The 57671-nt window shown below is 67.6% G+C and carries 51 protein-coding genes and 1 tRNA gene (1 of these 52 only partly in view); 30 read left to right on the plus strand and 22 right to left on the minus strand.

Annotated features, from left to right (window positions below; genetic code table 11):
• Nucleotides 1–25 precede the first annotated feature (25 nt).
• Nucleotides 26–481 carry a hypothetical protein gene (locus IB227_RS13505; protein ID WP_192287800.1) on the plus strand — a complete coding sequence of 152 codons (456 nt, stop codon included), beginning with the start codon at nucleotides 26–28 and terminating at the stop codon, nucleotides 479–481.
• Between the two features lie 18 nt (nucleotides 482–499).
• On the opposite strand, the gene IB227_RS13510 is transcribed toward IB227_RS13505, so the two are convergent.
• Nucleotides 500–1273, minus strand: coding sequence for a lytic transglycosylase domain-containing protein (locus IB227_RS13510; RefSeq protein ID WP_192287801.1), 774 nt, complete (start codon nucleotides 1271–1273; stop codon nucleotides 500–502).
• A gap of 106 nt (nucleotides 1274–1379) precedes the next feature.
• Here IB227_RS13510 and IB227_RS13515 point away from each other — a divergent pair, with 106 nt between their 5' ends.
• Nucleotides 1380–1703, plus strand: a complete 324-nt coding sequence (locus IB227_RS13515) for a hypothetical protein (RefSeq protein WP_192287802.1) — start codon at nucleotides 1380–1382, stop codon at nucleotides 1701–1703.
• Between the two features lie 182 nt (nucleotides 1704–1885).
• On the opposite strand, the gene IB227_RS13520 is transcribed toward IB227_RS13515, so the two are convergent.
• Complete coding sequence (locus IB227_RS13520; protein WP_192287803.1) at nucleotides 1886–2959, minus strand: chitinase; 1074 nt, start codon at nucleotides 2957–2959, stop codon at nucleotides 1886–1888.
• Between the two features lie 226 nt (nucleotides 2960–3185).
• A complete protein-coding gene (locus tag IB227_RS13525; RefSeq protein WP_192287804.1) occupies nucleotides 3186–4139 on the minus strand; it encodes a hypothetical protein in 954 nt (317 codons plus the stop codon).
• A 192-nt stretch (nucleotides 4140–4331) separates the two neighbouring features.
• Here IB227_RS13525 and IB227_RS13530 point away from each other — a divergent pair, with 192 nt between their 5' ends.
• Nucleotides 4332–6080, plus strand: coding sequence for an acyl-CoA dehydrogenase family protein (locus IB227_RS13530; RefSeq protein ID WP_192287805.1), 1749 nt, complete (start codon nucleotides 4332–4334; stop codon nucleotides 6078–6080).
• Nucleotides 6081–6128: 48 nt separating this feature from the next.
• On the opposite strand, the gene IB227_RS13535 is transcribed toward IB227_RS13530, so the two are convergent.
• Nucleotides 6129–7628 carry a SulP family inorganic anion transporter gene (locus IB227_RS13535; protein ID WP_192287806.1) on the minus strand — a complete coding sequence of 500 codons (1500 nt, stop codon included), beginning with the start codon at nucleotides 7626–7628 and terminating at the stop codon, nucleotides 6129–6131.
• A 339-nt stretch (nucleotides 7629–7967) separates the two neighbouring features.
• Between IB227_RS13535 and IB227_RS13540 the strand changes: the two genes are divergently transcribed.
• From IB227_RS13540 to IB227_RS13555, 4 genes are all read left to right on the plus strand, one after another.
• Nucleotides 7968–8810, plus strand: a complete 843-nt coding sequence (locus tag IB227_RS13540) for an MnmC family methyltransferase (protein WP_192287807.1) — start codon at nucleotides 7968–7970, stop codon at nucleotides 8808–8810.
• A 169-nt stretch (nucleotides 8811–8979) separates the two neighbouring features.
• Nucleotides 8980–9621: a CDGSH iron-sulfur domain-containing protein gene (locus IB227_RS13545; RefSeq protein WP_192287808.1), complete on the plus strand. Its 642-nt coding sequence runs from the start codon at nucleotides 8980–8982 to the stop codon at nucleotides 9619–9621.
• 14 nt (nucleotides 9622–9635) lie between these two features.
• Complete coding sequence (locus IB227_RS13550; RefSeq protein WP_192287809.1) at nucleotides 9636–9932, plus strand: hypothetical protein; 297 nt, start codon at nucleotides 9636–9638, stop codon at nucleotides 9930–9932.
• A 376-nt stretch (nucleotides 9933–10308) separates the two neighbouring features.
• Nucleotides 10309–10605, plus strand: a complete 297-nt coding sequence (locus tag IB227_RS13555) for a hypothetical protein (RefSeq protein ID WP_192287810.1) — start codon at nucleotides 10309–10311, stop codon at nucleotides 10603–10605.
• Nucleotides 10606–10618: 13 nt separating this feature from the next.
• Here IB227_RS13555 and IB227_RS18650 read toward each other — a convergent pair whose 3' ends face one another.
• On the minus strand, nucleotides 10619–12037 hold the full coding sequence (locus IB227_RS18650) for an ATP-binding protein (RefSeq protein WP_192287811.1): 1419 nt from the start codon (nucleotides 12035–12037) through the stop codon (nucleotides 10619–10621).
• A gap of 89 nt (nucleotides 12038–12126) precedes the next feature.
• Nucleotides 12127–12825 carry a response regulator transcription factor gene (locus tag IB227_RS13565; RefSeq protein ID WP_192287812.1) on the minus strand — a complete coding sequence of 233 codons (699 nt, stop codon included), beginning with the start codon at nucleotides 12823–12825 and terminating at the stop codon, nucleotides 12127–12129.
• A 554-nt stretch (nucleotides 12826–13379) separates the two neighbouring features.
• On the opposite strand from IB227_RS13565, the gene IB227_RS13570 reads away from it, so the two are divergent.
• Nucleotides 13380–16367, plus strand: coding sequence for a TonB-dependent receptor (locus tag IB227_RS13570; protein WP_192287813.1), 2988 nt, complete (start codon nucleotides 13380–13382; stop codon nucleotides 16365–16367).
• Nucleotides 16368–16951: 584 nt separating this feature from the next.
• Nucleotides 16952–17686, plus strand: coding sequence for a response regulator transcription factor (locus IB227_RS13575; RefSeq protein ID WP_192287814.1), 735 nt, complete (start codon nucleotides 16952–16954; stop codon nucleotides 17684–17686).
• 383 nt (nucleotides 17687–18069) lie between these two features.
• Here the strand turns inward: IB227_RS13575 and IB227_RS13580 are convergent.
• The 6 genes from IB227_RS13580 to dtd form a co-directional block, all read right to left on the minus strand.
• Nucleotides 18070–18145, minus strand: a tRNA-Ile gene (locus IB227_RS13580).
• Between the two features lie 249 nt (nucleotides 18146–18394).
• Nucleotides 18395–18853, minus strand: a complete 459-nt coding sequence (locus IB227_RS13585; RefSeq protein ID WP_192287815.1) for a DUF6691 family protein — start codon at nucleotides 18851–18853, stop codon at nucleotides 18395–18397.
• Nucleotides 18850–19275, minus strand: coding sequence for a YeeE/YedE thiosulfate transporter family protein (locus IB227_RS13590; protein WP_192287816.1), 426 nt, complete (start codon nucleotides 19273–19275; stop codon nucleotides 18850–18852). The genes IB227_RS13585 and IB227_RS13590 overlap by 4 nt, the downstream gene beginning before the upstream one ends.
• Nucleotides 19276–19294: 19 nt before the next feature.
• Complete coding sequence (locus tag IB227_RS13595; protein WP_192287817.1) at nucleotides 19295–20557, minus strand: outer membrane protein transport protein; 1263 nt, start codon at nucleotides 20555–20557, stop codon at nucleotides 19295–19297.
• 656 nt (nucleotides 20558–21213) lie between these two features.
• Complete coding sequence (rpoD, locus tag IB227_RS13600) at nucleotides 21214–23067, minus strand: RNA polymerase sigma factor RpoD (protein WP_192287818.1); 1854 nt, start codon at nucleotides 23065–23067, stop codon at nucleotides 21214–21216.
• Nucleotides 23068–23157: 90 nt separating this feature from the next.
• A complete protein-coding gene (dtd, locus tag IB227_RS13605) occupies nucleotides 23158–23598 on the minus strand; it encodes a D-aminoacyl-tRNA deacylase (RefSeq protein ID WP_132865847.1) in 441 nt (146 codons plus the stop codon).
• Between the two features lie 62 nt (nucleotides 23599–23660).
• Between dtd and IB227_RS13610 the strand changes: the two genes are divergently transcribed.
• From IB227_RS13610 to IB227_RS13625, 4 genes are all read left to right on the plus strand, one after another.
• Complete coding sequence (locus IB227_RS13610) at nucleotides 23661–24581, plus strand: lauroyl acyltransferase (protein WP_192287819.1); 921 nt, start codon at nucleotides 23661–23663, stop codon at nucleotides 24579–24581.
• A gap of 72 nt (nucleotides 24582–24653) precedes the next feature.
• The gene (gene ribA, locus IB227_RS13615) at nucleotides 24654–25778 is read left to right on the plus strand and encodes a GTP cyclohydrolase II RibA (protein WP_192287820.1); all 1125 of its coding nucleotides are present in this window, start codon (nucleotides 24654–24656) and stop codon (nucleotides 25776–25778) included.
• Nucleotides 25779–26018: 240 nt separating this feature from the next.
• On the plus strand, nucleotides 26019–26531 hold the full coding sequence (locus IB227_RS13620; RefSeq protein WP_192287821.1) for a PH domain-containing protein: 513 nt from the start codon (nucleotides 26019–26021) through the stop codon (nucleotides 26529–26531).
• Entirely contained in the window at nucleotides 26528–28027 is a 1500-nt protein-coding gene (locus IB227_RS13625; RefSeq protein ID WP_318639547.1) for a PH domain-containing protein, read from the plus strand. The genes IB227_RS13620 and IB227_RS13625 overlap by 4 nt, the downstream gene beginning before the upstream one ends.
• 48 nt (nucleotides 28028–28075) lie before the next feature.
• Here the strand turns inward: IB227_RS13625 and IB227_RS13630 are convergent, their stop codons facing one another.
• Nucleotides 28076–29107 (minus strand): CDP-glycerol glycerophosphotransferase family protein, encoded by a 1032-nt coding sequence (locus IB227_RS13630; protein ID WP_192287822.1) that lies wholly within the window; start codon nucleotides 29105–29107, stop codon nucleotides 28076–28078.
• A 102-nt stretch (nucleotides 29108–29209) separates the two neighbouring features.
• Here IB227_RS13630 and IB227_RS13635 point away from each other — a divergent pair, with 102 nt between their 5' ends.
• From IB227_RS13635 to IB227_RS13660, 6 genes are all read left to right on the plus strand, one after another.
• Nucleotides 29210–30025: a glycosyltransferase family 2 protein gene (locus tag IB227_RS13635; RefSeq protein WP_192287823.1), complete on the plus strand. Its 816-nt coding sequence runs from the start codon at nucleotides 29210–29212 to the stop codon at nucleotides 30023–30025.
• Nucleotides 30026–30182: 157 nt separating this feature from the next.
• A complete protein-coding gene (locus IB227_RS13640) occupies nucleotides 30183–31130 on the plus strand; it encodes a UDP-glucuronic acid decarboxylase family protein (RefSeq protein ID WP_132865853.1) in 948 nt (315 codons plus the stop codon).
• Complete coding sequence (locus IB227_RS13645) at nucleotides 31127–32035, plus strand: glycosyltransferase family A protein (RefSeq protein ID WP_192287824.1); 909 nt, start codon at nucleotides 31127–31129, stop codon at nucleotides 32033–32035. Before IB227_RS13640 ends, IB227_RS13645 begins: the two co-directional genes overlap by 4 nt.
• Nucleotides 32036–32215: 180 nt before the next feature.
• Nucleotides 32216–33439, plus strand: a complete 1224-nt coding sequence (locus IB227_RS13650; RefSeq protein WP_192287825.1) for an O-antigen ligase family protein — start codon at nucleotides 32216–32218, stop codon at nucleotides 33437–33439.
• Entirely contained in the window at nucleotides 33436–34275 is an 840-nt protein-coding gene (locus tag IB227_RS13655; protein ID WP_192287826.1) for a glycosyltransferase family 2 protein, read from the plus strand. Before IB227_RS13650 ends, IB227_RS13655 begins: the two co-directional genes overlap by 4 nt.
• A 23-nt stretch (nucleotides 34276–34298) precedes the next feature.
• A complete protein-coding gene (locus IB227_RS13660; protein ID WP_192287827.1) occupies nucleotides 34299–35420 on the plus strand; it encodes a glycosyltransferase family 4 protein in 1122 nt (373 codons plus the stop codon).
• Here IB227_RS13660 and IB227_RS13665 read toward each other — a convergent pair.
• From IB227_RS13665 to def, 4 genes are all read right to left on the minus strand, one after another.
• On the minus strand, nucleotides 35393–37108 hold the full coding sequence (locus IB227_RS13665; RefSeq protein WP_192287828.1) for a glycosyltransferase family 39 protein: 1716 nt from the start codon (nucleotides 37106–37108) through the stop codon (nucleotides 35393–35395). The genes IB227_RS13660 and IB227_RS13665 overlap by 28 nt on opposite strands.
• Nucleotides 37109–37128: 20 nt before the next feature.
• A complete protein-coding gene (gene rsmB, locus IB227_RS13670; protein ID WP_192287829.1) occupies nucleotides 37129–38472 on the minus strand; it encodes a 16S rRNA (cytosine(967)-C(5))-methyltransferase RsmB in 1344 nt (447 codons plus the stop codon).
• Between the two features lie 4 nt (nucleotides 38473–38476).
• Nucleotides 38477–39400, minus strand: a complete 924-nt coding sequence (gene fmt / locus IB227_RS13675) for a methionyl-tRNA formyltransferase (RefSeq protein ID WP_192287830.1) — start codon at nucleotides 39398–39400, stop codon at nucleotides 38477–38479.
• A gap of 113 nt (nucleotides 39401–39513) precedes the next feature.
• Nucleotides 39514–40029 (minus strand): peptide deformylase, encoded by a 516-nt coding sequence (gene def, locus IB227_RS13680; protein ID WP_132865861.1) that lies wholly within the window; start codon nucleotides 40027–40029, stop codon nucleotides 39514–39516.
• 129 nt (nucleotides 40030–40158) lie between these two features.
• On the opposite strand from def, the gene IB227_RS13685 reads away from it, so the two are divergent.
• The 9 genes from IB227_RS13685 to IB227_RS13725 all read left to right on the plus strand — a co-directional run bounded on the left by IB227_RS13685 (nucleotide 40159) and on the right by IB227_RS13725 (nucleotide 49570).
• Nucleotides 40159–41283 carry a LysM peptidoglycan-binding domain-containing protein gene (locus IB227_RS13685; RefSeq protein ID WP_132865862.1) on the plus strand — a complete coding sequence of 375 codons (1125 nt, stop codon included), beginning with the start codon at nucleotides 40159–40161 and terminating at the stop codon, nucleotides 41281–41283.
• A gap of 77 nt (nucleotides 41284–41360) precedes the next feature.
• Nucleotides 41361–42509 carry a DNA-processing protein DprA gene (gene dprA, locus IB227_RS13690; RefSeq protein WP_192287831.1) on the plus strand — a complete coding sequence of 383 codons (1149 nt, stop codon included), beginning with the start codon at nucleotides 41361–41363 and terminating at the stop codon, nucleotides 42507–42509.
• A 45-nt stretch (nucleotides 42510–42554) separates the two neighbouring features.
• The gene (locus IB227_RS13695) at nucleotides 42555–43028 is read left to right on the plus strand and encodes a DUF494 family protein (protein WP_132865864.1); all 474 of its coding nucleotides are present in this window, start codon (nucleotides 42555–42557) and stop codon (nucleotides 43026–43028) included.
• Between the two features lie 36 nt (nucleotides 43029–43064).
• Entirely contained in the window at nucleotides 43065–43802 is a 738-nt protein-coding gene (locus tag IB227_RS18655; protein WP_192287832.1) for a pilin, read from the plus strand.
• A 30-nt stretch (nucleotides 43803–43832) separates the two neighbouring features.
• Nucleotides 43833–44759 (plus strand): RDD family protein, encoded by a 927-nt coding sequence (locus IB227_RS13705; protein ID WP_132865866.1) that lies wholly within the window; start codon nucleotides 43833–43835, stop codon nucleotides 44757–44759.
• 186 nt (nucleotides 44760–44945) lie between these two features.
• The gene (locus IB227_RS13710) at nucleotides 44946–47453 is read left to right on the plus strand and encodes a DNA topoisomerase I (protein WP_192287833.1); all 2508 of its coding nucleotides are present in this window, start codon (nucleotides 44946–44948) and stop codon (nucleotides 47451–47453) included.
• 121 nt (nucleotides 47454–47574) lie between these two features.
• Nucleotides 47575–48135, plus strand: coding sequence for a Sua5/YciO/YrdC/YwlC family protein (locus IB227_RS13715; protein WP_192287834.1), 561 nt, complete (start codon nucleotides 47575–47577; stop codon nucleotides 48133–48135).
• A gap of 152 nt (nucleotides 48136–48287) precedes the next feature.
• Nucleotides 48288–48935, plus strand: a complete 648-nt coding sequence (locus IB227_RS13720; RefSeq protein WP_192287835.1) for a DUF4124 domain-containing protein — start codon at nucleotides 48288–48290, stop codon at nucleotides 48933–48935.
• Nucleotides 48935–49570 carry a DUF4124 domain-containing protein gene (locus IB227_RS13725; protein WP_225591823.1) on the plus strand — a complete coding sequence of 212 codons (636 nt, stop codon included), beginning with the start codon at nucleotides 48935–48937 and terminating at the stop codon, nucleotides 49568–49570. Before IB227_RS13720 ends, IB227_RS13725 begins: the two co-directional genes overlap by 1 nt.
• Here IB227_RS13725 and IB227_RS13730 read toward each other — a convergent pair.
• On the minus strand, nucleotides 49558–50334 hold the full coding sequence (locus IB227_RS13730) for an SDR family oxidoreductase (protein WP_192287837.1): 777 nt from the start codon (nucleotides 50332–50334) through the stop codon (nucleotides 49558–49560). The genes IB227_RS13725 and IB227_RS13730 overlap by 13 nt on opposite strands.
• Before the next feature lie 91 nt (nucleotides 50335–50425).
• Between IB227_RS13730 and IB227_RS13735 the strand changes: the two genes are divergently transcribed.
• Nucleotides 50426–50656 carry a hypothetical protein gene (locus IB227_RS13735; RefSeq protein WP_192287838.1) on the plus strand — a complete coding sequence of 77 codons (231 nt, stop codon included), beginning with the start codon at nucleotides 50426–50428 and terminating at the stop codon, nucleotides 50654–50656.
• Between the two features lie 156 nt (nucleotides 50657–50812).
• Here IB227_RS13735 and sppA read toward each other — a convergent pair whose 3' ends face one another.
• The 4 genes from sppA to IB227_RS13755 form a co-directional block, all read right to left on the minus strand.
• Nucleotides 50813–52723, minus strand: a complete 1911-nt coding sequence (gene sppA, locus IB227_RS13740) for a signal peptide peptidase SppA (RefSeq protein WP_192287839.1) — start codon at nucleotides 52721–52723, stop codon at nucleotides 50813–50815.
• A 69-nt stretch (nucleotides 52724–52792) separates the two neighbouring features.
• Nucleotides 52793–54157: an MATE family efflux transporter gene (locus IB227_RS13745; RefSeq protein ID WP_192287840.1), complete on the minus strand. Its 1365-nt coding sequence runs from the start codon at nucleotides 54155–54157 to the stop codon at nucleotides 52793–52795.
• 130 nt (nucleotides 54158–54287) lie between these two features.
• Complete coding sequence (locus tag IB227_RS13750) at nucleotides 54288–54857, minus strand: DUF3106 domain-containing protein (RefSeq protein ID WP_192287841.1); 570 nt, start codon at nucleotides 54855–54857, stop codon at nucleotides 54288–54290.
• Nucleotides 54844–55839 (minus strand): hypothetical protein, encoded by a 996-nt coding sequence (locus tag IB227_RS13755; protein WP_225591824.1) that lies wholly within the window; start codon nucleotides 55837–55839, stop codon nucleotides 54844–54846. Before IB227_RS13755 ends, IB227_RS13750 begins: the two co-directional genes overlap by 14 nt.
• Nucleotides 55840–56266: 427 nt before the next feature.
• Between IB227_RS13755 and IB227_RS13760 the strand changes: the two genes are divergently transcribed.
• A protein-coding gene (locus IB227_RS13760; RefSeq protein ID WP_192287843.1) for a primosomal protein N' crosses the window boundary here: on the plus strand, nucleotides 56267–57671 show its 5' portion. It continues 791 nt past the right edge of the window; the window shows 1405 of its 2196 coding nt (coding positions 1–1405); the start codon lies at nucleotides 56267–56269; its stop codon lies beyond the right edge, outside the window.

Here is a 57671-nt window from a genome sequence, read left to right on the forward strand (position 1 = left end):
TCGGTCCCGGACCCCGGAGCCCACCATGACCACTCGCCTGTACCTGCACGCCACGCCCATCACGCTGCAACCGGCGCATGGCGAGGCCATCGCCCTGGCGCTGTCGCTGGACCGCTTGCTGGCCGACGGGCTGGCGCGCTTTCCCCCGGGCGAGGCAGCGATCGAACGGGCCATCGCCACCACCGAGGATGCACTGATGCCACATGTCGCCGCACTGCGCGCGCACCCCGTGGAGGTCCTATGGGTGGCCGATGACGGCCTGGCTGCGTTGCCAACCCTACTTGGTGATGAAGCCCGCACGCGTTGGCACATCGACGCGGTGGAACGCGCCTTCAACCTGCTGGCCGACGTGGCCGCTGGCTTGCCCGCACACCGTGCCGGTTTGCCTGCGCAACCGCGCTTCATCGCCGCGCTGGTGGTGGTGCGTGAACTGATGCACCACGTGGGCTGGCAGCACCTGCAGCTGCCACAACCCGATTGAGCCCATCACGCCCGGCCACTACTGCGCGGGACGCTCCGGGCCATTGCCCATCGCCTGCCGGTAGGCGCTGTACAGCGTCAGCACCTTGTCCACGTACTGTCGCGTTTCCGCGTACGGCGGCACGCCGCCATAACGCGTGACCACGCCGATGCCGGCGTTGTATGCCGCCGCCGCCAGGGTACGGTCACCGTTGTAGCGACGCAGCAACGACTGCATGTAACGCGCGCCACCGTTGATGGACTGCGCCGGCGACAACGGATCGGTCACCCCATACTCCGACGCGGTCTCCGGCATCAGCTGCATCACGCCCTGCGCGCCCTTGGGTGAAATGGCCTTCTCGTCGAACGCACTCTCGGCGTGTGCCACCGCGCGCAGCCACGCATCATCCACGCCGGTGGCCTTGGCGGCGGCACGGAACTGCCGTGCATGCCGGTCCAGCTGCGGCGTGCCCACGCGTCCCAGGCCGGCGTGCGCCGGTTCGCCCGGCGGAGTGGCCACGGTGAAACGCAGGTAGGGCGTCGAACCGAGCAGGTTGCGGGTGGAGTACACCTTCCGGCCGTCCTGCTCGCGCTCGTACAACGTGCCACTGAACACCCCGAAGTTGCCCCACAGGTTCGGCGCCTGCACGGCGTTGTCGTCCACCGTCATCGCCGTGCAGCGCGATCCCGGTTCCGGCGCGGTGGCCAGGCTGACCGTGCCCTTCTGCACGCAGCGGTAGACGGTGCGCGCCTGCAACGGCGCACACAGCCCGCACAACAGCAACACCATCGCAACCGCAGCCGCGCGTGACATGCCGGAACCACATCATGGGAAGGGGAGATGATGCTGGGCCCGCGCGTTTGAACGGCAGGTGATGAAAAGTGCGGCAGAATGAATGGCCGCCTTCCGGCCTGCCACCATGCCCGACGCCGTCCCCCTGCTGGGCTTCGCCACCCCGCTGTTCCATACCGGTCGCAACACCAGCGTACGGCGTGGCCAGCGCTGGCATGGCGTACCCCGGGCCTGCATCGAGTATGCGCCGGGGCAGCTGTCCGCCCCGCTGGAACTGCGGACCGAACTGCGCCGCTTCGATACCCTGGACGCGGCCGACCTGGCCGATGAGCACGACCCGGCCTGCCGCACGCCCCCAGGGCTGCTGGCCGTGATGCAGCAGCTGTATCCCGGCTTCGAGCAGGACGAGACCGTCACCCTCGTGCACTTCCAGTGGCCCGCATCCGGGTAGGAACGGCCCCGGCCAAAAAGCCAGCACACGCCGGCCCCCCCCTCCCTCCCCTTCGCTGCGCGAAAGGGAGGGCGCAGTTCGCCACGATCTGCACCACGCCTGGGCGCGGCCTCGACCGCGAAGCCAGCGGCCTCCCAACCGCCTGCGCCGGCCGGGGTTTCGGCCGGCACCTACCGGGGATGTCAGCGCGTGCTGGCCGCGCGCAGGTGTGCGCCTACCGGTGCGGAGAACGCACGGTTGTCGGTGACGTCCCAGTTGATCGACCAAGTCATCACGCCACGGAACGCCGGATGCGGCTGCGCCGGGGTGACTTCATCGCAGTTGGAAGCGGTGGTCAGGCAATCGAAGGCACGGTTGATATCGGCCGGCGTCGCGTAGCCATTGCCTGCCGCACGCAGCCCCGATGGCAGCGCCAATGCCACCTGGTCCGCGCGCAGGCCTTCGAAACGGCCCTTGCCACCGGCCAGCGGGAAGCCTTCGATCAGCATCTTCGCCGAGCCCACCATCATGTCCACGCTGCCACCGGGGTACTTTTCGGCGCGATAGGGCGTGGGCAGGCCGCCGTTGTTGTAGAGCTGCACGTGCAGCAGGTCCAGCTCGGCGCGCAGGCCGTCGATCAAGGGCAGGTAGGCGCCCCAGATACCGTCCATCGAGACGAAGCCCCCCTGCACGTACGGGTGTTCCGGCGCCATCGACACGTACAGGTTGGGGTACATGCCGTGCAGGCGCTTCACCGCCGAGATCAGGTGCGGCACCACCGGCGCGTCATGCGTGACGCCGGCGATCTTCTCCAGGTCGATGTCGATGCCATCCAGCCCGAAGGTGTTGATGGCCTCGGCGGTGGTGCGCACGAAGTTGTCCTCATCGCGCTGCGTGTTCAAGGTCACCGTGCCCAGCTCCCCCCCGAAGGACAGCACCACGATGCGTCCACGGGCACGCTTGGCGGCGATGTCGGCGATGAGTTGCGCGCGGTCCAGCGCCGGGTCGGGGTTGAACGCCACCTTGCCTTCGCCCATGTCGTCGGCGAAGGCCAGCACGATCACGTCCCAGCTGTCGTCGACCTGCGAGACCGGCAACACGCCCTGGCCATTGTCGAAGTTGTGCAGGTAGCCGACCAACGCATGCCGTGGCAATGCATGGCTATGCCCGGGCGTGACGCCGACCTGCGTCGCCGCAGGCGATGGTTCCGTCTTTGCCTGACAGCCAAACGTGGAAGCCAGTGCCAATGCACAGGCGAGAACGGTGATCGACTTCATCGTGGTCCCTGGGTTGGAAGAACCCCGATTCTAGGCACACGACCGCCCCGAAAATCGCGGAAAAACAATTGGTTATGAAACCTGTCCGATAATGGCGCGGGGTTGTCCGGGCGATGACCCGTGTGCAGCGCAGCAGGGACGGCGCGCGGCCGTGGACATGTGTTCGGCATGTCCGCGCCTTGCCTACCCTTGCCCTTCCGCAGCCGCTGCAGGGGACAGGGACGACTCAGCTGCAGGTCTTCATCCTCCGCTCGGCGTCCCAGAGCGCACGCCTTGCCATGTCATAGGCGCTGTCAGCGGCGCTCGGCAGGCTGTGTTCGGCCTCCACCGGATCGGCACCGTTGTTGAAGCGGTACTCCACCCGCTGCAGCGCATCCAGGTGCGCCAGCACCGGCGCCATCCAGCGCGTGCGCTGCTCGGCACTGCAGCGCGGGTAGCGCCGTTCCAGATCACCCACCGCGACGCGGATGCGACGACTCGCTTCGCCCTTCAGGTCGGGCGCCTTCTCGAACCGGATCGGCGCTGCCTTGTAGACGTCGCCGGTGGCTTCGCTGCCCAGGTCGGCCTTCTGCTCATGCAGATTGGGGTTGAAGGCCACCGGCGGTGGGCGACGGGCCTGCGCCGGCTGCACGTCGCGCCCATGCACCACGCGCGCGGCCATCGCATACGGGGACTCACCGGGCTTCTTGCTGTCCTCGAACATCTTCGTCACCGCCCCTTCCAGCGGCCGCTCGCCCACGCCGCTGGCCAGCGCGTCGCGGTGCTCGAACACCTGCTCGGTCGCACTCTTCTGCCGGGCCGTCGACGCCTCCGGCACGGCCAGCGTGCCGTCCTTTCCATACAGCCGCTGCGACCAGGTGCCGGCCGGGATGGTCGCGGTTGCGACGGGCGCAGGGGTGGGCGTGGCCGGCGCGGTCACCGCGACCGGCCGCTCGGCCGGCCCAGTGCGGGCAGCCACGACGGGCGCGGCGCTCCGTGCAGGCACGGGGGCCACGATCAGCGGCGCGGGCAAGGTCCCTTCCGCGGCCAGCCAGCGCAGCTGAATCCGCGTCTCGCGCCGTACCGGCGTGGCTTCGGGCATCTGCAGCAACAGCCGCGCCAGCGTGGAGAGGAAAGCCAACGCAACCGCGACCGCCGCAACGCGGTTCCACAATGGCTCGGGCGAGGCCTGATAACGCATGCATCTCCATCAAGGGGGTGAATCCGCGGGACGACGACCGGCCCGCCATCGCGGGGCCGTGGCAAGCACAGACCGGGCGTGGCACGGCGAGTTCCATGATTGTGCCGGGCGAATGTGTGAACCTATGGCAATGGGCTGAGCGTTCATTCAGCCAGCCATCGTTCGTTGCCTGTCCTTCCAAGGAGTTGTTCCGTGACTACCGCAGCATCGCCGAACCTGGATGAAAGCATCGCCAAGCAGCTGTTCTTCGGCCATATCGCCGAGGACACGCTGTTCCCCTATCCGCAGATCCGCGAACGTGACCGCGAGATGCTCGGCGCGATGACCGATGCCATCGACCAGTTCCTGGGGGAGAAGACCGCCGAACTGCGGCAGTACGACCGTGATGCCGAACAACCGCCAGCGTTCATCCAGGCCCTGCGCGACATGGGCCTGTTCGGGCTGATCATTCCCGAGGAATACGGCGGCATGGAGCTGTCCAATGGCGCCTATGCACGCGTGCTGGGCCAGACCAGCAGCCATGACAGCTCGGTGTCGCTCACCGTCGGTGCGCACAGCTCGATCGGCATGAAGGGCCTGCTGCTGTTCGGCAACGATGAACAGAAGCAGCGCTACCTGCCGAAGCTGGCCAGCGGCGAGATGATCGCCGCGTTCTGCCTGACCGAATCCGGCGCAGGCTCCGACGCCGCCGCCATCCGCACCAAGGCTACCCGCAACGACGACGGCACCTGGACGCTCAACGGCGAGAAGATCTGGATCACCAACGGCGGCATCGCCGATTTCTACACGGTGTTCGCGCGTACCGACACGCCCGAAGGCAAGGTCACCGCGTTCATCGTCGAGGCTGGGTGGGAGGGCGTCAGCCATGGCCCGCACGAGGACAAGATGGGCATCCGTGCCTCATCCACCACCACCGTCGCCTTCAACGAGGTGCGCGTACCGGCCGCCAACGTGCTGGGCCCGGTCGGCAAGGGCTTCAAGGTGGCGATGAACATCCTCAACAGCGGCCGCACCGGCCTGGGCGGTGGCGCGGTGGGCGGCATGCGGGCGCTGATCCGCATGGCCTGTGCGCAGGCCAGCGAACGCAGGCAGTTCGGCCAGCCCATCGCCGAGTTCGGGCTGGTGCGCGAGAAGATCGCGCAGATGACCGCCGACTGCTTCGCCGCCGAAAGCACGGTGTGGATGGTGGCGCACCTGATCGACAGCGGCCGCACCGACTACTCGGTGGAAGCGGCGATGAGCAAGGTATTCGCCAGCGAGGCCGTGCAGCGCTGCTGCTACGAGGCACTGCAGATCGCCGCCGGCAACGGCTTCATGCGCGAGCTGCCGTACGAACAGATGACCCGCGACACGCGCATCCTGTCCATCTTCGAAGGCACCAACGAGATCCTGCGCCTGTACGTGGCGCTCAATGGCCTGAAGGGCGTGGGCGCGACGCTGGCCGAGCTGCAAAGCGCGGTGGGCGGCATCTTCAATGACCCGATCAAGGGCTTCGGCGTGCTCGGCGATTACGCCGGGCGGCGCGTGCGCGAGGCCACCGGCTACGGCACCGGGCGCATCCGCGCACCGCTGGACGATGCGCTGCGCCCGTTGGCGCGCCTGTGCGAAAAGTACGCGGTGGAGCTGTCCAAGGCCTCCGACCGCCTGCTGCGCAAGCACGGCAAGCAGATCGCCGACCAGCAGCATGCGCAGAAGCGCGTGGCCGATGTCGCCATCGACCTGTTCGTCGGCCTGTGCGTGCTGTCACGCGTGGAAAGCCTGATCCAGGCAAAGCACCCGGCGGCGGATGATGCGGTCCGGATCGCCCGCCTGTTCGCCCGCCAGGCGCGCCGTCGCATGGCCCGCAACATCCGTGGTCTGGAACGCAACGAGGACGAGATCATCGAATCCCTGGCCGCCTCGGTGCTGGAGCGCGGCGGCTATGCGTGGGACGTGATGTAAGCCCACGCCCGCAGGAGCGGCCTTGGCCGCTCCTGCGATGCTCGCCGGTCAGCGCCCTGCCGGTGCATCCTCCAGCGCCACCGCTCCTTCGCGCAGCACCCGTCGCAACAACATCCGTCCCTGGCGGTCCAGGCCGTGCACGCGTGGCTTCACGCCGTGGTGGCGATAGCGGCTCACCACTTTCTCCAATGCCGCCACGGCGGTGATGTCCCACAACTGCGCGCGCGACAGGTCGATCACCACCGTGCGCCCCTGCGCGGCACGCGGATCGAACGCATCGATGAACGCGTCGGCCGAGGCGAAGAACACCTGCCCACGCACCGTGTAGCGCAGGCCACCATCGGCGTCGTCGCCCACTTCCACGTGCAGCAGTCGCGCCACCTTCAGCGCGAAGAACACGCCACTGAGCAGCACGCCCACGCCGACGCCGGCGGCCAGGTTGTGCGTGCCCAGCGTCACTGCCACGGTCGCCAGCATCACCACGCCGGACAGCCGCGGATGCCGCACCAGCGCGCCGAGGCTGCCCCAATCGAACGTCGACACGCTGACCATCACCATGATCGCCACCAACGCGATCACCGGCACCTGCGCCACCCATGGTTTGAGCAGCACCATCAGCACCAGCAGGAACACGCCGGCAAACAGCGTGGACAGCCGGCCACGCCCGCCGTACTTCACGTTGCCCACGGTCTGCCCGATCATGCCGCAACCGGCGATGCCGCCGAACAGGCTGGTGGCAATGTTGGCGATACCCAGGCCAGTGCATTCGCGGTTCTTGGAACTGGGCGTATCGGTCAGCTCATCGACCACACGCGCGGTCATCATTGATTCCAACAGTCCGACCATGGCGATCGCCAGCGCCGGCATGGCGATGATCCGCAGCGTCTGCAGGTCCAGCGGCAACTGCGGCAGTCCCATCCAGTGCGGCAGCGATTCGGGCAACCGGCCAAGGTCCGCCACCGTCGGCAGGTCCAGCTTCAACCACGCCGACAGCCCACTGAGCACCACGATGCAGATCAGCGGCGAGGGAATCGCGCGCACACCGGGCAACGGTAGTCGCGGCAGCCCGTAGATCACCAGCAGGCCCAGCGCCAGCATCGCCCAGGTCGCGGTGGTGGCGCCCTGCAACTGCGGCAGCTGCGCGGAGAAGATCAGGATCGCCAGTGCATTGACGAAGCCGGTACGCACCGAACTGCTGACAAAGCGCATCAGCACGCCCAGCCGCAACACCCCGAACAGCACCTGCATCACACCGGCCAGCAGGCCGGCGGCGAGCAGGTAAGGCAGGCCATGCGCGCTCACCAGCGGTGCGGCCACCAGCGCCACCGAGCCGGCTGCGGCAGTGATCATCGCCGGCCGCCCGCCGAACACCGCGATCACGATGCTCTGCACGAACGAGGCGAACAGGCCGACCTGCGGGTCCACGCCCGCCACGAACGAGAAGGCGATGACCTCGGGGATCAGCGCGAAGGTGGCCACGGCACCGGCCAGCATTTCACGCAGGGGATGGGCGCGCCATTGCGCCAGTTCGGTATTCAGGAAGGACATGCGGGCAGGCCGCCCTGCATGGCAGAGGCGGCGGGATCCGGGGGGAACAGGCCGCGAATTATGCCTGCTGCCATCAACCATCGTGGGTCGCGGTGAGTTCCCGGCAGACCGTGCACATCCGAAATCACCCCTCCCCAGCCCTCCCCTTCGCTGCGCGAAAGGGAGGGGGCGGTTCTGCCTGGTTGGTCAGAGTGCGGGGCAACCTGCTTCTGCTCCCTCCCTTTCGCGCAGCGAAGGGGAGGGCTGGCGAGGGGTGCTTCTGGAGGTCATTCACGCCAACCCGAACCCCCAATTGCCCCCTGCGGTAGCATTCCCTCCCCCGCACCACGCCTCACCCCAATGCCCCACTACACCGACCCCCTGCTCACCCGCCCGCTGCTCGACCAGTTGCAGACCGCACTGAAGAAGGGTGCCAGCGAAGCGACCGCCTCGTTCGACCTGGGCCGCAGCCAGGACCCGGTGAGCCTCGCTTCGGATGGCTGGCAATGGCGAGGACAGACCTTCCCGTGGCCGGGCAAGCTCAAGGACCGCACCATCTATTACTGGGATGGCGACGAGTTCAGTGCCGCCTCGCGCTTCGGCACTGGCCTGTACAAGCTGGTGCCCACCGATTGGGGCGTGCCCACCTTCGAGATCGACGGCATCAAGATGCTGGTCAGCGCCCAGCTCTCGCCGATGGACGATGCGCGCCGCAAGGTGGCGCTGGTCGAACCGCGCGGCAAGCGCGTGCTCGATACCTGTGGCGGCATGGGTTACTTCGCCGCCTGCTGCCTGGACGACGGCGTGGCCGCCATCCACTCGTTCGAGAAGAGCCCGGAAGTGCTGTGGCTGCGCACCCTGAACCCATGGTCGCCCGACCCGGACAGTCCCCTGGCCGGTGGGCGCCTGCAACTGGTGCACGGCGATGTCTCGCAGCAGATCGCCACGCTTGGCGACGCCTCGTTCGATGCCATCCTGCACGACCCACCACGCTTCGGCATCGCCGGCGAGCTGTACTCGCAGGTGTTCTACGACCAGCTCGCGCGCGTGCTGCGCACCGGCGGGCGGCTGTTCCACTACACCGGCGCACCGAACAAGCTCACCAGCGGCCGTGACGTTCCGCGCGAAGTGGCCACGCGCCTGCAGAAAGCCGGCTTCAAGGCCGAACTGGCGCTGGACGGCGTGTTCGCGATCCGCCGCTGACCCGCGGGAACAGTCCCGGCCGCGACGCCGGGCTGCCTGAATGCGCACATGCAGTGGCGCGCATCGTCGCGCATGCAAACCGCGTCCGTTCCGCGAGCGGGGACGCGCCTACCCACGGGTGTTTCACATCCGGCGCGCGACACTGGGCGCTCCGAAGCGGAGGCAGCCCATGGCAACCGAAACCGTTCGCGGCACCACCGTCACCCTCCATTTCGACGGCAGCCGGTGCATCCACTCCCGCAACTGCGTGCTCAGCCACCCCGATGTCTTCGTGCCCAACGTGGCGGGGGAATGGATCCACCCCGACGCGGTCAGCGCCGAGGAAGTGGAACTGATCGCCCGCAACTGCCCTTCCGGTGCCATCCGCTACGAATTCAATGACGGCAGCCATGCCGAACCGGCGCCCGTGGTCAACCTGGTGCACGTGCGCGAGAACGGCCCGTTGGCCTTCAATGCACCGTTGCGCATCGCCGGCCAGGATGAGGGCATGCGCGCCACGCTATGCCGCTGCGGTGCGTCGGAGAACAAGCCCTTCTGCGACCACCGCCACGTCGACTGCGGCTTCACCGCCACCGGCGAGCCGGTGGAACGGAAGTCCGAAGCCCTGGCCCAGCGCGATGGTCTGCTGCAGGTCACCCCGACCCGCGACGGTCCGCTGCATGTCGTCGGCAACCTGGAAGTGGTCAGCGGCACCGGCCGCACCCTCGACCGCGTCACCGAAACCTGGCTGTGTCGCTGCGGCCATTCCGCCAACAAGCCGTTCTGCGATGGTTCGCATCGCAAGGTCGGCTTCACCGCGGACGGCGAATAGATGGGAGTTCCCGCATGCGTGCACTGCAGCTACGACTCACTGCCGATGAAGACGTTGCCCAGGCCATGCTGGACATGCTCAAGGGCATGGACGACGTGGCATGGGCCGAAGACGCCGCCGACCTGCTTCCCGACGTCACCGACCAGGACAGCAGCTCCGCCGGCCTGAGCGACAACCAGGGCCCGGGCAATCACCTGATCCGGGTCGAGGTCGCCAGTGACAGCGCCACCGAACGGGTCATCGATGCCCTCCAGGCGCTGGCCGAACGGCTCGGTGCGGTGCTGGAGATCGATCCGGACACGGCGGACTGACGTCCCGCCGTCGCGCCGCACCGCACCGCACCGCGACGACGGTACCGACGCGTGCGGCATGCAGCGCGCACATAAGCCGCTTCATGCATCGTCCGGTCAGTACATCCCGAAATCCCCGCCCACTCACCATTACTCACCGGGTAGGTGAAAGTGCGTGCGTGCAAAGCGCAATTCCGATCAATAGATTTAGGCACCAGATCACAATCATCCTGCCTTGCGAGGCTTGCGCAACCACGCCGGTTGCCGTCTCAGACATACGCATATGTTCGTATATTCCGTGAGATCCGAGGGAAGCTCGACCCATCCCGTGATGCACCTGACGGACTGGCCCGAGATCTGCTCGGCCAATGCGAGCCATCTGGAACGGAGCCTCGGCGTGGCGCTGAGGACGGAGATACGCAGGAAGTTCCAGGCCGGCGCTCCCGTCCCCTTGCCGCGGAGCAAGCCCAGCAATGGCGTCAACATCCATCTCTCGGCCAGCGAATCACTCAAGGTGCTGGTACACAACGAGCTGGTGAAGAACCGGATGAGCCACGAGGCGCTGGCCAGGTCGCTGCGCATGCCGCCCCCTTCTCTCGCGCGCGCACTGGACCTGGAACAGCCGGTGGACGTGGACCTGCTCTCGAGCATGGTCGCGGCCGTGGGCAAGCGACTCATCGCCTACATTTCCTAGGCCGGCGGCCGCGTCAGCGCCCGCTTTCCGCTTCCGCCTCGGCCAGCTCCGCCAGCGCGTCGGCGAAGCACAGGGAAATCGTCGTTCCCACACCCGCCTGGCTTTCCGCGTTCACGCTGCCCCCGGCCCGCTGGACCAGGTCGCGCACGACCGACAGACCCAGTCCGCTTCCCTGTCCACGCGGCTTGGTGGTGAAGAACGGCTCGAAGGCATGTGCCAGCACGTCACCCGCCATGCCCGCCCCGGTGTCGGCAAGGTCCAGCACCAGCCGGTCGCCATCCCGGCGTGCCCGCAGCAAGAAGCGACCGCCACCGGGCATGGCATGGTCCGCGTTCGCGGCCACGTTCAGCACCATCAGGTCGAACTGCATCCGGTCGAAGAACAGCGCCGGCAGGTCCGCGCCAAGGACGACATCAACCTTCACATCCGCGCCCATCAACTGCCGGATCATCGGCACCAGCGCCTTCAACGCCTCGCCCGGGTCAAACCACTCCTCCACGCCGTCTTCGGCGCGGGCAAGCGACAGCAACCGCCGCGTGAGCAGGTTGGCCCGGTTCACCGCCGAATCAACGCCCACCAGTGATTCCCGCATGTGCGCCGCATCGCCGGCACGCAGCCCGCTGCGCACGTACCCGCCCGCCACCGCCAGGACGTTGCCGAAGTCATGCGCGACGCCGCTGGCGAGCCGGCCCACGGCTTCCATCTTCTGCGCCTGGACCAACTGCGCGAACGTGCGCTCACGCTCGGCCATTTCCTCGGTCAAGCGCCGGTTGGCCACGTCCAGCGCATCACCGCGTGCCCGTGCCTCGCGCAGGCTCTCGCGCAGCGCGACCGAGCTGCGGTCCAGCACCACGGCAATCATCAGGAAGATGGCGGTGCTGAAGGCGGCATCGCCGAGAAGCTCGACCGTCTGGCCCTGCGTGTCGATGTCCACGGCGATTCCCAGCCCGAAGGCCGCGGCGATGCAGAGGAACATCAACCACAACGCCATGCGCCCCACGGCCAGTGCCGCGATCGCCATCCAGATGGCCAGCACCGGCTGCTCGAACCGCTGCCCGCCGAAGCCGGCAACCAGGTAGGCGGGAATCACGGTCGCGGCGAACACCGCCAGCAACGCATGGGAGGCTGCCCTGAACTTCCCCTTGCGCACCAGCACCAGGCTCAGCGCGGAGATGGCGCTGACCGACAGGCCGAACACCATGCCGGTGACTTCGCCCGGCCGCCACGGGATATCCACCAGCAACGCCCGGTAGCACCAGGCGGCCGTCGGGAGCACCGCCAACAGGAAGGAAACCAACTGGAGCATCGGCGCATTGCGCCGGTCCACCGGATCGGCGACCGGCACGTCCCGCACCCAATGCAGCATCGACCGCCACCGCTGCAGGCCCCGGGCCAATACGCTCCCAGGCACCGCCACGATCTTGTCTTCCACCTGCCTGCTCTCCCCGGAATACCGATCTGTCGGCTGCCCAAGCGGCCAGCCCCTGCTCCCCCGGGGCCATCATATCGGCTGCCCCGGGGTTACAGCAGCAACAGGTAACCGATGCCACGCACCGTGGTCAGCGGGAGCTCGCAGCCGGTGCCGGCGAGCACCTTGCGGCGCAGGCGATGGATCAGCATCTCCAGCCGGTGCAGGTCGAAATCGTCTTCATCCTGGCTCAGGTGCCCGATGACCGCTTCCCGCGACACCACCCTGCCCCCCGCCTCCGCCAGCAACGCCAGGAACAGCCGCTCGGCCCGGGACAGGGCCACATCGTCGCCGGCGGGCGTGGCGACGCGCCAGCCCTGTGCGGTCAAGCGCCATCCCGCTGCATCCGGCGCCGGCATTGCCACGGCGGAGGTGCCGCGCCGCATGACACTGCGTATCGTCGCGGCAAGCACGTCCACGCCGACCGGCTTGGAAAGATAGGCGTCAGCGCCCTGCTCCAACCCGTGGACGTGGTCATCGGCACCACCTCGCCCGGTCAGCATGATGATGGCGGCATTGCCCAGCCGGCGCAGGTGCTGCACCACCGCGAAGCCACTCTCATCGGGAAGGCCGACATCCACGACGAACACATCGTAGGAGCGCAGGCTCAGTGCCCGGTACAAGGCCAGCGCACTGCCCACGCCCTCGACCTCGAACCCTTCCCGCTCCAGTCCTGGAAGGAGGATCTTCCCGCGCAGCTCCTCCTCATCCTCCAGCACCATCACCGACCAGCCGTTCGTTTCCCGCTGCATATCTTCCCTTTGCTGCAACCCGTGCGAATGGCCGCGCCTGAACCGCAAGCATTCTTCTTCCAACAGCCCCGAACGAGGCACTGCCTTCCCCCGGCAGCAGCTTCGTTGCTCTTCGTGCCCGTGATCAAGCTGGCTTTGCTGGCTTGAGCTTCACACACCTGCCCGGAATCCAACGATCTGCGCCAGTGCGTCAGGCTTTCTCTCTCTGCGTTTCCCACCTCGGGGCCGACTGCCGGGCAAGAGCCTGAATGCGAAAGTCCGCGCACATCCTGCAGTCAACTGCGCCCTTCACCCTAAATTTCCGGCAGACGATCAACGGAAATGATCGTATCCGGCGACGTGCCCGTGCCTCACATAATTTCAAAAACTCTCCTCAATATTTCATTTTTGCCTATTCATATTTGTAGTTTATTTCATGCCGCATTTCGATGACCAAAACTGAATCTTCCATTACAGTCCGGTAGCTTCGTTCAACTTAGGTACATCTGTAACGATTCAGCCGTTTCTCGGTCATTCCGGGCGAAGCGCATTCTTGAGTAGGAGAGAGAACCCTAATGAAGACAGTTAAAGTACTGACCCGTTCCGCTCTTGCCGTTGCCCTGATGGGCGCGGTGATGAGCTTCGGTGCAAACGCGCAGTCCACCTCCGGCGCCATCAGCGGTTCGGCGGATGCTGGAAGCACGATCGTTATCGAAAGCACCACGGGCCTCTCGCGCACCGTGGTGGTCGATGCCAACGGTCGCTACAACGTTGGCAGCCTGCCGGTGGGCAGCTACACCGTGAAACAGGTCAAGGACGGCGCAACCGTCGGCACCCGCAACATCACCGTTGCAGTGTCCTCCACCACGGACGCTTCGTTCGACGCCACGACGCTGGCCGCCATCGAAGTGGTGGGTTCGCGCATGCAGCCCATCGACGTGACCCAGGTCGACTCACGCATGGTCATCACTGCCGAGCAGTTGGCCAAGCTGCCCATCGCGCGCAGCGCCGACGCCATCGCGCAGTTGGCTCCGGGCGTCATCCAGGGTTCCAGCGACTTCGTGAACGCCTCGAACGGCCAGCGCCTGTCATCGTTCGGCGGTGCCTCCATCTCGGAGAACGCTTACTACATCAACGGCATGAACGTTACCGACCCGCTGAAGGGCTTCGGTGGCATCGAACTGCCCTACGGCTCGATCGAGCAGCAGGAAGTGCTGACCGGCGGCTACGGCGCTGCCTACGGCCGCACCACGGGCGGCGTGATCAGCCAGATCGGTAAGCGCGGTACGAATGAATGGAAATTCGGCGGCCAGCTGCAGTGGACCCCCGAGTGGGGCAAGGGCGCGCCGCGCAATACGTACTACTCCGACGCACTTCCGGGCGACGTGGGCAGCAAGGACCTGTACCAGTACCGCGAGGACAACGTGGGCTGGTCCACGGTGCAGAGTGCCTATGTCGGTGGCCCGATCATCCAGGACAAACTGTATGTCTTCGCGTCGGTGGAAGGCGCCCGCTCCGAGGATTCGCTGGTAGGCACGAAGTCCTCGTCCTCCCAGATCTCCGAGCGCACGTTCAAGGACCCGAAGTGGTACGCCAAGGTCGACTGGAACATCACCAACGACCACGTGATGGAGCTCACCGCAGCTTCAACGGAGCACAAGTTCTCCGCCAACAACTACCAGTACGACTACGGCACCTTCCGCCGCGGTGACTACCTCGGCAACGCGACTGCAACCGACACCAAGGCATTGATGTGGATCGGCAAGTACACCGGCTACCTGACTGACAACCTGACCGTCAGTGCCCAGTATGGCGAGCAGACGACGGACCTGAAGTCCAATCCGGACAACAAGTACTCCAACCTGATCCCGGTCGGTGGCAGCGCGAACCAGAATCCGGCCTTGAACGGCGGCGTTCCGATCACCAATGCCAACAAGCTGGCGCAGCTCTCAGACCCCAAGCATCAGACCTTCGGCGCGAACTATCGCCTGGACGTCACCTACCATCTTGGCGATCACGCCATCACTGCCGGTATTGACAACCAGCGGACCGAAGACCGCAATGACAGCACCATCATGGCACCGGATGCCGGGTTCTATTGGCTGTATGGCCGCAAGGCCAATCCGATGACCGACATCAGCGAAGGTGAAGTCGACGCGCCCGGCAAGTATCCGGGCGGTGAAGGCGGCTACTTCGTTTCCAAGTACATCCAGGAAACCCTTGCCTCGGTCAAGGTCACGCAACGTGCCCAGTACATCGAGGACAACTGGCAGGTCAACGACCGCTGGCTGGTGAAGCTGGGTCTGCGCAACGACCAGTTCATCAACTACAACCCGGAAGGCCAGGCCTACATCAAGCAGACCAAGCCGCAGTGGGCGCCGCGACTGGGCTTCGCCTGGGACGTCAATGGCGATGGCACGTTCAAGGTGTACGGCAATGCTGGACGCTACTACCTCGCACTGCCGACCTCGCTGGCCGCACGTGGTGCTGCGGGCTCGATCTATACCAACGAGTACTACACCTACACGGGCATCGATGCGAACGGCAACCCGACCGGCCTGACCCCGATCGACACCATCAACGGCCCCGGCGTGCCCTACTCGGCCAACCGCGAGTACGGCCAATCCCCGGATCCGAAGACGGTCACCGCGAAGAACCTCAAGGCGCAGTCCCAGGATGAGTTCATCGTTGGCTTCGACAAGGTCTTCAACGAGAGCTGGAACTACGGTGCCAAGCTGACGTACCGCAAGCTGAACAATGCCATCGACGACACCTGCTACATCGAGAAGTTCGAGGAAGTGGCTGCTGCCCAAGGCATCGATACCACTGGCCTGCGCGGCTGCTACTTCTTCAACCCCGGCGATACCGCGGTGTTCAACCTGCCCGATGGCAAGGGCGGCTACAGCGAGCTGACCCTCACCAACGCAGACCTCGGCTATCCGGCCGTGAAGCGTACCTACATGGCGTTGGATGCCTACATCGAGCACCCGTTCGACGGCAAGCTGTGGGGGCGCGTGACCTACACCTTTGCCCACAGCCGCGGCAACACGGAAGGCCAGGTGAAGTCCGACATCGGCCAGGGCGACATCTCGGCCACGCAGGACTGGGATTACCCGTACCTGATGGAGTACGGCAGTGGTCGCCTTCCGAACGATCGGACCCACCAGCTCAAGGCAATGGGCATGTGGCAGATCAACCCGGAATGGAGCGTCAGCAGCACGCTGCAGATCATGAGCGGCACGCCCAACTCCTGCCAGGGTGCCTATGGTCCGGATGAAACCTATCCGGCCTACGCGGGCAACTACTACCACTGGTGTGGTGGCAAGCCGGCCAAGATGGGCGACGCCGGCGAAACGCCCTGGATCAAGAACCTCAACCTCAACGCCGAGTACCGTCCCTCCTTCGCCGACGGCAAGCTGGCCTTCTCCGTCGACGTGCTGAACGTGTTCAACGAACAGAAGGCTACCCGCCTGGATCCGGACTACAGCCCGGGCACCTATCGCCAGGTTCTGTCCTGGCAGGCCCCGCGTAGTGTGCGCCTTGGCGTGACGTACGACTTCTGATCCACCGCTGCAAAAGGAAGGGGGCGCGCAAGCGCCCCCTTCTGCTTCTTCCCCGACATGAGTGCCTCTGTTGCACCACGCATGTACCCGCGCCGATGGCATCCCTAGCGCAGCCTTCTCTCACCCTTGCTTGGGTGCTGGCACAGCACGACACCTGGTGATCGGATACGCATCCATCCCAGTCATGCCCTGCAGGTCTTACAGATCGTGCAGGCCATCCCCGCATACGGTGTCAGGCGCAACGAACCAGTCAGAAAGACAACGCGTGTACGAGTGCGTGCCTACCTTCCAGGCACCGAGCCTCAGACAATGATTCAAACCCCATGACGGCATCATCCTTATGTACTTTCGGCGATGAAACAGGTCGTCGCAGTGCGCGTCGCGACAGAAATGCCGCATGAGCCTTCATCTCGTCGCCTTTCATGGGCAGTGCGTGGATTCCACGGCAGCTTGCAATCAAACGCTGACACTTAATGAGATATTGGGAAGAATTTCATGTTGTAAGCTCGAAAGGCGCCAAGACTTGCCTCCGTGCTCGCGGCCTCTGGTTCATTTCGCGCGAACCCACTGACTGAGTCGATCACATGTCCAACCGCACACAGGTCAAGGAAGTTCTGATCGTCGAAGACGACATTGCGTTCCGCGAAGAAGTCCTGGCTCCCCGCCTCAACGACGCTGGCTTCAAGGTCCTGCGCGCGACCAACATTCGCGAGATGTATCGCGAGTTGCTCGTGAACGAGCCTTCCCTGGTACTCATGGATGTCAGTCTCCCGGATGAAAGTGGCTTCAGTGCACTCAAGCACCTCAAGGGCGTGGCGAAGTACCCGATCATCATGATGGCCGATCACTACTCTCTGGATGAGCTGCTTCTGGGACTGGAGAATGGCGCCGATGCCTATCTGCCCAAGAGCATCGATGCCACAAGCCTGATCGCGACGCTGCACAGTTCCATCATTCGACACGGCCGGCTCGACTCGCACATCAACGTTGTTGACGAAGAGCACGCCGGTGCTCGGAATCCGGAGATGGAGTGGCATCTCGACCACATCTCATGGCACATGCTTTCCCCCAAGGGGGTCAGGATCTGGCTCAACTCCGCCGAACGAATCATCGTCCGGCACCTCTGGTCATCGCAGGGGAAACCCGTGCGACGCGAAGTCCTGATCGAATCCCTCACTGCCGACATGAAAGGCTTTGATCCCCACCGCCTTGAAGTCGTCATGCACCGGCTGCGCAAGAAGGTGTTCGATCTGGCAGGTGAACACCTGCCTGTTAAAACGCTGCGCAACATCGGTTATGCGATGTCACAGCACGATTGACGTCGGCGAGCATCGCCCCGCACCCGGGCTTCCGTGGGACACCACTGACTCAAGCGGCAGGATGGATCGCGCCCTTCGACACAGCTCCAACTTTCCTGTTCCCGCGGCCAGCAAGACCTGCGCGTCATGTGAATGGCCGGAAACCGGGGCCCCAGGTCCGGGACTTCGATTCACGGCAATACCACCGCACTGCCAGCACCAGGCGTGCCCCGGATCTCCCGGCAACGCAGCCGGCCCTGCTTCGTCGGTTTCAGTACTCTGACGAGATCGGGGAGGATGCAGCCTCAGCACTCCGTACTGGACTGCACAGCGGAAGCATCGACGTACCAAAGCCCAGTCCATGCAATCAGCGCAGCTCGCGGCAGGCGACGTTGAAGTCGCCATGGTGGGCCCACCAGGATTCGAACCTGGAACCAAAGGATTATGAGTCCTCTGCTCTAACCGTTGAGCTATAGGCCCGTGGCAGGCATCACCCTGTCCCGCGATGACGGGAAGTATCGCCTTGCGCCGCTCCCCACGGCCGTTGCGCCGGGAAAGGACCGCTGCGAGCGAGGCATTGCCTCGTGATGCATGGCTGCACATTTTTGCATACTCGACTGACATGCGCCTACGCGACAGGCGCGGCGATGTCCCGGTAGCTGCAGCACGGTGGCATTCCCGCAGGATGCGGCCCTACATGCAGGTTCGGCATGCCTGCCTGCAATCCACTCAGCCCTGCTCTTGCGCCAGCAGCCGTCGCTGCTGCAACGCCTTCTGCCAGCGCGCCAGCGCGATGCCCAGCAATATGGCGGGCAGGAACAGCCGCAGTTCGGGATTGCCGAAGGCCAGCCCGACGATGGCCGGCCCCGGGCAGTAGCCGGCAATGCCCCAGCCGATGCCGAACAGCGCCGCGCCCAGTACCAACGGTGTGTCGATGGCACTGGCGGCCGGCAGATGAAAGCGGTCGGCCAGCAGCGGCGCCTTTTGGCGCCTTGCCCAACGATAGCCGGGAAGGGCGACCAGAACCGCCGTGCCCAGCACCAGCAGCAGGCTGGGGTCCCAGCCGCAGACCACGTCCAGGAAGGCCAGCACCTTGCGTGGATCGGTCATGCCCGCGATGGCCAGGCCCAGGCCAAAGAGCGTGCCCCACGCCAATGCAGATGCCCCGGCCCAGGATGCCCTGCTCATGCCGCCACTCCCACGCCGTAACGCAGCACCCAGGTACTGACGATGGCGAACCACAGGAAGGTCAGCGTCGCCACCAGCGAACGCGGCGACAGCCGTGCAAGGCCACTCACGCCGTGGCCACTGGTGCAGCCATTGCCCAGCGTGGTGCCGTAGCCCACCAGCAGCCCGGCCAACAGCAGCAACCCGGCTGGCATGCCCTCGCGCGCCTGCGGCACGTTGCCCCCGAGCAGCAGATAGACGCCACCACCCAGTACCAGGCCCAGCAGGAACAGCAACCGCCAACTACGCTCGGGGCCACTCAGGGCATGGCCGAGGATCCCACTGACCCCCGCGATGCGACCATTCAGCCATAGCAGCAACACTGCGACGATACCGATCAGGCTGCCTCCCACCACGGCCGATACCGGTGTGAACTGCACCATCGTCATTTCCTCCAGGCCCTCAGAACTTCCAGGCGTAGGCAACGCCCAGCAGGTTTTCGGCCAGCTTCAGGTCGGCTTCGCCGCCGCCGAAGCTGGCCGGTATCGCGCCACGGCCGTGCACCTGCCGCGACAGCGCGCGTGCAAGGTAGGCACTGAACTCGTTGCCGTCGCGCGTGGTCCAGGTCGCCCCCAGCGTCACGTGGTTCTCGACCACCGCCGGCGCGAGGATGTTGAAGAAGGTCTGCGCCTCGGGCACCGGCTGCCCGGCATGGCTGAAGCCGCCACGCACGGTGAGCTGCGGGGTGAGCACGTACTGCACGCCCAACTTGTAGACGGTGACGTCCTTCCAGCCGAATCCCGGCCCGTTCGGTGCGCCCAGCGGCTCGCCCTGCAATAGCGGTGCCAGCGGCTGCCCCACGGCGCGCACGTCGCTGTAATTGATGCGCTGCACTTCGGCGGCGAGGGTGGCGCGGCCACTGGCGCGCACGGCAATGCCGATGCCGTAGTTCTCCGGGACGTCGAAGCTGCCATGGTCGGCGAACAGGCCCTTGTAGCGGTCGAAGGCACTGGCGCTGATCTTCGAGGACCACGTCGCGCCGACGGTGACGCTGTCACCGAACTGTCCGTTCCACCCCACGCGCACGCCGGCACCGGTCGACGTGTCGGTACCGCGGTTGCTGACCTTGCCGGGTGTCTGCGAGAAGCCGTCGAAAAAGCCGATGCCCTTGGCCTCGAAGCGCTGGTACAGCAGGTTCACGCCGATGCCGATGGCGTGGTGCGGGTTGAGCTTCAACGCAAGCGAGGGCGTCAGGAAGAGCTGCTCCAGGTTCACACCGGCCCTGCCGGTACCTCCAAAGCGCGCATAGGGGTTCTGGCCGTAATCGGTGTTCATGCCGCCGTTGCCATACAGGGCGATGCCCCATGCAGAGCGCTCGCCCACTGCGTGCGTGTAGCCCACCTCGGGCAACACGAAATTCCTGCGCCCGTTGCCGTCGTAGTGCGTATCCGGCGCGATGGCATTGCCCACGATGTCCGCACTGCGCCGGGGCACGAACCAGGTCGCGCCCACATCCAGTCGGTTGCCGACCAACGCGGTGCCGGCGGGATTGGCAGCCGCCGCCAGGCCATCCTGCGGAAGGGCGATGCCAATACCGGCAATGCCGTTGGATTTGACGCTGTTGCCATGGGTGAAATAGCCATTGGTCGCCGATGCGAATGCCGGGGCAAGCAACGCCACGATGCCTGCGGTGAGACGAAGCGGAGCGGGAGCATGGACGTTCATGAGGACCTCGGGGGACAGGTGGCACGACGCCCGATGGCGTCGCTTGCCACCGACGCTAAACCCGCCGACCCCGTGCCTCCCCCGCTGCCTGATTGTTTGAATATTCCAAGCACTCATGTGCCGGCTTCGACGGGATGAAGCAGCACTGTGTGTTGCAACCGCGGATGTTCCGGAACGGCGCGCAGCGCTGCGTCCCTACGCATTCCGCCCCGGTTTTTCCGGTGATTCAGGCGATTTCTCTCCGAATGCAACGACGCCGGGAAGGCACCTGCCACCTGCGCATTGCGGGCACACCGCGCATTCTCGATACGGCGAAACGGTGCGTTGCCGCAGCAGGGGCTGGAATGTTGCCGGGCAACCTGTCCTTGCCTGGCGTGACACCCGCAAAGGCGCATCATTGCTGGCGAGGCGGGTGTACATGGCGGATTTCCAGCGGGCATCGGAAGTGCCGGGACGCTTAAGTGTGCCCATTGGTCATCGGGTACGGCGTGTGACCGCTGTGCGCTTCATGCGGCGGTTGCCGGGACTGTCTGCCCGCCCGCGATTGCGCTTCCCATGAAGGGCAGGCCTGGACGGCATCCCTCCCGATGGCGGCCGTCGCGGGCAACAAAAAACCCCGCCTGGGCGGGGTTTTCCGTTGCTGCCGTCACTATCGATCAATCGATGTCGAGGAAGCTGCGCAGCTGCTCGGAGCGGCTCGGGTGACGCAGCTTGCGCAGCGCCTTGGCTTCGATCTGGCGGATGCGCTCGCGGGTGACGTCGAACTGCTTGCCCACTTCTTCCAGCGTGTGGTCGGTGTTCATGTCGATGCCGAAGCGCATGCGCAGCACCTTGGCTTCCCTCGGGGTGAGGCCGGCCAGCACGTCACGCACGGTTTCGGACAGGTTGATGTTGGTGGTGTTCTCGATCGGGGACTCCACGTTGGTGTCCTCGATGAAGTCGCCCAGATGCGAATCCTCGTCGTCGCCGATCGGGGTTTCCATCGAGATCGGCTCCTTGGCGATCTTCATCACCTTGCGGATCTTGTCTTCCGGCATGTCCATTTCCTTGGCCAGCTCCTCCGGCGTGGCCTCGCGGCCGTACTGCTGGAGCATCTGGCGGGAAATGCGGTTGAGCTTGTTGATCGTCTCGATCATGTGCACCGGGATACGGATGGTGCGCGCCTGGTCGGCGATCGAGCGGGTGATCGCCTGGCGGATCCACCAGGTGGCGTAGGTCGAGAACTTGTAACCGCGGCGGTACTCGAACTTGTCCACGGCCTTCATCAGGCCGATGTTGCCTTCCTGGATCAGGTCCAGGAACTGCAGGCCACGGTTGGTGTACTTCTTGGCGATGGAGATCACCAGGCGCAGGTTGGCCTCGACCATCTCCTTCTTGGCCTTGCGCGCCTTGGCTTCGCCATAGGCCATCACGCGGCTGATTTCCTTGAGCTCGTCCAGCGACAGCTGGGCGCTCTTTTCCAGGTCGATGGTGGCCTGCTGCTCGGCCACGATCTGATCCTTGACGTCACGCAGCGCCGAAGACCACTTCTGCTTGCGCTTGATCGCGTCCTCGACCCATTCCAGATTGGTCTGGTTGCCTTCCCAGGAACGGATGAAGTCCTTGCGCGGCATGCGCGCGGTGATCGTGGCCAGGTGCAGCACGCGGCGCTCCTGGGCCTTGACCTGGCCCATGGTGTCGCGCAGCAGCTTGGTCAGCACGTCGGTCAGCGGCAGCGGCAGCTTCAAGGTGATGAAGGTAGCGGCCAGCTCGTCGCGCAGCTTGGTCTGGGCCTTGGTATCGCCCTTGGCATGCGCCTTCTTGAACTTGGCCAGGTCCGCGGCCAGCAGGTCCATGCGACGGGCGACTTCGACCGGATCCGGGCCGGTCGGGCCGGTATCCTCGTCGCTGCTGACGTCGTCATCGTCCTCGTCGGCTTCCGAATCGGCGTCGTCGCTGCTGTCGCCGTCGGCGGCGGCGGCCGGGGCCGGTTCTTCCTCGACCAGGTCGTTGAAGCCGACGATCACCTCGGCCAGGCGCTTCTTGCCTTCCTTGTGCGCTTCGTAGTCGGCCAGCACCGATTCCACGGCCAGCGGGAAGGTGCCCAGTGCAGCCTGCACCTGGCCCAGGCCTTCCTCGATGCGCTTGGCGATGGCGATTTCGCCTTCGCGGGTCAGCAGCTCGACCGTACCCATCTCGCGCATGTACATGCGCACCGGGTCGGTGGTGCGACCACCTTCGGTGTCCAGCGCGGTCAGCGCGGCCGCGGCTTCTTCGGCGGCGGTATCATCGACTTCGCGGTTGCCGGTGTTGCCATCGCTGAGCATCAGCGTGTCGGCATCGGGCGCAACCTCATGGACATCAATGCCCATGCCGGTGATCAGGCCGATGATGTCTTCAATCTGCTCCGGGTCGACCATGTCGTCGGGCAGGTGATCATTGACTTCGGCGTAGGTCAGGTAGCCCTGTTCCAGGCCCTTGCTGATCAGAAGCTTGATGTCGTTTTGCTGGGCAGGACGTTCGTTGGCCATGTAGTGCTCGCGCCACCGGCGGGTTGGAATATAGGGAACCTAGCATTATACCAGCGCAGCGTAACGCTTGCCGGCGGTGGTTCCGGGGCGTCAAGGTCTGAGCAGGAAAGTGACGGGACCGTCATTCACCAGGCTGACAACCATATGGGCACCGAAGCGCCCGGTTTCCACCCCTGCGGCGTGCTTTTCACGGCAGATCGCCACCAATCGATTGAAAAGCCGTTCAGCCTCGGCCGGCGGCGCGGCGCTGGTGAAGCTCGGGCGCATGCCTGAACGGGTGTCCGCGGCCAGGGTGAACTGGCTGACCAGCAACAGGCCACCACCAATGTCCCGCAAGGAGCGGTTCATCTTGCCGGCATCGTCGGCGAACACCCGGTAACCGAGCAGACGATCAGCCATCCGCGAGAGCGCCGCCTCGTCGTCCCCCGGCTCCACCCCCACCAGGGCCAGCAGACCGGGTCCGATCTGCCCCACCACGGCGTCATCGACGGTGACCGAGGCCTGGGTAACGCGCTGGATCAGGGAGAGCATGGTCGGTCCAATGGGGCAATCGCCCACCATAGCACCGGGCTTCAGCCGCTAGACTTGCACGGATGAAACCGCAAGCCACCGCCAAGCTCTACCACCGCCTCGCCACCGTCCTGACCCACCTGCCCTGGTCCTGGCAGCGGACGCTGGCCGACACCGTGGCCTGGCTGTGGGGCGGGATCGACGCCCGTGAAAGCCGGGTCACCCGCCGCAACCTGGAGCTGGCCTATCCCGAACTGGGGGCCGACCAGCGTCGCCGGCTGCACCGCCAGATCCTGCGCACCACCGCCCGCCAGGCGCTGGAAACGCTGTACCTGTGGACCCACGACCCGGCCGACAACCTGGCCCGGCACCTGAAGCAGCGCAACGGCCAGGCCCTGTACGACGCCGCGCTGGCCTCGGGCAAGGGCGTGATCGTGATCGCCCCGCACTACGGCAACTGGGAGCTGCTGAACCAGTGGCTGGCCGAACGTGGCCCGATCGCCATCGTCTACGCCCCGCCGGAAAACCCGGTCGGCGATGAGTTCCTGCAGCTGTGCCGCGGCGGTGACAACGTGCGCCAGGTGCGTGCCGAGGGGCCGGCGGTGCGGCAGCTGTTCAAGGTGCTCAAGGACGGCGGTGCCACCGGCATCCTGCCCGACCAGCAGCCCAAGAATGGCGATGGCGAGTTCGTGCCGTTCTTCGGCGTGCAGGCGCTGACCATGACCCTGGTCAACCGCCTGGCCGAGCGCACCGGCGCCACCCTGCTGTACGCCTGGTGCGAGCGCATCGGCCCGGACCTGGAGTTTGCCCTGCACGTGGAGCCGGCCGAGCCGGCCATCGCCGATGCGGACCTGCCCACCGCGGTGGCCACCCTGAGCGCGGGCATCGAGCGCATCGCCCGGCGCGATCCTTCGCAGTACCAGTGGACCTACAAGCGCTACACGCTGCGGCCACCGGGCAGCGGCGAAACTGACCCCTACGCCACCGCCAGGCACCCGCACTGACACCGGCCCTGCAACACTGCGTCACCTGTCCCGTCGATTGAATCAGCGAGCGGCGGTCCCCATAAGGTCCCGATGAGCGTCCAGTCCCCCTCCCCCAGCGCCGGCCCGTTCGGCGAAACCGCCGCCATCCACTGCGAGCGCGCCGCCGCCGAGCTGCGTGCCGGTCGGCCGGTGGTGATCGTCGACGGGCAACGTCGGCTGGCCACCCTCGCCCTGGACAGCAGCTCCCCGCGCAGCCTGGCCGCCTTCGGCCAGGCCAGCGACCAGCAGCACTACCTGTTCCTGACCGCCCCGCGCGCGCAGACGTTGGGCATCACCGCCAGCGATGGCATCCGCCTGCCGCTGGCCGGCCGCGATTTCGCCGAGCTGCCGGCACTGGCCTACCTGCGCGATGCCCCCACGGCCGAAGGCGCGCAACCACTGGGCAATGACCTGGACGCGGCGGCGGTGGAAGTGGCCCGGCTCGGCCTGCTGCTGCCGGCCATGATCTCGGTGGAACTGGCGCCGGGGCCAAGCGCGTTCGACCCCTGCCTGCACCTGAGCGTGGAAGCCCTGCGTGAGGGCGCCCGCCAGGCCGGCCAGGACTACGAACTGGTCACCCGCTCGCCGGTGCCGTTGCGCGACGTGGGCATGAGCGAGTTCGCGGTGTTCCGTGGCGGCGTGGCGCAGCGCGACCAGGTCGCGGTGATCGTCGGCACGCCGGACCTGCAGGGCGCGGTGCCGGTGCGCGTGCATTCCTCGTGCCTGACCGGTGACCTGTTCGGTTCGCTCAAGTGCGACTGCGGCGACCAGCTGCGGCGCGGCCTGCGCACGCTCAAGGAGCTGGGCGGCGGCATCCTGCTGTACCTGGACCAGGAAGGCCGTGGCACCGGCATCGCCGCCAAGATGCGCGCCTATGGCTACCAGCACGAAGGGCTGGACACCATCGACGCAGACGCCCAGCTCGGCTTCGGTGCCGACGAGCGCCGCTATGGCAGCGCGGTGGCGATGCTGCGCGCATTGGGCGTGCAGCGCATCCAACTGCTGACCAACAACCCCACCAAGGTGCAGCACCTGCGCAACGCCGGCATCGAAGTCAGCGGTTGCGTGCCGGTGACCGGCGAGATCACCGCCGAGAACGAGCAGTACCTGCGCACCAAGGCCGCCCGTGCCGGCCACCATCTGGATGTCGATGCGCTGATCATGGCCGCGCAGTGATGCGCGACTGAGGCTGCGGGGAAGTTCGCACAAAGCCAACCCCTCCCCAGCCCTCCCCAGCCCTCCCCTGCTGCGCATGGGAGGGGGCCGATCATGCAGTTTGCGTTGTTGCCTTGGCTGTTGCCTTGGCCTTTGCCCCCTCCCTTGCGCCGAGGGCGGAGGGGAGGGCTGGGGAGGGGTCGCTCCTGCCCGGGCCGGGACACTTGCCTCAGCCTCCATCCAACCCGCTACAGTCAGCGCATGACCGAACCGCCTGCGCTCCCCGAAGCCCCCCTTCCCGCCCCCGAAACACAGTGGCAGCCGTTGCCACGGCGTGGCGCGGTGTTCGCCGCTATCGGCAGCGCCATCGGCATGGCCATCCCACTGACGCTGGCCGCCGGCATCGTGCCGCTGGCCTTCCATTACGCGCACTGGCTGCTCGCCGGTTGCGCCGGCCTGCTGGTCGGGCTGGCGTGGGGCGCCTGGTTCGGCTGGCGGCGGCACCGGCTGACGTTCTGGCGGCTGGATGAGCAGGCACTGGGCGTACGCCGCGGCCACCTGTGGCAGAGCGAAAGCCATGTGCCCATCTCGCGCGTGCAGCACCTGGACCTGGGCCGCGGCCCCCTGCAGCGCATGGCGGGGTTGGCGACGCTGACCGTGCACACCGCCGGCACGCGCATGAACACCGTCGCCATCGCCGGGCTCGCACTGGCCGATGCCGAACGCCTGCGTGACCGCCTGGCGCGCCAGCTCGACCACGACGACGCCCTGTGAACCTGCCTTCCGCCGACAACGCCGAACGCCGGCTGCACCCCTGGTCGTGGTTGTTCGTGCTGCTGCGCCAGATCCAGCAGATGCTGCTGCCGCTGGTCGCGGTACTGATCTTCGGTGGCCGGCGTGGCGATGAAGCGTGGTGGTTCCAGCTGATCCCGCTGGTGGTGATCGCCGCGCTGGTGGCCAGCTCGGTGCTGCAGTACCTGACCTACCGCTACCGCATCGGCGCCGACACGCTGGTCATCCGCAGCGGCGTGTTCGAACGCACCCGCCGCGAGATCCCGTTCGCCCGCATCCACAACGTCGCCGTACACCAGAACCTGCTGCACCGCCTGTTCGGCGTGGCAGAACTGCGGCTGGAATCGGCCGCCGGCGACAAGCCCGAAGCCGAGATGCGCGTGCTCAAGCTCGACCAGGCACTGGAACTGGAACGCCTGATCCGCCAACGCGGCCACGCACCGGTCGCCACCGATGCCCCGCTGCCGGAAGCCGACCTGTTGCTGGCCCTGCCACCCATGGAACTGGTGCGGCTGGGGCTGGTGTCGAACAAGGCGCTGGTCGTGGTCGCCGCGGCGGTGGGCGCCCTGTACCAGATGTTCCCGCGCGAGATGGCGGCTGACTTCATCGAGCAGCAGGGGCGCCAGGCCCTGGGCTATGCCAGCCAGCTGCATTTCAGCAGCACCGCGATGGCGATCAGCGCCGTGGCCGGGCTGCTGACCCTGCTGCTGTTGATGTGGCTGCTGTCGATCGGCCTGGCCTTCATGCAGTACCACGGCTTCCGCCTGACCGAAGCCGACCGCCGCCTCACCGTCGAACGCGGCCTGCTCACCCGCGTGCGCAGCAGCGTGGCGCGCCGGCGCATCCAGGCCTGGACGCTGCGCGAAGGCGCGCTGCATCGCCTGTTCGGGCGCCGCCAGCTGCGCGTGGACATCGCCAGCGGTGGCGGCAACGAGGACAAGGACGGCCGTGCCCTGAAGGAACTGGCGCCGCTGGCCACGCCGGCCACCTGCGATGGCCTGCTGCAGCACCTGCTCCCGCAACTGCAATGGCCGCCTCTGCAATGGCAGGCCGTCTCCACCCGCGGCTGGTGGCGCCTGTGCCTGCCGGCGCTGCTGGCAAGCGGCGCGCTGGCCGCCGTGTTGACCCACGAAACCGGCCCGTGGGGATTGTTGCCGTTGCTGTGGCTGCCATGGTCGGCGTTCAAGGCCCGTCGCCAGGTCACGCGCATGGGCTACAGCATCGATGCCCAGCGCGTGACCGTGCGCGGCGGCTGGTGGAACCGCTGGTGGCGGGTGGCCGAGCTGGACAAGCTGCAGGCGCTGCGGCTGGACCGCTCGCCGCTGGACCGCCGTTTCGGCACCGCGACGCTGACCCTGGACACCGCCGGCGCGTTCGGCGCGCCGCCGCTGCAGCTGCGTTTCCTGGAAGAACAGCGCGCGCAGGAGCTGATGGCGCAGCTTGGCCAGGAGATGGCGCGGCGCCGGCTGCGCTGGTGAGAGTCAACGACGCCCCTCTCCCGGCCGAGAGAAGGGCATGGCGGGCCGTCAGGTCCGCGCCGGACCCCAATAGCCAATACGCTTGCGCAGCTTCAACTTGCGCCACAGGTTCATCGGCTTGGGCTTGCGGTTGCGCGCGCCCTTGGCGACGAACGCATCGATCGCATCCAGGATGCGGTCACTGGACTTGCCATCCCGGTACGGGTGCAACTGGTCGGCGAAGTCGCGCACCGCGGCCATCAGCGCCGGCGGGCGCGACAGCGCGGTGCGGATCGCCCCTTCGAACTGCGCCGGGTCGTCGATGTCGATCAGCTGCGGGCCTGGGCGGCGGTTCTTGAACGTGACCACCGGCTTGTAGGTCAGCAGGAACTCGTTGAGCGCCGAGGAGGTGTCCGAGCACATCATGTCCACCTGCGGGAACAGGTCCAGGATGTTGTCGTCGTCGGCGAAGCGCAGGTACGGGCCTTCCAGCGCGCGGTACTTGGCCACCACTTCCGGGTCCATCTTCGGGTGGAAGGTGACGATCCAGCGCCACTCACCGCTCTGCGAGAGACGCTTGATCTCATCGTGCAGGATGCCCGCCGCACTCCATGAGGGCGAGAACGTGGAGTGGTACAGGATCACCGGCGGCGCGCGCACCGGGTCGGGCGCGTCGCGCAGCTGGCTCATGAACGGGTCGATCTTCGGGAAGCCGGTCTCCACCACCGAGAAGTGCCCCTGCTCCTTGGCCAGCGCCGAGAACGCGGCGGTGTCGCGCGGGCCGGTGGTGCAGTACAGGTCGAAGAAGCCACGGATGTAGATGTGGCGCGGCTTGCCGGCGTCGAACCCGTGGAAGGTCTCGACCTTCACGCCGGGGAAGAAGTGCGGCACGGCATTGGACGAGGTGATCACCGCGTACGGGTTCCAGGCGCGTACCTGCGCCACCGTCAGCAGGGTTTCGTCCTCGGCCAGGTCCTCGGCCCCGGGACCATCGAAGAACCACGCTGCCTCATCCCCGCGTGCCCGGATCGCCGCCTGGACCGGCCGGAGGATGGCCAGCGCGTAGCGCTCCGAGCCGTACAGCAGATAGTGGCGTGGCACGTGGAAACTCCTGAATCTCCGGGATCTGGCGCGGATTATCGCATCGCCAGCCGGCAGCGTCGCTGCTAGGCTTTGGCCCCGGCTCCCACCGCGTACCCCTGCATGCCCCAGCCCTCGTCCAGTTCCCCGAGCAGCCGCCCCCGCGTGTCGGCCTGCATCATCGCCTTCAACGAGGCGGACCGGATCGGCGATTGCCTGGCCTCGCTGGCGTTCTGCGACGAGATCGTGGTGGTGGATTCGTTCTCCACTGATGCCACCGTGACGGTGGCCGAAGCGGCCGGGGCACGGGTGCTGCAGCGCGCCTTCGACGGCTTCCGCAGCCAGAAGGACTTCTGCGTCAACCAGGCCCGGCATGACTGGGTGCTGTGCCTGGATGCCGACGAACGCGTCGACCCGGCCCTGCGCGCGGCCATCGAGGCCGAACGCGATGCAGGGTTCCCGCGTGGCCCCGGTTACCGCTTCGCGCGCTGCTCGGAGTACTTCGGCCGTTTCCTGCGCCACGGCACCGCTTACCCGGACCGCGTGCTGCGCCTGTTCGACCGCCGCCACGGCGGCTGGCGCGGCGACCGCGAGATCCACGAGGCGGTCTCGGTCGACGGCCCCGTCGCCCTGCTCAAGGGCGACCTGCTGCACCACCCCTACCGCAGCTTCCTGCAGTTGCTGGACAAGAAGCAGAAATACGCCCGGATGATGGCCGAACACGAATTCAGCCGCGGCAAGCGTGCCAGCCTGGGCAAGCTGATCATTTCCCCCGCCTGGCGCTTCTTCCGCAGCTTCGTGTTCAAGCGGGGTTTCCTGGACGGCTGGCCGGGGCTGATCGAGGCCTTCGTCAGCGCCAACTACGTCCGCCAGAAGACCATCATGCTGTGGCTGCTGCAGAACGGCCAACCGGTGCAGACGCCCCCCGCCAGCCGTTGAACCGCTTCCGGTCACGCGCGCCGGAAACGTTTTCCAGGGATGAACGGCCGCGTTTCCTGCCGCGTACGGCGGCTCGGCCGGATGCAACCGTGACAAAATGATGCGCCGGCCCTGCTCCCGTGGCGGGGCCTGTCTTTTTCCTCTCTGGGATCGTTCCATGCAAAGAATTCTGGTCACCGGCGGCGCCGGCTTCCTGGGCTCGCACCTGTGCGACCGACTGATCCGGGACGGCCACGACGTCCTGTGCGTGGACAACTACTTCACCGGCAGCAAGCGCAACATCGCGCACCTGATCGGCCACCCGTCCTTCGAGCTGATGCGCCATGACGTCACCTTCCCGCTGTACGTGGAGGTGGACCGCATCTTCAACCTGGCCTGCCCGGCCTCGCCGGTGCATTACCAGCACGACCCGGTGCAGACCACCAAGACCAGCGTGCACGGGGCGATCAACATGCTCGGCCTGGCCAAGCGCGTGAACGCGCGCATCCTGCAGGCCTCCACCAGCGAGGTCTACGGCGACCCGGAAGTGCACCCGCAGCAGGAAGGCTACTGGGGCCGGGTCAACCCGATCGGCATCCGCAGCTGCTACGACGAGGGCAAGCGCTGCGCCGAGACGCTGTTCTTCGACTACCACCGCCAGCACGCGCTGGACATCAAGGTGGTGCGCATCTTCAACACCTACGGCCCGCGCATGCACCCCAATGACGGGCGCGTGGTCAGCAACTTCATCGTGCAGGCGCTGCGCGGGCAGGACATCACCATCTACGGCGATGGCCAGCAGACGCGCAGCTTCTGCTACGTCGATGACCTGCTCGAGGCCATGACCCGGATGATGGACACCGAGGCCGGCTTCACCGGCCCGATCAACATCGGCAACCCCGGCGAGTTCACCATGCTCGAACTGGCCGAGAAGGTGCTGCAGCTGGTCGGCGGACGCTCGCAGCTGGTGTTCCAGCCGCTGCCTTCGGACGATCCGCGCCAGCGCCAGCCGGACATCACGCTGGCCCGCGAGAAGCTGGGCTGGGAGCCCAAGGTCGCGCTGGAAGACGGCCTGAAGGAAACCATCGCCTACTTCCGCACCCTGCTGGCCGAGGACCGGGCATGACCCGCTTGGCGGTCGTCATCACCAACTACAACTATGCGCGCTTCGTGGTCGAGGCCATCGAAGGCGTGCTCGCCCAGACCCGTCCGGCCGCACAGATCCTGGTCGTGGACGATGGTTCCAGCGATGGCTCGCAGGCGCTGCTGCAGGAGCGCTACGGCGCGCATCCGGCGATCACCCTGCTGTTCGGCCAGAACGGCGGGCAGCTGGCGGCGTTCCAGCGCGGCGTGGCCGCCGCCGACGCGGACGTGATCTGCTTCCTCGACGCCGACGACCGCTGGGAGCCCACCTACCTGGAGCAGATCGGCGCGGTCTACGACCAGCGCAAGGACGTCGGCTTCGTGTTCTCCGACATCGCGCTGTTCGGCAACGAGAACGGCCGCATCGGCTTCGCCGGGCGCGCGCTGGACCTGGGCTACACCGCGATCAGCACCTACGCGCTCACCTACTGGTACGGCGCGCCGACCTCGGCGTTGTCGCTGCGCACCCGCTATGCGCGGCAGTGCATGGACCTGCCGGCGCAGGTCAGTGCCAGCTGGCGCCTGTCGGCCGACAACTGCCTGGTGTTCGGCGCCAGCCTGTTCGGCGCCCGCAAGTACTTCCTGCCCACCGGGCAAGTCGGCTATCGCATCCATGGTGACAACGGCTGGTGGGCCAAGCAGGACCGCAACACCGTCTTCCACGGCCTGCTGCAGTCGCGCGGCCTGATCCACCACTACGCCCGCGCCGCCGGCCTGGACGACTCCTGCCTGGAGCTGGCCAAGCTGGAGTACCGCACCAAGCCAGACCCCGACTGGGCCGAGGCACGGCGCTACATCGACCTGTGCTGGCGGGCCCGGTTGCCCTGGTGGAAACGCCTGGAGCGGATCCTGAGCATCGTCCGCAGCCGCAAGCGCGGCAAGGGCTGAACCGGACTGCGGGAATGAGGCTGAACGCTCGTTCGGGGCGTTCATCAAAGACCCGCTTGGCTTCCCTTACCCTTTGCGTCCCCTCCGCCCGCCCCAGCGCCCCGAGGTGACGGCCCTGCGGCATCGAATCCCTTGCGGACCGGGGATTGCGGCGCACGCCCCGCCCACCACCGTTTGCACATGACGCCCGACCTGAAACCGCCACTCTCCACCGTCGACCTGCCCTCCCCCGGGGAGCCAACTGCACCGCGCTGGCGCAACCTGCTGTTCGTGGGGCTGCTGGTGGTGATCGCCGGCATGAGCTTCCTGCCGGCCGGGCCGTCGTTCAATCCGGGCAAGCCGTTCCAGTACCTGGCCGCCCTGACGCTGTACCTGCCGGCCTTGATCATCGCCATCGCCCGCCCGGGCCGCTTCCTGGATTTCGCGCGGCGCCCGTTGATGCCCGTGCTGCTGTTGCTGTTCGCCTGGGCCCTGCTGAGCCTGTCGTGGAGCAATGCGAAGCGTCCGCACGATGAGTTCCTGCGCCTGCTGACGGTGTGCCTGTTCCTGTTCGGCTGCACCCTGGCGGTCGGCCGCGACGTGGTACGCCAGCGCGCCCTGCTGGCCTTCGGCGCCGGCATCCTGGCGGTGTCCGCGGTCGCGGCGATGGTGCACTTCGCGATCAAGCCCACGGTCGACAACCGCCTGGTTGGGTTCGGGGTGATGGCCAACGCCAACCTGTTCGGCGCCGCGATGGCCGCCGGCATCCTGTGGCTGTGGCCATGGCGCTGGGAGACGCGCAATCGCCGCCTGCTGAAATGGCTGGCCATGGGCGTCATGGCGACTGCGCTGATGCTCACCTTCTCGCGCAGCGCGATGCTCGCGCTGGCCTTCAGCCTGTTCGTGCTGCTGGTCGTCCGGCACCGGGACCGTGCGCTGCAGCGGCTGCTGCTGCTGATCGCCGTGGGGTTGGGCATCGCCATCCCGGCCTACCCGGAACTGGCCGAACGCGGCCTGTCACTGCGGCCACAGCTGTTCGCCCATGCCATGGAACTGTTCCAGCAGCATCCGTGGCTCGGCCTCGGCCTGGGCGCCGACTTCACGCTGCCGGTGATCGGTGGCAACGGGCAGTACCAGGTCCACACCCACAACCTGTTCACCCAGTTGGCCGTCGAACTGGGCATCCCCGGCGTGCTGCTGTGGTCGGCGGTCTGGCTGGGCCTGGGCTGGCGTGCCTGGCAACGGCGTGACGTTGCCACCGGCCGGGTCGTGCTGGGCCTGTGGCTGTTCGCCACGGTCATGGTGCAATTCGACCTGCCCCACCTGATCGACAGCCCGCGACCCGGTTGGCTGATTCTCTGGCTACCCCTGGCACTGAGCCTGTCGTTACCATCTTCCGGGTCCAAACCGTCCGGGCCTGCATGAAAATCTCGCTGGTGATCCTCACCTACAACTGGCCCGAAGCGCTGGACCGCGTGCTGGAAAGCGTCGCCGGCCAGCGCCGGATGCCGGACGAGGTGCTCATCGCCGATGACGGTTCCGGCGCGGCCACGGCCGACGTCGTGCGGCGTTGGCAGGAACGGCTGCCGGTGCCACTGCGGCACATCTGGCAGCAGGACCAGGGCTTTCGTGCGGCACGCTGCCGCAACCTGGGCATCGCCGCCAGCCAGGGCGACTACGTGGTCCTGCTCGACGGCGACATGCTGCTGCACCGTGATTTCATCGCCGACCACGCGGCCTTCGCCGAACCCGGCTTCTTCCTGCAGGGCGGACGCCTGAAGGCCAGTGCTGCTGAAACCGAACGATTGCTGGCGGGGGGCCGGCCGACGTTCGCGCCGTGGATGGACGCCGACTTCCACGAGTTCGATGGCACCCGTCGCCTGTACGCCTTCCGCCAGCCGTTGCTGGCGCGCTGGAAAGCGCGTGCCCGCAACGGCGGCCGGGTCATGAGCTGCAACATGAGTTTCTGGCGCGCAGACCTGCTGCAGGTCAACGGTTTTGACGAACGCATGGAAGGCTATGGCGCCGAGGACCGCGAGCTGGCGGCCCGCCTGGAGAACACCGGGCTGCGCCGACGTGGCCTGAAGTGGGCGGCGCTGGCCGTCCATTTGTGGCATAACTCACGGGCGCCCCCGGACGTGGATGACATGACGTTGCCGAACAACCGCCTGTTCCATGCCACGCGTACGCAGAAGCTCACCCGCTGCACGCAGGGCATCGACACCCACTCCGCTGCACCGCCGGACCCCCGGATCGGCTGACCGCCCTTCCACCCCCACCCCCCATGAAATTGCTCTTCACCAACTTCCACAGCGGCAGCGGCGGTGGCCACACCACCTATACCCGCGAATTGGCCGGCGCGCTTGCCGCCCGGCACGAGGTGCATGTGGCCGCACCGGGCGGCAGCACGCTGCTGGCCCAGGCCAGTGCCCTGCCCGGCGTGCACGTGCTGGCGCAGCCGTTCCCCAATGGCCTGCGCCGCATCCGCCAGCGGCTGCACGCGGTGCGGCAGCTGCGCGGTTACCTGCGCCGGAACCGCTTCGACGTCGTCCACGTCAACGGCTCGGCCGACCACCGCATCACCCTGGCCGCCCTGCGCGGCATCAGCCCGCGCCCGCGCGTGGTGCTGACCAAGCACAACACCAAGCCCATGCGCGGACCGCAGCACGTCTGGCGCGCACGCTGGCATACCGACAAGGTCATCGCGGTATGCGAATACGTGCGCCGGCAGCTGGAATCCACGCCGTACCGCGTGTGCCATCCGCAGACCGTCTACAACGGCGTGGACACCGTCCACTTCCAGCCCTGGCCACAGGATGCAGCCGCCGCGCAGCGACGCGCGCTGGGAATCGCCGACGATGCGCTGCTGGTCGGCAGCAACGCCGGCACCGCCGGCTACAAGGGCTGGACCGACTTGGTCGCCGCGCTGCAGTTGCTGTCGGCGGCAGAACGCGAACGCATCCATGTGGTCCTGGCCGGGCATCCCCCTTCCGCCGCCCAGCAAGCGGTCATCGACGCCGCCGGGCTGCAGGCGCAGTTCCATTTCCCCGGCCTGCTCGCCGACGTGCGGCCGGTGATCGCCACCTTCGATGCCGGCTTCGTGCTTTCCCATGACGTGGAAACCATCTCCTTCGCCTGCCGCGAGATGATGGCCATGGGCAAGCCGGTGATGGTCACCGACTATGCCGGCCTGGCGGAGAACATCCATCCCGGCGAAGACGGCTGGGTGGTCCCCGTCCATGGTCACGCGGCCATGGCCGCCACCCTGCGCACGATGCTGGAAGACCGCTCGCACCTGCTGCGCATGGGTGCCGCGGCACGGGCACATGCCGCCGCCGAGTTCGGGCTGGAACGCTTCGTCACTGCCACCGAAGCGATCTACCGGGAACTGCTCTCCGCCGGCTGAGGCGCCGCGCGCTCGGCCTCGCTCCGGCACGGCCCACGCACCGCCGTGGCCGGCACCAGCCACCACCCCCGGCCACTCAGGCTGCCGACGTGCTGGCTGCGGCCGCGGTCGATGCAGGCCAGTGCGGCCTCGTCCTGCACCAGCAGCCAGCGGTGCGACGGCGCGGACTGCTGCCAGGCCACGCCGGCCCGCAGCTGCTCCGGCCACGGCCGCAGGAAACCGAAGTTGGCCACCGGCCGGTCGGCCATCAGCAGGTTCTGTTCCTTCCAGGCAACCAGCCCCAGCTCGACATCGGGCCCGAGGCGTCGCCCGACCTCACGCATCAGCCCACGTCCGGAGCTGGAGTCGGTGATCAGCGGGTTGACCACCAATCCCTGCAGCACCCACACCAGCGCGAGCAGCGAAGCCAGCACCTGCGCCGGCCAGCGTCGGCCCCACCGCCACAGCGCCACGGCTCCCCAGAATCCCATCACCAGCACCGCGGCACCGATCGTCCGCGCCGCCGCCACCGACAACTCACGGCGCTCCAGCAAACCCTGCACGCGCTCGCTGCCCTCGCCCAGCAACACGCCGGCACCGGCCACCAGCAGCACCAGCGTCAACGTCGCGGTGAACAGCAGCACCAGCGCACGCACGCCGGCCTTGCGCAACAAGCCGGGCAACAACGGCGCCAATGCCAGGCAGAACACCGGCAACGCCGGCAGGATGTAAACGTCACGCTTGCCGCTGGGAATGGAGAAGAACACCACCACCAGCAACCACCAGCCCAGCAGCAACAGGTAACGCGGGTCATGTCGCCGCAGCCGGCGCCACCAGGCCGGCAGCGCCCAGGGCAAGGCGAGCATGGCCGGCATCCACAGCGTCAGCATCACCCCGAGGTGGTACCACGGTGGATTGTGGTGGTCCCAGGACGCGGTGTAGCGACCGGCGGTCTGGCGGAACAGGATTTCGTGCAGGTAGGCATGCCGCCCGGGGTCAGCACTGCCCACCACCGCGGCCAGCAGCGGCCCCAACCACAACGACAGGGCCAGGACGAAGGCCAGCGGTCCCAGCCAGAAGCGCGGGTTGGCCACATGCAGCATCGGCCGACGCCAGCCCATCGCCACGCAGAGCACCGCCGGCACCAGCATCGCCAGCGCCAGCATGCCCACGCCCTTGGTGATAACGCCCAGTCCGGCGGCGAACCAGCCGATCGTCCACCAACGCCAGTCCGGCCCGCGCAGCAGGTGCCGCAGCAGGCCGTAGTTGGCCAGGGTGATGAACAACAGCAGCAGCGCATCGATCTGCGCCTTGCGTGCCTGGAAGGTGAACTGCAGCGTGAACAGCAGCAACCAGGCCGCATACAGGCCGACCCGCCGGGTCCACAGGCGCCGGCCCAGGTCATGGACGCAGGCCAGCGTGCCCAGCGCCGCCAGCAACGAAGGCAGCAGGAAGGCCACGCGCCAATCGCGCAGCAGCAGGTAGAAGCCGCCCTGCAACCACATCAGCATCGGCGGCTTGTCGCCATACAACTCGATGCCGCGATGGGGGAACAGCCACTGGCCGCTCTCCACCATCTGCCGGGCGACCAGCGCGAAACGCGGCTCGTCCGAGGGCCACGGATCCCGCAGGCCGAGGCCGGCGGCGAGCACCAGCACGGCGGTGATCGCCAGCAACCAGAATTCCCTGCGCGCCAGATCGTCCCTCATGGCGCCGGATGATAGCCAGCCTAGATGACGGCCAGCTTCACGATCCGGGCCTGGAAGAAGCCATCGCCCCCCTGCTCCCCCGGCAGGCGCTGGCGGCCACCGCCATCGTCATGGCCGAACGTGTCGGGCAGTGCTTCCAGGCGTGCGTCCGGCGTGCGCGCCAGGAACGCGGCGACCTGCTGGCTGTTCTCGCGGCGCAGGATCGAACAGGTGGCGTACAGCAGCACGCCACCGGGGCGCAGCACCTTCCACAGCGCATCGAGCAGGCGTGCCTGCAACGCAACCAGCGCGGTGATGTCCTCGGCGCGACGATGCAGCAGCACGTCGGGTTGGCGACGGATGATGCCGGTGGCCGAGCACGGGGCATCCAGCAGCACCGCATCGAACGGCGTGCCATCCCACCAGGCCGGGACATCGGCCGCATCCACCGCCTGGACCTGTGCCGCCGCGCCCACGCCGGTGCGGTTGAAGGTTTCGCGGATGCGCTGCAGGCGCCGTGCATCCACGTCCAGCGCCAGCAGTTGCAGCGACGGATCGCGTTCGAGCAGGTGCGCAGACTTGCCGCCCGGTGCGGCGCAGGCATCCACCACGCGTGCCCCCACGGCAGGCGACAGGCCATCGGCCACCTGCTGCGCGGACAGGTCCTGTACCGACACCGCGCCCTGCGCGAAGCCCGGCAGGCTCGCCACCGGCACGGCCACCGGCAGACGGATCGCATCGGCGGCGGCCGGCTCGGCCAGTGCGTCGATGCCGGCGTCCTGCAGCAACGCCAGATAGGCGTCGCGGCTGTGCTGCTGGCGGTTCACCCGCAGCCACAACGGTGCCGGCTGCAGGCTATGGGTGAGGATCTGCTCGACATGTGCCGGCCAATCCGCGCGGACCTGCTGCAACAGCCATTGCGGCCACGCATCCTCGGCGCGCGCGGTGCCGAAGCCCTCGCGCTGCGCGCGGCGCAACACCGCGTTGACCAACCCGGCCTGGCGCTCGCGGCCCAGCGCGCGCGCGGCATCCACCGTCGCCGACAACGCAGCGTGGGCGGGCAGCTGCAGCGCATCGAGCTGAGCGAAGCCGGCCATCAGCACCCCACGCAGGTCCGCTTCACGCGGGCCCAGCGGCTTCTGCAGCCATTGCCCGAGTGCACGCTCGTAAGCGAAACGGCGGCGCAATGCGGCAAAGCAGATCGCCTCCAGCAGGGCACGGTCGCGGCTGTCGTCCAGCTTCGGCAACGCCGTGGACAACTCGGCCTTGAGCGAACGACCCCGGACCAGCACCGCAGCCAACACCCGGGCCGCCTGCACGCGGGTCTGCACGCCGGGCTGGCGCGCGGCGCCCTTGCTGGCCGGCGCAGAAGACACAGCCGTCATCGCCTCACCCCTCGACCGGCAGGTCGCGGCGGGCGTTGAGGTAGTCGGCGGCGGTGATCGCCTTGCCGCCCTCACGCTGGACCACGCGCAGGCGCAATGCACCCTGGCCACAGGCGATGTCGATGCCTTCGCGGCTGGCCGCGATCACCGTGCCCGGGGCCTTGCCACGGTTGTCCTCGAGCGCCACCGCTCCATGGATGCGCACGCGCTCCCCGGCCAAGCTCGCCTCGGCGATCGGCCACGGATTGAACGCCCGCACGCGACGCGCCAGCGCGGCGGCGTCCTGGCTCCAGTCCAGCCGCGCCTGCGCCTTGTCCAGCTTGTGCGCGTAGGTGACGCCGGCGTCCGGCTGCGGGCGCGGGATCGGCTTGATGCCGGCGCGCAGCAGGCCCAGCCCATCGGACAGTACCTGCGCACCCAACTGCGCCAGGCGGTCATGCAACTGGCCGCCGGTATCGCTGTCGCTGATCGCGGTGGCCTGGTGCAGCAGCACCGGGCCGGTATCCAGGCCGGCCTCCATCTGCATCAGGCAGACCCCGGTTTCGGCATCCCCGGCCTCGATCGCGCGCTGGATCGGCGCGGCACCGCGCCAGCGCGGCAGCAGTGAAGCGTGCACGTTCCAGCAGCCATGGGTCGGGATGGCCAGCACGGCCTTGGGCAGGATCAGTCCGTAGGCCACCACGATCATCAGGTCCGGCTGCAGCGCGCGCAGCTGCGCCTGGGCCTCGGGGGTCTTCAGCGTTTCCGGCTGGAACACCGGGATGCCGCGGGCAATGGCGTCGAGCTTGACCGGCGACGGCATCAACCCGCGGCCACGCCCGGCCGGGCGATCAGGCTGGGTGTAGACCGCGACCACTTCATGGTGGCGCGCGGCGGCTCCCAGCGAGGCGACGGCGAACTCCGGCGTACCGGCAAAAACGATTCTCATGGCGTGGCAACTCCCGGAAAGGACGACGGCGCCGAAGGGCGGCGCCGTGCGATGCGGGGGCCGGTCACGGCACCCGCTGGGGGCGACCCGGGCATGCCGGACCGCCGTTCAACTCAGGCAACGTGCTTGCGCTGCTTGGCCAGCTTCTTGCGCACCATCTCGCGCTTGAGCGGCGAGAGGTAGTCGATGAACAGCTTGCCGTCCAGGTGGTCCATCTCGTGCTGGATGCAGGTGGCCAGCAGGCCATCGGCGGCCAGCTCCTGCGGCTTGCCCTCGCGGTCGAGGAAGCGCACGACGATCTCGTCGGCGCGGGTCACGTCGGCGTAGATGCCCGGCACCGACAGGCAGCCTTCCTGGTAGACCCGGCCACCGTCGCTGGCGCTGACGATCTGCGGGTTGATGAACACCATCGGCGCGTTCCGCTCCTCGCTCACGTCGATGACCATGAAGCGCTTGTGCACGTCCACCTGGCTGGCGGCCAGCCCGATGCCAGGGGCTTCGTACATGGTCTGGAACATGTCGTCGAGCAGCTGCTGGAAGACCGGCGTGGTCACCTCGGCGGCCTCGATCAGAGCCGCCTTGGTCCGCAGCCGCGGATCAGGAAATTCGAGAATGGGCAGGAGGGCCATGGGGGGTCACCGAAAAAGGAATGCCGCGCAATCCGGCAAGATGTCCCAATTCTACCGCTTGCGCTTGCCCGCTGCTCCCGTTTCTGCAATATAGTGCGCCAACCTGTTGGGGAATCAGGCATCTCAATCATGCTGAAACACATCCGTACGGTCGCCGCCGTCGCGTTGCTGACCGTTACAACCTATGCCGTGGGCGTGGAACTGAATGGTTCCCATCCCGACACCTATGTGGTGAAGAAGGGCGACACGCTGTGGGACATCTCCGCGCGTTTCCTGAAGAAGCCGTGGCTTTGGCCGGAAATCTGGCAGGCCAATCCCCAGGTCAAGAATCCCCACCTGATCTACCCGGGCGACGTGTTGAGCCTGGCCTACCTAGACCGCGTCACCGCACAGCCGGGGCCGCGTCAGGAAGCGCCGATCAACGCCGTGCCGCTGGCGGACGTGGAACCGTTCCTGAAGAACCTGAACGTCGTCGACAGCTTCAAGGAGCTGCCGTACGTGGTCGGCCTGGAAGACAGCCGCCTGCGCGCCACCACCGGCCAGCAGGCCTACGTGCTGGGCCTGCAGGGCGCCCAGTCCGGCCAGCGCTACATGGTGGTCCGCCCGACCGTGCAGTACGGTCAGCCCAAGCACAGCAGCGACCTCAACCTGCGGGGCGACACCACGGCCGGCATGGGCAACCTCTGGAAGGATTACGCCGCCACCAGTGACCGGGATGAATTCCTGGGCTATGAGCTGGCCAAGGTCAACGTAGGCACGTTGACCCAGGTCGGCGCCGATGCCACCCAGGCCTCGATCCTGCGCCTGGAAGACAGCGGTCGCGAAGTCCGCGCCGGTGACCGCCTGGTCCCGGTGCAGGCCAATCCGTACGACCTGCAGTTCATCCCGCACGCACCGGCCAGCACGCTGGCGCCCGGCCAACTGCGCGTGCTGGCCGTCACCGACACCTTCACCTCGGGCGGCCCGCGCGACGTCATCGCCATTTCCGGCGGCGCCCGTGACGGCATCGACAACGGCACCGTGTTCTCGATCTGGCGCAGTGGCAGGCATGTCAACGACCGCGTGACCGGCATGCCGACCTCGCGCAAGGATGACGCCTTCAACGCCGGTGGCAGCCGCGTGTCGCTGCCGGACGAGTACGCCGCCCACGCCATGGTGTTCCGCACCTTCGACAAGGTCAGCTACGCGCTGATCATGGAAGGCACCAAGCCGGCCCGCGTCGGTTACGAGCTCAAGCATCCGGACGCGCAGTAAGCGCTGCGCCCAATCCTGATGTGATGCAACGACGGCGCCCGAGGGCGCCGTCGCTGTTTTGGCGGCAGGCTGGGGAGATGACCTCTCCCCGTCCCGCGCCGGCCACGCCGGTCGACATCGATGCACTGCTCGCGCTGCTGCTGGCCGGCGGCCCGAGTGCCCCCTTGCGCACGCTGCTCGCCCGCTGCGGCGATGCCGCCGCGGTGTTGTCCGCCGATGCATCGACCTGGCGCGAGGCCGGCTGCACGCCCGAGCAATGCCATGCCCTCCGCCACCCCGATCCCGCCCGGCACGACCGCGCGCGGGCATGGTTGGCGTCCCCCGGCCACCACCTGATCGGCTGGACCTGCCCCGACTACCCGCCGCTGCTGCGTGACAGCCCCCATCCGCCGCTGGCGGTCTTCGTCGACGGCGATCCGAGCGTGCTCTGGCAACCAGCCATCGCCGTGGTCGGCAGCCGCATCCCCAGCGCTGGCGGCCGGGACAATGCCCGCGACTTCGCCACCGCCCTGCTCGGCCATGGCCTGACCATCGCCAGCGGGCTGGCCGCCGGCATCGATGCGGCCGCACACCGCGCCGCACTGGCCCTGCCGGGGCCAACCTATGCCGTGATCGGCACCGGCCCGGACCTGGCCTACCCGCGCCACCACCGGGAACTGCAGGCGCAGGTGGCTCGCCAAGGGGCCGTGCTCAGCGAGTACCCGCCCGGCACCGCCCCGCGCAGCGGCCAGTTCCCCGCCCGCAACCGGCTGCTGGCGGCCCTGGCCCTGGGCACGGTGGTGATCGAAGCGGCCGAGCGTTCCGGCGCGCTGATCACCGCCCGCCTGGCCGCCGAGGCCGGGCGCGAGACCTTCGCCGTGCCCGGTTCCATCCACAACCCAATGGCGCGCGGCTGCCACCGCCTGATCCGTGACGGTGCCACATTGGTGACACACGCCGACGACATTCTTGAAGGCGTGGCCAATATGGCCGGCGAACTGGCCCAAGCCTTGCAAAACCGGCTGTCGACCCCCACCTCAGCTGCGCCGGAGACGCCACGTCCGGCACCCGCCCTGCCGGATCCCGACTACCAGCGCTTGTGGAACGCCCTGGGGTTCGACCCAACCGGTATGGATTTACTGATCGAACGCACTGGATTGACGGCCGCCAGCCTGTCCTCCATGCTGCTGGTCATGGAACTGGAAGGGAGAGTGTCGTCCGAACACGGTCGCTACACCCGCACCTGAGGGTTCCTTCACCTCCACAGCGCCGACTGGCGCAGGCCGAGGGCAATGAAAGAGAGCATCCTGGACGTCCTGCTGTATCTGTTTGAACACTATTTCAGCGAGGATGCCGATCTCATCCGAGACCGCGATTCGCTGCAGAACGGCCTGATCCAGGCCGGTTTCAGCCCCACCGAGATCAACAAGGCCTTCGACTGGCTCGATGCCTTGGCAGAACAGCGCCCGGCCGTGGCCCAGGCCCGGGTGAAGGGGCCGGTGCGCGTTTTCCACGGCCCGGAACTGGACAAGCTGGACGTGGAAGGCCGCGGTTTCCTGCTGTTCCTCGAGCAGCACGGCATCCTGGACGCCGACCAGCGCGAGCTGGTACTGGACCGCGCGATGGCGCTGGACCAGGACGAGCTGGACCTGGACGACCTCAAGTGGGTCGTGCTGATGGTGCTGTTCAACCAGCCGGGCGCCGAAGCGGCCTATGCCTGGATGGAAACCCAGATGTTCGTCGACGAACCCGAACCCCTGCACTGAGCCCAACGGCATGCAGGGACGCATGAGGAGACCCGCGTGAGCCAGTGGTTCTACGCCGAGGGCAACCGCGAACGGCGCGGACCACTGCCAGCGGAAAACATCGTCGAGCTGTTCCGCTCCGGGCGCATCGCCGCCGATACCCTGGTCTGGCGCGAAGGTGCCGAGCACTGGCAACCCCTGCAGGCATTCGCCGCCGAACTGGGGCTGCCGGACGTGTCCGGACCGGCTGTGCCGGTACCGCCGGCCCTGCCCGACCTTCCCGTACCACCCCCGCCGGCGGTACAGCACGTCCACGTCGCGGTTCCCAACCCGCCACCGGCCGCGGTCCGGCAGGGCCTGTCCGGCTGCGCCATCGTCGGCATCATCGTTGCCGTGGTCGGCGTGATCCTGCTGGCCGTCCTTGCCATCCTCGCCGCCATCGCCTATCCCCAGTACCGCGAGTACACCTTGCGCAGCAAGACCTCCATGGTGCAGGCGCAACTGGTCGCCCTGAAGGGGGAAGTGTCAGCCTTCGCCAGCGAGCACGAACGCTGCCCGGTCAACGGCGATGCCGGCTTTGGCAGCCCGGAAAGCTACGAGGACGGCACGATCGCCGAGGTTCGCATCGGCCGCTTCGACGGCGGCCATTGCGGGCTGGAAGCCCGCCTGCAGGCCCCCGGCACGCCGCAACTTGACAGCAAAGCGATCTGGCTCGACTACGATACGCAGACCGCCACCTGGAAATGTCGTTCGGACGTGGCGGACAACTACCTGCCGACCGATTGCCGCAGCTGAGCGGCGCGGCCTGAAACTTTGGGGAATGAGATGAGTGAGTGGTACTACGCTGATGCCCAGCGCGAACGGCACGGGCCGATCGACGCCGATGTGATCCGCAGCAAGTTCAACCAGGGCGAGCTGAACCTTGAGACCCTGGCCTGGCGCGAGGGCATGGCGCAGTGGCAACCGCTGTCGGCCCTGGCCGACGAGCTGCAGCTGCTGGCCCAGGCCAGCCCCGGCATCGACCTGCGCGCGGACTACAGCGCCATCGAGAACGGCACCGCGCCGTTGCCCGCCGCCGCCACGGCCAGCACCGATGGCTACTCGCCCTATTCGGCGCCCAGCAGCACCGTCAGCGGCGGCACGGCACCGGTGCAGGGCGGCGAAGTGGTCTATGCCGGCTTCTGGAAGCGCGTGGCCGCGTACTGCATCGACAGCGTGATCGTGGGCATGGTCGGCGGCGTGATCGCGATGGTGATCGGCATGGTGCTGGGCATCGGCATGGCCGGCCTGGGCGACAGCAACGCCGCCGGCGTCGGCATGATCATGGTGCAGTTGCTGACCAACCTCATTTCGATGGCGATCTCGGCCGCCTACTACGCCGGCTTCCACGCCTCGGCCGGCATGGCCACGCTGGGCAAGATGGCGGTGGGCATCAAGGTGGTGCGCCTCAATGGCGACCGGATGACCCTGGCCCGCGCCATCGGCCGCTACTTCGCCACCATCCTCAGTGCCCTGACCCTGTGCATCGGCTACGTGATGGCCGCCTTCACCGAGCGCAAGCAGGGCCTGCATGACATGATCTGCGACACCCTGGTGGTCGACAAATGGGCCTTCACCGACCATCCGGAATGGCAGCAGCGTGGCCTGGGCACGGTGACCATCGTGATCCTGTCGATCTTCGGCCTGCTGTTGCTGGTGGGCGTGGTGGCTATCATCGCGGTGATCGGCATCGCCGCCTCCAACTTCAGCTGACCGACCCCGGGGCCGCTTGACAAGAGCGGCCCCGGCGTGATTCCACTATAAAGACAAAGCTGAACGCCCGGGCGCCAACCCGGGCGTCGATTTATGCAGATCGGCCACACCGGCTTCACTATCGTGCCGGTTTACGCCACCCTAGCGCCCCCAACCGGGGCGTTCTCCCCCCAAGAAAGTACTGACATGCCCAAGCACCTGCTCATCGTCGAATCGCCGGCCAAGGCCAAGACGATCAACAAATACCTCGGCAAGGACTTCACCGTCCTGGCCTCGTATGGGCATGTGCGTGACCTGGTCCCCAAGGAGGGCGCGGTCGACCCGGACAACGGGTTCGCCATGCGCTACGACCTGATCGAGAAGAACGAGAAGCACGTCGAGGCGATCGCCAAGGCCGCCAAGGGCGCCGACGACATCTTCCTGGCAACCGACCCGGACCGCGAAGGTGAGGCGATCAGCTGGCATATTGCCGAGATCCTCAAGGAACGTGGCCTGTCCGACGGCAAGCCGATGCAGCGCGTGGTGTTCACCGAGATCACTCCGCGCGCCATCAAGGAAGCCATGACCCAGCCGCGCGCCATCGCCGCGGACCTGGTCGATGCGCAGCAGGCACGCCGCGCGCTGGACTACCTGGTCGGCTTCAACCTGTCGCCGGTGCTGTGGCGCAAGGTGCAGCGCGGGCTGTCCGCCGGCCGCGTGCAGAGCCCGGCGCTGCGCATGATCGTCGAGCGCGAGGAGGAGATCGAAGCCTTCATCGCCCGCGAGTACTGGAGCATCGAGGCCGAGTGCGCGCATCCCTCGCAGCACTTCAACGCCCGCCTGATCAAGCTGGACGGACAGAAGTTCGAGCAGTTCACCGTCACCGACGGCGACACCGCCGAAGCCGCGCGCCTGCGCATCCAGCAGGCCGCCCAGGGGGCGCTGCACGTCACCGACGTGGCCAGCAAGGAGCGCAAGCGCCGCCCGGCCGCGCCGTTCACCACCTCCACCCTGCAGCAGGAAGCCTCGCGCAAGCTCGGCTTCACCACCCGCAAGACCATGCAGGTGGCGCAGAAGCTGTACGAAGGCGTGGCCATCGGCGACGAGGGCACGGTCGGCCTGATCTCGTACATGCGTACCGACTCGGTGAACCTGTCACAGGACGCGCTGGCCGAGATCCGCGACGTGATCGCCCGCGACTACGGCACCAGTTCGCTGCCGGACAAGCCCAACGTCTACACCACCAAGAGCAAGAACGCCCAGGAAGCGCACGAAGCGGTGCGCCCGACCTCGGCGCTGCGCACCCCGGCGCAGGTCGGCAAGTACCTGACCGACGACGAACGCAAGCTCTACGAACTGATCTGGAAGCGCGCCGTCGCCTGCCAGATGATCCCGGCCACGCTCAACACCGTCAGCGTCGACCTGGCCGCCGGTAGCGAGCATGTGTTCCGCGCCAGTGGCACCACCGTGGTGGTACCCGGCTTCCTGGCCGTGTACGAGGAAGGCAAGGACAGCAAGAACGCCGAGGACGAGGACGAAGGCCGCAAGCTGCCGGCGATGAAGCCCGGCGACCGCGTGCCGCTGGACCGCATCCTGGCCGAACAGCACTTCACCCAGCCGCCGCCGCGCTACACCGAAGCGGCGCTGGTCAAGGCGCTCGAGGAATACGGCATCGGCCGTCCGTCGACCTACGCCTCGATCATCCAGACCCTGCTGTTCCGCAAGTACACCGAGATGGAAGGCCGCAGCTTCAAGCCGACCGACGTCGGCCGCGCGGTCAGCAAGTTCCTGTCCAGCCACTTCACCCGCTACGTCGATTACGACTTCACCGCCAAGCTCGAGGACGAGCTGGACGCGGTGTCGCGCGGCGAGGAAGAGTGGGTGCCGTTGATGGAACGCTTCTGGGGCCCGTTCAAGGAGCTGGTCAGCGACAAGAGCGAGTCACTGGACCGCACCGACGCCGGCAGCGCCCGCGTGCTCGGCGTGGACCCGGTCAGCGGCAAGGATGTCAGCGCGCGTATCGGCCGCTTCGGCCCGATGGTGCAGATCGGCACCGTCGATGACGAGGAAAAGCCCAAGTTCGCCTCGCTGCAGCCGGGCCAGAGCATCTATTCGATCTCGCTGGAAGAGGCGTTGAAGCTGTTCGACATGCCGCGCAAGCTCGGCGCCGACGCCAACGGCGAGGAAGTGAGCGTGGGCATCGGCCGCTTCGGCCCGTTCGCCAAGCGCGGCAGCACCTATGCCTCGCTGAAGAAGGAAGACGACCCGTACAAGATCGACCTGGCCCGTGCCGTCTTCCTGATCGAGGAGAAGGAAGAGATCGCGCGCAACCGCATCATCAAGGAGTTCGAGGGCTCGGACATCCAGGTACTGAACGGTCGCTTCGGACCGTACATCAGCGACGGCAAGCTCAACGGCAAGATCCCGAAGGACCGCGAGCCGGCCTCGTTGACCCTGGCCGAAGTGCAGCAGCTGATGGCCGAGACCGGCAAGCCGGTGCGCAAGGGCTTTGGTGCCAAGAAGGCCGCCACCAAGAAGGCGGCGGCAAAGAAGGCCACCGTCAAGAAAGAAGCCGCGCCGAAGAAGGCCGCTGCCGGCAAGGCACCGGCAAAGAAGGCTGCGACCAAGAAGACGGCCACCAAGAAGGCGGTCAAGAAAGCCGTCGCCAAGAAGACCGTGAAGAAGGCTGCCGCCGACGACGCGCCGCCGTTCTGAGGGCAACTACCCCCTGCCGCGCCGGCAGGAGGATAATCGTCCGCTCCCGTGTCAGGCCGCCTTCGGGCGGCTTGCTGCATTTGAAGCCCACGCAGCCCGCGCCGGGTTGGATGCCATCGCCATGATTGAACTTGATCTGCACAACGTCGTCCCGGTCCTGCAGGCCGGTGGCGTGATCACCTACCCGACCGAGGCGGTGTGGGGGCTGGGCTGCGACCCCGGCAACGCGCAGGCGGTGTTGAAGCTGCTGTCACTCAAACAGCGTCCGGTCGAGAAGGGCATGATCCTGGTCGCCGCCGACCCGGCGCAGCTGGAAGGCTGGGTGCAGATGGATGCCTTGGCCGCTGAACGCCGCCAGGCGGTACTGGACAGCTGGCCCGGTGCCAATACCTGGATCGTCCCGGCCGGCCCACGCGCGCCGCGCTGGATCACCGGCGCCCACACCGGCATCGCGGTGCGGGTCAGCGCCCACCCGCTGGTGCAGGCGCTGTGCACTGCCTGGGGCGGGCCGCTGGTATCGACCAGCGCCAACCTGGCCGGCGAACCGCCGGCACGCAGCCGCGAGCAGCTGGACCCGGCCCTGCTCCAGCACCTGGACGGCCTGCTTGACGGCGCCACCGGCGGCCTGGCCCAACCGACCCGCATCCGCGTGGCCGCCACCGGCGACGTCCTGCGCGATTGAGGCACGCAGGAGCGCCCTCGGGCGCGAAGCCGACAACGGCGACCTCCTTCTTCACGCATCACCGGGCGGCCGGCAATCCCGCGATGGACACGGCACCGGCTTCGCTCCCAAGGGCGCTCCTGCCGGGGGCATGTGCGTGGCACCATGTCGGCATGCGCGCCTGCCTGCTCCTGCTGGTTCCCCTGCTCCTGCTGCCCTCGCCGGCATGGGCGGTGGACCCGCCACCGAGCGATGGCGTGCGCATCTACCGCTGCGTGGGCGCCAATGGCGCGGTCTCGCTGCAGGATGCACCGTGCACGCAGGCGCACCGGCAGCAGGTGCTGGACATGGTCCGGCCCAAGGATCCCCCACCACGCCCGGCCAGCCCGGCTCCCCCACCCGCCCCGGTGGTCGAGCGCGAAGTGCGGGTGGTGACCGTGCAGCCGCCACAACCGATGTACGAATGCGTCACCGCCGAAGGCGAGCGCTATACCAGCGACAGCGCGGAGGGAAACCCGCGCTGGGTGCCGACCTGGACCTACGGCTACCTGCCGCACGGGCACGGTCCGCGCCCGCCCGGTGGTCACCCGCATCCGGGAGGCATCCCGGCTCGCCCGGGCGTGATCATCCCCGGCGGCTCGGTGCTGGTGCGCGACAGCTGCCATGCACTGCCGCAACAGGAAGTCTGCGCGCGCCTGCGTGACAGCCGCTGGGACCTGGTCCGCCGCTACAACAGCGCGCTGCAGAGCGAGCGCCAGCGGCTGGTGCGCGAGCAGCGCGGCATCGAGGCACGCCTCAACCAGGACTGCGGAGGCTGGTGATGCGCTGGGGCCTAGCCATGCTGCTGTGCCTGGCGCTGCCGGCGGCCGCCGGAGACGTGGTGTTCTACCGCTGCACCGATGCCAGCGGTGCACTCACGGTGCAGAACATGCCCTGTCCCAAGGGCACGCAGCAGAGCACGCGGGTGATGCAGGCGGTGGGCACGCCGCCACCGATGCCTGTGCCCGCCGCGGCACCGATGCCTGCGGCCTCCCAGGCCGTGCAGGCCGGCCCGGCCCCCGTCGAGCGCTTGTACGCCGCCCCCGAAGAGCCTGCCGCTCCAGCGCCGGCTCCGGTGCCGGCCGAGCCGTTGCCGCCGCTGTTTGAATGCAAGCCACGTGGCGGCGAGGCGTACCTGAGCGAAACGCCGGAACCCCCGGCGCGCTGCGTGGCGATGCAGGTCACCGGCCTGGACGGCAACCCGCGCACCGGCGCCGGTGAAGCCTGCGAAGTCCTGCGCGACAGTTGCACGCCGGTCGATCCCGCGCGGCATTGCGCGATGTGGCGCCAGCGTGTGCACGAGGCCAGGACCGCCTCGAACTTCACCGGCCTGGCGCAGGCCGAGGCACGCCGCCGCGAATACGAACGCCTGCAGGCGCGGTTCGATGCCAGTGATTGCGCCGCTCAGAACCCGTAACGCAGGAAGCCGCCATCCACGGCGATGCACTCGCCGGTGATGTAGCTCGAGGCCGGCAGGCACAGGAAGCCCACCGCCGCGGCGACTTCCTCCGGCTCACCGATGCGCCGCATCGGAGTGCGCGCGATCACCTCGTCGTAGTAGTCCGGGTCGGACAGCGGGCCGGAAGTACGGCGCGTGCGGATGTACCACGGCGCCACCGAGTTCACCCGGATGCCGTCCTCGGCCCACTCGCAGGCCAGGTTGCGGGTCATCTGCTGCATCGCCGCCTTGGTCATGCCGTAGACCACGCCGCTGCGCACGTGGGTGATGCCCGACACGCTGCCGACGTTGACGATGGCCGAGGACGCATGCCGGGTCAGCAACGGGTAGGCAGTGCGCGAGAGCTCGAAGGCAGAGAACAGGTTGTTCTCGAAGATGCCGCGCCATTCGTCCTCGGTGTAGTCGTTGGCCGGCCGGCTGATGTTGCCGCCGGCGTTGTTGACCAGCAGGTTCAGGCCGTCGCAATGGTCTTCGACCCAGTCGAGGATGGCATGGCGGTCCTCCTCGTCGGACACGTCGGCCGACAACCCGTGGATCCCGCGTTCGGGGAAGGCATCGGCCAGTTCATCACGCGCGGTTTCCAGCGCATCGGCATCACGGCCGACGATCAGCACGTCGGCACCGAAACCCAGCAGCTCACGGGCGATCGCCAGGCCGATGCCGGCACTGGCACCGGTCACCAGTGCGGTCTGTCCATCCAGTCGCCAACGCTGCGGGTTCATTGCGCTTCCTCTTGCTTGCTTGCGGCGCCACGGAAGGACGCTGCGGGGGGATGCGGCTAGGATAGCGGCCACAGCCCCGCGGAGCATGCCGATGAAATTTCTTTCCTGCCTGATGCTGCTGTCCCTGCTGACGCTGGCCGGTTGCGGCAAGCCGCAGCCACCGGAGACCGAGCGCCGCCCGGATCCCCAGGCCACGGCGATGCGCGATGCCATGGCCAAGCCGTTGGAAGAGGCCAAGGCGGCGCAGGCCGCGACCGAGCAGGCGACCAAGGCGCAGGATGCGGCATTGGATGCCGCCACCGGGGATGCCTCGTCGCAGTAAGGCGTGCGGGGCGCGCAAAGAAGCGCCCCTCCCCGTCGCTGCGCGAAAGGACGGGGGCAACGCGGGGCCGCCCTGCAAGCCGCCGCGAACCCGACCCCTCAAACGAACAACGCCGCCCCTCGGGCGGCGTTGTTCGATCCATCGCGGCGCTGGGGCTTACAAGCCGCAGAAGCAATAGGCCAGCGACTTCACCGGGGCACCGTTGCGATCCTTGACCGCGTCCTCGACGAAACGCAGCTGGGTGTCCAGTTCCGGCATCTGCCGGGCCAGCATCATCCGCGCGATGCCGGAGTCGGCCAGCATCCAAGCACCGGCGCGGCTGCCGGCGAAACCGGTCATGAACTGCGCGAACGGCGTGGCGCCCTTCTCGATGTAACGCACGCGGTACGCGTCGCCTTCACCGAGCTTGGCGCGGTTGGCAGCATCGGCGACGGCGGCCTTCAGGCCACCGAAGGCATCAACCAGGCCGCGCTCCTTGGCCTGCGCACCGCTCCACACGCGGCCACGCGCCACTTCGTCCACGGCCTCGACCGGCTTGTTGCGCGCCTGGGCGACCTTGCCGGTGAAATCGGCGTAGCCCTTGTTGATCACCGACTGGATCACCTGCCCCACGGCCGGGTCCATCGGACGGGTCACGTCGAACGCACCGGCGAAACGGGTGGTGCCCACGCCGTCGGTGTGCACGCCGATCTTGTCCAGGCTGCGCGCGAAGTTGGGGATCATGCCGAAGATGCCGATCGAGCCGGTGATGGTCGATTCGTCGGCGTAGATGCGGTCGGCGTTCATGCTGATCCAGTAACCACCGGAGGCCGCCATGTCGCCCATCGACACCACCACCGGCTTGCCGGCGGCCTTGAGCGCTTCCACTTCGCGGCGGATCTGCTCGGAGGCGAACACCTCGCCACCCGGCGAATCCACGCGCAGCACCACCGCCTTCACGTCATCGTCGTCGCGCGCCTCGCGCAGCAGCGCCGAGGTCGACACGCCGCCGATGCGGCCGGCCGGCAGGTCGCCGCCGGCGATCTCGCCCTCGGCCACCACCACCGCCACCTGCGGACGCGAATCCACCGGCGAACGACGGGCGTCGACTTGGGTCAGGTAGTCGCTCAGGCCGATCTGGCGGAAGCCGCCTTCGGCATCGCTGTCGGCGGCGCCACGCTCGGCCAGCAGCGCATCGACTTCCTCGCGCGTCTTCAGGCCATCGACCAGCTTCTGCTGCAGGGCGAAGCGGGCCAGGTCGCCTTCGACGGCGGCGATGCCTTCGGGCAGCGTGTCGATGCCGGCCGCCAGCTGCGCCGGGTCGAGCTTGCGCGCCTTGGCGATGTCGGCCAGGTAGCGCTGCCACACGTCGCTCATCCAGAACAGGTCCGCTTCCTTGGCCTGCGGCGAGGCCGCGTCCAGCACGTACGGCTCGGCGGCGGACTTGTACTCGCCCACCTTGAACAGGTGCACGTCCACGCCCAGCTTTTCCTGCAGGCCGGTGCGGAAGTACTGGCGGTAGCGGCCGAGGCCTTCCAGCAGCAGGCTGCCCATCGGGTCGAGGTAAACCTCGTCGGCCTGTGCGGCCAGCAGGTACTGCGACTGGCTCATGTTCTCGCTGAAGGCCACGACCTGCTTGTTGGCCGCGCGCAGGTCCTGCAGCGCGTGGGTGACCTCGCGCATGGAGGCGAAGCCGCTGGGCTGGAGCTTGTCCAGGTTCAGCACCACGCGCTCGATCTTCTTGTCGTCCCTGGCCGCTTCGATGGCGCGGATCAGGTCGCGCAGCTGCAGTTCTTCGGCGTTGCTTTCACCCAGCGCCTTGGCCAGCGCGCGGCTGACCGGGTCGGTGCTGTACTGCTCGACCAGCCGGCCTTCCGGCGCGATCACCAGCGTGGTGCGGTCCTGCAGCACCTTCGCCGAGGAGGCGCCCTTGCCCAGGATCACCATGAACATCATCAGCGCCAGGAACAGCAGGCCGAAGAACAGCAGGTTGAGGATCAACCGGCGGGTGAAATTCATTACATCCCACAGACCCACGAAGAAGCTGGCGATGGGATTGCGACGCGGCAGGGGGGGAGGGGAGGACATGGACGCTCCGGAAGGGGCTGGTTGCAAGGCAGGATAACCACTACCGGCAAGGCCGGCATGGCCTTTAAGTCAGGGTGAAGCCTGGAGAATCAAGCGCCGGCTGCTCACCCGCAGGCGCCAGCCGAGCAGTATCGCGGCCACCGTCAGGCCCATGATCAGGCCCACCCACATGCCCTGCGGTCCCCAGCCCAGGCCCAGGCCGAAGCCCGCGCCCAGCGGCATGCCGATGCCCCAGTAGGCCAACATGGCAATGAACATCGGCACGCGGGTGTCCTTGAGCCCGCGCAGCGCGCCGGCCGACAGCACCTGGATGCCGTCGGGGATCTGGAAGGTCGCCGCATACAGCAGCAGCGTCGATGCCAGTGCCGCCACCGCCAGGTCGTCGGTGTACAGGCGCACCACCGCGTTGTGGCCGAGCAGCAACGCGGTGATGGAGACCAGCTGGGTCACCATCACGATCGCGTAGCCGGCCCAGGTGGCGCGGCGCACGCCCAGCGGGTCGTTGCTGCCGACCGCGTGGCCCACGCGCACGGTGGTGGCCTCGGCCACACCCATCGGGATCATGAAGCACAGCTGGGCGACGTTGATCGCGATCTGGTGGGCACTGGCTTCCACCGCACCGATGCGGCCGATCAGCAGCGCGGTGATGATGAACAAGCCGCCTTCCATCAGCACGGTGATGCCGATCGGCAGGCCAGTGCGCAGCAGGTCCCAGATGGCGGCCAGGCGCGGCAGCTCGAAGTGCGTGAACAGCCCCAGGTGCGCGAACCGCCGGGTCACGGCCAGGTAGGTGGCAAAGGCCAGCGCCTGCACCCACATGGTCACCGACGAGGCGATACCCAGGCCCGCGGCGCCCATTTCCGGGAAGCCGAACCGGCCGTTGCACAGCGCATAACCCAGCGGCCCCAGCACCAGCAGGCCACCGAAGCCGATCAGCATCGTCGGCAGGGTCCAGTGCATGCCTTCGCTCAGGTAGCGCATACAGAAGTACAGCGTCAGCGCCGGCACGCCCCAGCGGATGGCATGCAGGAAATCGGTCGCGCCCGGTACGATCTCCGGGGCGATGCCGAAGGCCGGCAGGAACGCCGGCACCACGCTCAGGAACAGGAACATCAGCGCGCTCAGGCCCACGCCCAGCCACAACGCCTGGCGGAACAGCGGCCCGATCTCGCGTTCGCGGCCAGCGCCGTGCAGCTGCGAGACCGACGCGGTCAACGAGATCAGGGTGCCGATCGGCACCAGCATCGGCAGCCACAACAACGCCGTGCCGATGCTGACCGCGGCGAACGTGTCGGTGCCGTGGTGGCCGGCGATGGTGTTGTCGACGAAGGAGATCAGACCGGTGGAAACGTGGCCAAGCACCAGCGGCAAGGCGAGCAGACCGGTCGTCCGCACTTCATGCGAGAAGCGCGGCGTAGCGGGAGAACTGGACATAAAGCAGAAGACGCGGACTGCGGCCGGCGCAGGGAGTGCGCGGATGCCGGGTCGCGGAGTGTGCGTATTCTAGCGTGGTGATGGCGTCATGACCCTGCCCGGGGCATGAATGCTCTGTCCCGCCGACTGCTCAATGGCCAACCTTCTCGCGCAGCCACGCCGCGCGCTGGGCCGGCGCCACCGCCAGCAGCGCCTCGCGCAGCGCGGCCCGGTCCTGCGGCGGGGTGCGCTGCGAGATCAGGCTCAGCTGCTCCAGGCTGTCGGCATCGAGCTGCTCCAGCAGGTTGAGCATCGGTTCGCGCTGCGCTGCCGGCAGGTAACCCAGCAACGGCTGCAGGCGCGCATAGGCCGCGCCCAGGCGCGGGCCGAGCAGCCAGCCTTCGCGGTGCATCTGGTCCATGCCGGCAAAACGCGCCTGCAGTGCCTGCCGCTCCGCGGCCGGCATGGCCACCAAGGCGGCGCCGGCGCGGCGCACGCGCAGTTTCTCGGCGTCCGGCAAGGCCTGCCAGGCGGTGTAGCGGGCGCGCAGGTCGCGCTTCTGCTGGGAGGTCATCGACGTCCATGCCGGCAGCGCCGAGGGCGCGCTGGCCGGTGCTGGCTGTGGCACCCCGGGCAGGCCGTTGGGTGTCGTCGCGCTCGCGGCACCGGCCAAGGCCAGCAGCAGCAAGGTGCGGGCACGCAGGCGATCAGTTTTCCGCATCGACCGTCTCCAATGCCGCGCCGGCCGGCTCCGGCCGGCTCGGCTGCGGCTGAGATTCGTCCACCGGCAATGGTCCGCCGGCGGCGTACCAGGCCAGGAAATCGGCCTCGCTGGCCACCGCCAGGTCGGGATCGGCCAGCATCGCGGCGTCACCGGCGGCATGTGGGTCCTGGCCAGGACCGGCCGGGGTGCTGCTGTCAGGCAACGCTTCCACCTGCACCGGGTCCTCGCTGGCCAGCCCGGAGGGCGGGTCGACCGCACCGCCGAAATGGAAACGCCACCACCACAGCGCCACGGCGACCAGCAACAGCAGCGGCAGGCACAGCAGCAGCCAGGTCACCAGGCTCCACGGCGCGCGCGCGCGGCGGCGCGATGACGGACGGCGGTCTTCGGCCTTGGCCGGTGCGGCCTTGGCAACCGTCGGCCGGGCCGGCAGCACGCCGCTGATCACCGACTCGCGCAGTTGTTCCAGTTGGCGCACGCGCGGCTGCGACAGGTCGCGGATCTGTACCTGCACCTGTTCGGCCAGGGCACGCCAGCCGGCCGCATCCGGGTTGCCGCCGGCGTCGAGCGGACAGGCCGCCGCCAGCGCCTGGCGATAGGCCGAAGCGTCCACGCCGAGCACGGCCGAGGCCATTTCCTCGTCCAGCCCGGCGCCGATCCGCAGCAGCAAGGCCAACCGTTCGGCCGGGGCCAGGGTCTGCAGGTGGCCCAGCGGGCCTTCCCAGTAACCACTGGCCGGCGGGTTGAGCAGCTGCGGGGTGCTGCACAGCAGGCCCCAGAAGCGGGCCGGCCATTCGGCCATCTGCAGCGCGGCGGCCGGGCCGACGAAGGCGCGCATGGCAACCGCCACCGCGCGTTCGGCCAGGCCGGAGTCACCGGTCTGTAGTTCGGAAACGACCAGCGCACGCCGCTCCACCCCCCGCAGGAACGCGGAAAGGGCATTGGCTGCGGCCGGGGAAAGAGGGGCTGGTGCAGCCATCACGTGAACTCCGTCATGTCCGGAATGATACCCAGAGCGCCCCGCACTGCCGATCCGCTGCACATACGCTTCACGGGCGTTGCGCATGGCCTGCCGCAACTTGTGCACAGCGTCAAGACGCGGTAACAGTCGCCGTGTCCAGCACTCGCCGCGCTTGCATTTCGTTTTTGTTTCACGGCTAACCCATTGATTTTCATTGAATAAGCAATGTGGCGATTTTTTGTCCAAGTTGACCCTGAGGCTTGAACCATCGCCCAAAGCGCGTGGAGCACAACGCTCACCCACAGAGTTATCCACAGCAAATGTGGATAAGCCGAAATCCTCAATCGGGGCGAGCGTTTACATGCCATTTATGGATCCGCGCACAACAAACCGACGCAAGTGAACGGCCGCGGCGCGATGGCCTGCTGCGGCTACACTTCCCGCCATGCCTGCCTGCCCCACCCTGCGCATCGCCCTGCCGGTGCCGTTGCCGCATCTGTTCGACTACCTTCCGCCCGATGGCAGCCCCGCTCCCGTGGAGGGCGACATCGGCCGGCGGCTGCGCGTACCGTTCGGGCCGCGCGAACTGGTGGGGGTGGTCGAGGGCATCGGCCAGGTGGACGACCCGGCACCGCTGCGGGCCGCACTGGAATGGCTCGACCCTACCCCGCTGCTGGCCGGCGAGCTGGCGGCCTCGCTGCTGTGGCTGGCCCGCTACACCCACGCGCCGCTGGGTGAAGTGATCGCTACCGCGCTGCCGGCGCCCCTGCGCCGCGGCGAACCGCTGCCCGATACCCATGGCTGGGCGTGGCAGCTGACCGAGGCCGGGCGCACTGGGCTGTCCCGCCTGCGCGCCGGCACCCGCCCGCAGCGCCTGGCCCAGGTGCTGCAGGACGGCGCGGTCAACGAGGACCGCCTCGACGACCTGCTCGAGGACTGGCGCAGCGCCGCCCGCGCGCTGGCCAAGCGTGACTTCGCCCATCGCATCGAGGTGCCAGCGCAGGTGCCGGTACCGCACCTGCATCCCGGGCCGGTCCCGAACCCGCAGCAGCAACTGGCCATCGATGCCATCGCCGCGGCGCCCGGCTTCCAGCCGTTCCTGCTCGACGGCGTCACCGGCAGCGGCAAGACCGAGGTCTACCTGCAGGCGATCAGCCGCTGCCTGGAACAGGGCCGGCAAGCACTGGTGCTGGTGCCGGAAATCGGCCTGACCCCGCAGATGCTGGCGCGCTTCCACAAGCGACTGGGCATCCCGGTGCATGCGCTGCATTCGGGCCTGAACGACAACGAGCGCGCCCGCGTCTGGGCCGCGGCCTCGCGCGGCGAGGCGCGGGTGATCGTCGGCACGCGCTCGGCGGTGTTCATCCCGCTGCCGCAGCCGGGCCTGATCGTCATCGACGAGGAGCACGATGGCAGCTACAAGCAGCAGGACGGCATCCGTTACCACGCCCGTGATTTCGCGCTGGTGCGCGGCAAGGCGCTGGACGTGCCGGTGGTGCTGGGCAGCGCCACGCCGTCGCTGGAATCGCTGCACAACGCGCGCAGCGGGCGCTACACGCACCTGCGCCTGAAGCAGCGCGCCGGCGACGCCAAGCCACCGGGCGTGCGCATCTACGACGTGCGCAAGCGGCCACTGCAGGATGGCCTCTCGCCCGAAGTGCTGGCCGGCATCGGCCAGCACCTGCAGGCCGGCAACCAGGTGCTGGTGTTCAAGAACCGCCGCGGCTACGCACCGGTGCTGCTCTGCCACGACTGTGGCTGGACCGCGCCCTGCAAGCGCTGCAGCACGCCCCTGCACAGCACGCCGATGACCGTGCACGGCGCGGGCCGACGGCTGCAGTGCCACCACT

It is taken from the genome of Stenotrophomonas sp. STM01, from assembly GCF_014852135.1.
Lineage (GTDB): Bacteria > Pseudomonadota > Gammaproteobacteria > Xanthomonadales > Xanthomonadaceae > Stenotrophomonas > Stenotrophomonas capsici.

Coding starts and splice junctions, on each gene's coding strand:
- IB227_RS13505 (WP_192287800.1), top strand. CDS start 26: ATGACCACTCGCCTGTACCTGCACGCCACGCCCATCACGCTGCAACCG.
- IB227_RS13510 (WP_192287801.1), bottom strand. CDS start 1,273: ATGTCACGCGCGGCTGCGGTTGCGATGGTGTTGCTGTTGTGCGGGCTG.
- IB227_RS13515 (WP_192287802.1), top strand. CDS start 1,380: ATGCCCGACGCCGTCCCCCTGCTGGGCTTCGCCACCCCGCTGTTCCAT.
- IB227_RS13520 (WP_192287803.1), bottom strand. CDS start 2,959: ATGAAGTCGATCACCGTTCTCGCCTGTGCATTGGCACTGGCTTCCACG.
- IB227_RS13525 (WP_192287804.1), bottom strand. CDS start 4,139: ATGCGTTATCAGGCCTCGCCCGAGCCATTGTGGAACCGCGTTGCGGCG.
- IB227_RS13535 (WP_192287806.1), bottom strand. CDS start 7,628: ATGTCCTTCCTGAATACCGAACTGGCGCAATGGCGCGCCCATCCCCTG.
- IB227_RS13540 (WP_192287807.1), top strand. CDS start 7,968: ATGCCCCACTACACCGACCCCCTGCTCACCCGCCCGCTGCTCGACCAG.
- IB227_RS13545 (WP_192287808.1), top strand. CDS start 8,980: ATGGCAACCGAAACCGTTCGCGGCACCACCGTCACCCTCCATTTCGAC.
- IB227_RS13550 (WP_192287809.1), top strand. CDS start 9,636: ATGCGTGCACTGCAGCTACGACTCACTGCCGATGAAGACGTTGCCCAG.
- IB227_RS13565 (WP_192287812.1), bottom strand. CDS start 12,825: ATGCAGCGGGAAACGAACGGCTGGTCGGTGATGGTGCTGGAGGATGAG.
- IB227_RS13570 (WP_192287813.1), top strand. CDS start 13,380: ATGAAGACAGTTAAAGTACTGACCCGTTCCGCTCTTGCCGTTGCCCTG.
- IB227_RS13575 (WP_192287814.1), top strand. CDS start 16,952: ATGTCCAACCGCACACAGGTCAAGGAAGTTCTGATCGTCGAAGACGAC.
- IB227_RS13585 (WP_192287815.1), bottom strand. CDS start 18,853: ATGAGCAGGGCATCCTGGGCCGGGGCATCTGCATTGGCGTGGGGCACG.
- IB227_RS13590 (WP_192287816.1), bottom strand. CDS start 19,275: ATGGTGCAGTTCACACCGGTATCGGCCGTGGTGGGAGGCAGCCTGATC.
- IB227_RS13595 (WP_192287817.1), bottom strand. CDS start 20,557: ATGAACGTCCATGCTCCCGCTCCGCTTCGTCTCACCGCAGGCATCGTG.
- rpoD (WP_192287818.1), bottom strand. CDS start 23,067: ATGGCCAACGAACGTCCTGCCCAGCAAAACGACATCAAGCTTCTGATC.
- dtd (WP_132865847.1), bottom strand. CDS start 23,598: ATGCTCTCCCTGATCCAGCGCGTTACCCAGGCCTCGGTCACCGTCGAT.
- IB227_RS13610 (WP_192287819.1), top strand. CDS start 23,661: ATGAAACCGCAAGCCACCGCCAAGCTCTACCACCGCCTCGCCACCGTC.
- ribA (WP_192287820.1), top strand. CDS start 24,654: ATGAGCGTCCAGTCCCCCTCCCCCAGCGCCGGCCCGTTCGGCGAAACC.
- IB227_RS13620 (WP_192287821.1), top strand. CDS start 26,019: ATGACCGAACCGCCTGCGCTCCCCGAAGCCCCCCTTCCCGCCCCCGAA.
- IB227_RS13635 (WP_192287823.1), top strand. CDS start 29,210: ATGCCCCAGCCCTCGTCCAGTTCCCCGAGCAGCCGCCCCCGCGTGTCG.
- IB227_RS13640 (WP_132865853.1), top strand. CDS start 30,183: ATGCAAAGAATTCTGGTCACCGGCGGCGCCGGCTTCCTGGGCTCGCAC.
- IB227_RS13645 (WP_192287824.1), top strand. CDS start 31,127: ATGACCCGCTTGGCGGTCGTCATCACCAACTACAACTATGCGCGCTTC.
- IB227_RS13650 (WP_192287825.1), top strand. CDS start 32,216: ATGACGCCCGACCTGAAACCGCCACTCTCCACCGTCGACCTGCCCTCC.
- IB227_RS13655 (WP_192287826.1), top strand. CDS start 33,436: ATGAAAATCTCGCTGGTGATCCTCACCTACAACTGGCCCGAAGCGCTG.
- IB227_RS13660 (WP_192287827.1), top strand. CDS start 34,299: ATGAAATTGCTCTTCACCAACTTCCACAGCGGCAGCGGCGGTGGCCAC.
- IB227_RS13665 (WP_192287828.1), bottom strand. CDS start 37,108: ATGAGGGACGATCTGGCGCGCAGGGAATTCTGGTTGCTGGCGATCACC.
- rsmB (WP_192287829.1), bottom strand. CDS start 38,472: ATGACGGCTGTGTCTTCTGCGCCGGCCAGCAAGGGCGCCGCGCGCCAG.
- fmt (WP_192287830.1), bottom strand. CDS start 39,400: ATGAGAATCGTTTTTGCCGGTACGCCGGAGTTCGCCGTCGCCTCGCTG.
- def (WP_132865861.1), bottom strand. CDS start 40,029: ATGGCCCTCCTGCCCATTCTCGAATTTCCTGATCCGCGGCTGCGGACC.
- IB227_RS13685 (WP_132865862.1), top strand. CDS start 40,159: ATGCTGAAACACATCCGTACGGTCGCCGCCGTCGCGTTGCTGACCGTT.
- dprA (WP_192287831.1), top strand. CDS start 41,361: ATGACCTCTCCCCGTCCCGCGCCGGCCACGCCGGTCGACATCGATGCA.
- IB227_RS13695 (WP_132865864.1), top strand. CDS start 42,555: ATGAAAGAGAGCATCCTGGACGTCCTGCTGTATCTGTTTGAACACTAT.
- IB227_RS13705 (WP_132865866.1), top strand. CDS start 43,833: ATGAGTGAGTGGTACTACGCTGATGCCCAGCGCGAACGGCACGGGCCG.
- IB227_RS13710 (WP_192287833.1), top strand. CDS start 44,946: ATGCCCAAGCACCTGCTCATCGTCGAATCGCCGGCCAAGGCCAAGACG.
- IB227_RS13715 (WP_192287834.1), top strand. CDS start 47,575: ATGATTGAACTTGATCTGCACAACGTCGTCCCGGTCCTGCAGGCCGGT.
- IB227_RS13720 (WP_192287835.1), top strand. CDS start 48,288: ATGCGCGCCTGCCTGCTCCTGCTGGTTCCCCTGCTCCTGCTGCCCTCG.
- IB227_RS13725 (WP_225591823.1), top strand. CDS start 48,935: ATGCGCTGGGGCCTAGCCATGCTGCTGTGCCTGGCGCTGCCGGCGGCC.
- IB227_RS13730 (WP_192287837.1), bottom strand. CDS start 50,334: ATGAACCCGCAGCGTTGGCGACTGGATGGACAGACCGCACTGGTGACC.
- IB227_RS13735 (WP_192287838.1), top strand. CDS start 50,426: ATGAAATTTCTTTCCTGCCTGATGCTGCTGTCCCTGCTGACGCTGGCC.
- sppA (WP_192287839.1), bottom strand. CDS start 52,723: ATGTCCTCCCCTCCCCCCCTGCCGCGTCGCAATCCCATCGCCAGCTTC.
- IB227_RS13745 (WP_192287840.1), bottom strand. CDS start 54,157: ATGTCCAGTTCTCCCGCTACGCCGCGCTTCTCGCATGAAGTGCGGACG.
- IB227_RS13750 (WP_192287841.1), bottom strand. CDS start 54,857: ATGCGGAAAACTGATCGCCTGCGTGCCCGCACCTTGCTGCTGCTGGCC.
- IB227_RS13755 (WP_225591824.1), bottom strand. CDS start 55,839: ATGGCTGCACCAGCCCCTCTTTCCCCGGCCGCAGCCAATGCCCTTTCC.